The organism is Halomonas sp. GFAJ-1 (assembly GCF_000236625.2).
Taxonomy (GTDB): domain Bacteria; phylum Pseudomonadota; class Gammaproteobacteria; order Pseudomonadales; family Halomonadaceae; genus Vreelandella.
Genome location: NZ_AHBC01000027.1, coordinates 170564 through 228234, shown reverse-complemented (window position 1 = coordinate 228234; position 57671 = coordinate 170564). Strand labels below are relative to the sequence as shown.

The window sequence follows — 57671 nt, the reverse complement described above, 5'->3', positions numbered from 1 at the left end:
TTGTCGATATCCACCCGCACTACTTTGTAGGGGGCCAGAAAGCCATCCTCAATGCCCTGCTTAAGGGAGTAGGTGTAAAGCGGCGCGCCGAAGTAGTCGATGTTGGAGACTTCTTTGGTTTCTTTGGGCGTGGCGGTCAGGCCAATATGTGTTGCCGCGCTGAAGTAATCGAGAATCTTGCGCCAGGCGGAGTCTTCCGCTGCGCTGCCCCGGTGGCACTCGTCAATTACAATCAGGTCGAAGAAGTCCGGCGAGAACTGCTTGTAGATGTTCTGCTCTTCTTCGCTGCCGGTCACCGCTTGATAGAGCGAGAGGTAGATTTCGTAGGAGGCATCCACCGTGCGGTTAGTGACCTTGGTCATCGCCTGACCAAAGGGTTTGAAGTCGTTGTTCTTGGTTTGGTCGACCAGGATATTGCGGTCCGCCAGGAACAGGATTCGCTTCTTCTGGCGCGACTTCCACAGCCGCCAAATGATCTGAAAAGCGGTAAACGTCTTGCCGGTACCGGTGGCCATCACCAGTAGAATACGATTCTGCCCCCGCGCCACGGCTTCCACCGTGCGGTTAATTGCCACCCTCTGGTAATAACGCGGGGTGCGGCCACTGCCGTCATCGTAATAGGGCTGCTCAACCACCGGGCGGGCAGCGGGCTGAATGCCTTTGTACTGGCAGTAGCGCTCCCATAGCTCATCAGGCGAAGGAAACTCAGCCAGGGTTAGAGTGGTTTCGGTTTGCCCACCCAGCCCGGTGCGGTCGTGGAACAGGAAGCCGTCGCCATTGCTTGAAAACACAAAAGGCACATCCAGCGCATCGCTGTAAGCCAGTGCCTGCTGCATGCCATCGCCCAGGCTGTGCTTGTTATCCTTGGCTTCTATCACCGCAATCGGCTGGTTTTTCTGGAAGCTCAGCAGGTAATCTGCCCGACGCTTTTTACCCCGGGTATGCAGCCGCCCGCGCACGATAATCCGCCCAGCGGTAAAGGTCACCTCCTCGCGGATTTGTGTTTGGATATCCCACCCCGCCTGCACCAAGGCTGGCGTAATGAACTTGGTGCAAATATCGCGTTCGCTGAGGGCCTTCTTATCCATGGCAGCATCCTGCTTATCTGGCGGGTGAGCTTATGAGTACTAGCTTACGATACTCAGCCGACTTAAGCATCTTGTGCTAAGTGGACGTAGAGAATATCGATAGTCGTACTCACGCGCGACACACCGGCGAGCAGAATGCTCATAAGTGTGTGACACATCCGTGTCAGATAAAGGCTAAAGGTCAACGGCTAAGTAGCAGGGTTTGAAGACAATATTGGCAGGCGTGGCACATGGATGACACAGATTTGACACAGACAAAACAAAAGGGCCTACGCGTTAACGTAAGCCCTTGATATATTTGGCGCGCCCGGCAGGAATTGAACCTGCGACCTTCGGCTTCGGAGGCCGGTTTTAGTAGCGTGCTTTTACTTTCCCTTTATTGCAATAAGCAAAATAAATATCATTAAAAACAAAAACTTAAACAAAAAGACAACGGAAACTATTTCTTCGCCGTCACACCAATTAACGCCACTATGTGGCTTTTATGGTCACAATCTTGGCACATACCGTGACTTTTGCGCGTCCTGGTTTTTACCAAATTTGACCTTTGGCCAACGCGAAATATGTGCTCGCTTTAATAATTTGGCAACGCGCAAAATGCGAGCAGCGGCCGCTGCAAAAAACGGAGCAGCATACGCGCAACCTGCCCTTATAGCCAACATGCTAAACTGCCCAGTGATTGATCGGTTCAGCCTTGGAGGCCAGCATGCCATCTGCCCATCGTCGTAAGTTGCCTATCGGTATTCAAACCTTTTCGGATATTCGAGAAGGCGGCTATTACTACGTCGATAAAACGCCGTTTATTGAAAAGCTGGCGAACCAAAATAAGTACTATTTTCTCTCCCGCCCGCGCCGTTTTGGCAAAAGCCTGCTATTGGATACCCTGGGCTGCCTGTTTGAGGGTCGCGAAACACTATTTGAAGGGCTATATATTCACGATAAGTGGGACTGGCAGCAGCGCCACCCAGTGGTGCGCTTAAGCTTTGGCAGCGGTGTGATGCAGAATCGCCAAGAGCTGGATGTGCGTATCCGCGACCAGTTGCGCACCGAGCGCGAGCGCCTGGGGCTAACGCTCACCTACGATACCGATATTGCCGGCGAGTTTGAGCAGCTTATTCGCCAAGCACACTCACACTACGGCCAGCGCGTCGTGGTACTGATCGACGAGTACGATAAACCTATCCTGGACAATATTCTCGATGGCGATAGGGCACGTGAACTGCGTGAGGGGCTAAAAAACCTGTATAGCGTGCTGAAAGATGCTGACCCCCACCTGCACTTTGTGCTGCTCACCGGCGTGTCCAAGTTCAGCAAAGTCAGCCTGTTTTCAGGGCTAAACAACCTGCGCGACATCACCCTCTCTTCCGACTATGCCGCTATCTGTGGCTATACCGACCACGATGTGGATACGGTGTTTGCGCCAGAGCTACCTGGGCTTGACCGTGACGAAATCCGTCGCTGGTACAACGGCTACCGCTGGGGCGGGCAAGATGTACCTAGCGTTTATAATCCGTTTGATGTGTTGTTATTGCTAGAAGAGCGGACATTCAGCCCTTACTGGTTTGAAAGCGCCACCCCTACATTTTTAATTGACCTGTTGAAGAAACGCGGGGTATTTACGCCGCAACTCGACACGCTTCAAGCCAAAGCGCAGCTATTAGGACGCTTCGATGTGGATGACATCGCCACCGAAGCACTGCTGTTCCAGACGGGTTATATCACCATCAAAGACGTACAAGAGCCCATGATCGGCTATCGGATTTACTCGCTCAGTTTTCCCAACCGAGAAGTAGAAAGTAGCCTAAACGAATTTCTACTGCCCGTGTTGGGCATCCAGCACAGCGAAGCCCAGATCTATCAACTAGCACTGTTTGACGTGCTGCTGGAACATGATCTAGCGGGATTAGAAAACCACCTTAAAGCGCTTTATGCCGGTTTACCCCACGACTGGTACCGCAACAACCCTATCGCCCAATATGAAGGCCATTATGCCAGCGTCTTTTACAGCCACTTCGCCGCACTGGGTGTGAATGTGACAGTAGAAGACGCCAGCCACCACGGCAAAGTGGATATGAGCGTCGATTTTAACGGCCACATCTACCTCTTTGAGTTCAAAGTGGTGGAGCAGCTGCCCGAAGGCAAAGCGCTAGAGCAAATCAAAGCCAAGGGTTACGCTGATAAACACCGTGCCAGCGGCAAGCCCATTCATTTGGTGGGCGTGGAGTTCTCAAGTGTTCAGCGGCAGATCGTGGCGTTTGAGGTGGAGACGCTGTAGCACGCTGCTACTTATTTATAGTCCCTTGCTTAAGCGCAACGAAAGAACTGGCCAAGAGGGCCGGCCGGTTAACAAAATCTCAATAGCCGCATCTTAAGCTTGTCTCCAAATGCTGCCTTTCCTGTACCTGAGCCGGGGCCATATATAGCAGGGCATATTTATTGCTCCATGCAGCTATCAAACGATAAAAACGCACTGCCTGATCTTAATCTCGAAGCGCGTTGTCACCGTTTGTATATCAGTCTCAGGCTATTCTGGTTGATCATGCCTATCACGGCCGCACGCTTAGACTACCCTGCCATCACGGCTTCATCTTGATCGATTTCACACCCATAGTCATTTATCCGATCCTATGGGTATGAAGATCGTGCATAGAGAGGCGTTTTAGTAAATAACAGATCACTGGCTTCTTGATCGAAACCGAAGCGCAACTGCCTAACAAGGAGATATGCCGTCGGTACGGCTTATCAGGTTCTCACGTGGCCAGTTCAATCCTTCCCTGTCCCCGCGCCAAAATTTTTGCATTAGCGTGTGCGCGGAGGACGATATCGGAGCGGCCTGTCTTTTAAGCCAGACTGGCTCGCAGGCGATGAAGCTCGGGGAGGCACCAGCGCTCGCCGCTCGTCCGAACTATTGCGAAAGCCTGACATAAGGCGTTCATTCCTGCGACTGAATAGTCCATTCTCCCCGCAACCTCTGCGGCGAGTCCGTGGCAAAAGGGTAGAGTGATCTTGACGCCCATTGCATTGAAGGCCGAGAGACCCTCCTCAACCTAATCGACCAACGCAACCCGCTGCGCGCCTGCCATTCGCTGGTCAGCCAGCTACGTACCCTGGTACTGGAAGGGCTGGATCAATCTCAGCGATACCGACATCCCCGGATTGAGAGCGAAAACAATTCAGCATCGCCCACATGTGGGCGATGCTTTACACAAGGTGTGGTAAACGGTCAGTGAGTCCTTTATCTTTCACTACTGCGGCAATGCCTAGCGGAGTTCTTGCTTGCTAACGGATTAAATCATCACCCTCCCCTGATAACCGACAATAGATCCGCGTAGGCTTGTTCTGATTTTTCTATTTCTTTATGGGCACCGTCAATCGCACGATCGACATCATTGTTGGCCTTATTAAGATCCCTCTGGATGGTCTTTTCGATTCGCAGCTGACCCGAAAAATCGCCGTCCGCTAAGGCCTTGTAAGCGGCTTTCGATTCATCGCGAAGGCGACTCGCCAGCTCCCTGGCCCTGGCCTCTTCTGCGCGCTTACGCTCCACCTTTTTAACTGACGATGAAAGCCTTTGGGCGGCTGACAGGATGCTTTTGTAGTTTGCCAATGCCTGGGGCAGGCTAATCACACCGTTACTTGAGACACTGTTTTGCATGCTTCACTCCGATGCCGTTTAACACTCAGTAGGATGGAGTGATGATACTGAGTAGTTCCCTATAAGCGTCATGTGACTTTTCTGTTTCATCGCTGGCGCTCTCTACGGCCTTATCGAGTCGCTTGAGTGCTTTCAGCAAATCCTTCTGCACGTCTTCGAAGGAGCGTGCCTCCGGTGTTTCACGCTTTGCCAGCCGGGCATCGAAAGCCTCACTTGCTTCTTTTTGAAGCGCTCTTGCGCTTTTTTCGGCTTCCTCTTCCTCCTGACGGTTTTTCTCCAGCTTCTTTGCCGCTGAAGCCAGTAATTTCGCGGCCTCTAGGATATCGTCCACCCGAGGGATAACTTCCTCCAAAGAGGCAGCGGGATACTCAGCCTGATCGACAGGCGGCTGAAGCGGGGCGACATTATCCTTGTGCGCTGCGCGAGCAGTGTGAATGTCTTCGCTGGCGCTGCGACCAGCATTCTCAGCATGCAAGTGATTCATGTACATTCCTGTGTTGATCTCGCTCTGTATAAGAGCTTAAAAAGTAGTCTCACCACCATCACACACGCTTCCTCAGCTGTTTAGTGATAGTCTAGATTTGCTTAGCGGAGTGGGCCGTTGTTGATGCTCGATAGCGCTTGGTTAACGGTGAGTATTTGTGCTTCGATCTCACTGACCCCCATATCTTTTAAGCGAGCAGTATGCTTTTCACGATATGCGATGGCATTTTCGCGGGTTTGAAACAGATACACGCCTCCTGCTTGGTTACTTTCCTCATCTTCAGTCCAAATTTTCCAAATTAACCCCGGCTCTTCGTTGATAGAGTGTGCAAGGGTTGCCATCATTTTTTCCATTTCATCCCCGAACGGCCCATTAAAGGGAAAATAAACCTGCAACACTGTTGGCATGTTAACTCCATATATTGATTCTATTTAGATCGGGTCGGAGGGGAGCTAGTCCCTGTCCACCCACACCACTAGGCATACGGTATCGTACCTCGGTGTACGCTTTTCCCCCACTTCAGGCCACCAGCGTTTTAAGAAACCTCTAATTGGCTTTCAACCGCGATCGCTTGGCAATGATGGTCGAGCGCTAGATTGACCGACTGCCGACTGACCTGAGGGGCTTGCTTATCAGCTAGATAGGTCAGCCGTTGGTGGTCTCGGCGACAAAAACCCGGCGATACGGCAAGGTTTTGTTCAACAGCGTTACCACATTCTCTAAACCACACATTTCCTGCTGGCTCGCGCTTCTGTCACCATATCGCTACATTCAATGTTTAGTTTGCTGCTATGCAGCGCAGATCAAGGCCTATATCTGATGATGCTCGATTCTCCTTTCTCCCTGCACAACAAGGTCGCTTTGGTATCAGGACTTGCCAACCGCGACAGCATTGCCTTTGGCTGTGCGCAAGCACTTAACCAGGCAGGCGCACGGGTCATCGTCACCTATATGCCCGGCGCTGAGCGCTTTGTCCTTCCATTGGCAGACGAGCTGGGCAACGCTGAGCTAATGCCCTGTGACGTACAGGATGACGCTCAGCTTACTCGCCTGTTTACGCATATTGCTGACCGGTACGGCGGCGTAGATGTGGTGGTTCACTCTATTGCTTACGCCCCCATTGAAGACCTGCGTGGACGCCTTATTGATGCTTCACGACAAGGCTTTTTATTAGCGATGGATATTTCATGCCACTCGTTTTTACGCATGGCACGTTTGGCGGAGCCGCTTATGTCTGAAGGCAGTACGCTGATCAACATGTCTTATCTGGGTGCTGAGCGCGTTGTTCAAAATTACGCGCTGATGGGGCCGGTGAAAGCAGCTTTAGAGTCAATGACACGATATATGGCAGCCGAACTAGGCCCTCAAGGCCTTCGCGTGCATGCCGTATCGCCAGGGCCTATCCGTACCCGTGCAGCTTCTGGATTAAAAGACTTCGACACCCTTGCCGATGCCAGTGAAAATCGCGCTCCACTTCGTCGGTTAGCCACGATTCGAGATGTTGGCAATACGGTTGTCTACCTGGCATCACCAGCGGGAGCTGCTACAACGGGCGGCGTGCACTACATCGATGCGGGTGACAACATCATGTATATCGGGACGGAGGGGGACTAGCCCCTCCGCCCATAGATCTGCACTACCAAAGTGGGTCATATGATTTTCAATAGTGCGTTATTGCAACGCCAACGACTGAAGGCGAATCAGCAATTAGCAGAATGGGTGGGCATTACCCAAAAATAGCGTGACCAAGCGTGTGACCCATAGCGGCCAATGGTCATCGAGAAGCAAGCCAGTTAAGAAGGTAGTTTTAAAAGTGTGGCCACAATTTGGTCACAGGGTGGTCACAGGCAAAAAATAAGGGCCTACGCGTTAACGTAAGCCCTTGATATGTTTGGCGCGCCCGGCAGGAATTGAACCTGCGACCTTCGGCTTCGGAGGCCGACACTCTATCCAACTGAGCTACGGGCGCTTTGGGTGCGTATCGTACCCGTGTGGGCGTGCTGTGTCCAGCTGCCTAGCGGTTTTACAGGCGCTTTGATTGACCGTTTTCGTCTCTCTGGTGCATGCTTTGGGAGCACTTCCGAACCTTAGTGAAACCGGGAACATAATAAAATGAAAACATTTGCACGTAATACGCTGGCACTGGGCATTTCACTGGCGCTGGTAAGCGCCGCGAACGCCGCTGACTTTGCTGATATGGACCCCGTTACCCTGCGCTTGGCCCACGTGGTTAATGAACAAGATGGCTTCCATATCGCCGCTACCAAGTTTGAAGAACTGGTGGAAAAGCGCACCGATGGCAAGGTGACCATTGATATCTACCCTAACGCCTCCTTGGGTGACGAGCGCACGTTGTTGGAAGGCATGCAGATCGGCACGGTGGATATGGGGGTGATTACCAACGGTCCGGTGGCTAACTTTGTGGAAGAGATGGCGGTGTTTGAGCTACCGTTCCTGTTCCCCTCACCGGAAGCCGCCTACAGCGTGCTGGATGGCCCCATTGGCCAGGAGCTGCTGGACAAGCTTTCTGAGGTGAATCTAAAAGGCCTGGCCTACGCCGAGCGCGGGTTCCGCAACCTGACCAACAGCGAGCGGGCGATTAATACGCCAGAAGACTTAGACGGGCTGCGTATTCGCGTGATGGAAAACCCGGTTTATACAGATACTTTCCGTGAACTGGGCGCCAATGCTATCCCCATGGCGTGGACAGAAGCGCTCACCGCTATGCAACAGGGCACTATTGACGGCCAGGAAAACCCGGTGAACGTTATCCACTCGTTCAAGCTGGATGAAACCCAGAGTTACATGACCCTTTCTCGCCATACCTACGCCCCGGCGATTTTTGTCATGGGTATGCCCGCCTGGAACCAGCTGCCGGAACACGCCCAAGAGGTGCTGCTAGCGGCTGCCCAGGAAGCCGCCGAGCATGAGCGCCAGGTGAACGCAGAAATGGAAGCCGAACAGTTGGAAGCCCTGCGCGAAGCGGGCATGGAGATCAACGAAACTCCAGATATGGAAGCCTTCCAAGCCGCCGTAGCGCCGGTCTATGAGAAGTACGGCGAGCAGTTTGGTGAATACCTGTCGCGTATTCAGGAGGCGCTAGAGTAAGCGGTCTTTTCTACCGACACGATTTCTCGAAGCGTCATGGGGTGTTCGTGAAATGACCGACGGCTGTTTGCGTGACGTGAACACACGGCGTAAACAGCCTTTGCCAACAAGAGACGAGCCGATGACCGAAACGACCAATATAAAGTTGGCAACGAGACTGAATAAGATAAATCTCAATTTATTATTGGTGTTTCACACGCTTTATTGGAAAAGAAGCTTAACACTGACGGCAGAAACGCTCTGCCTGACCCAACCTGCGGTTAGCCACTCGCTGAAAAAGCTCCGCCAGCTGATGGACGACCCGCTATTCATTAAGACGCTGGATGGCATGCAGCCAACTCCCCTGGCGCGGCAAATGGATGCCGCTGTGGCCAAAGGGCTGTTTTACTTCGATCAGGCGGTTTACAACAACAGTGAGTTTTCGCCCGCCACGTCAAAACGCGAGTTTCGCGTTAGCCTGGTGGACTATGTAAGCCAACAGTTGCAGCCCAAACTGATTCAGCACTGTTTAACCCATGCGCCCGACTTGTGCTTCAACATGCTCTCTACGCGTATTGCCAGCGCCGAAGATGCCCAGAACGCGATACAGGCCCACGATATCGACCTCGCCATGGTGCAGTTGGAAAGCTTGCCTCTCACCTCTTATCACGAATATCTGTTTGATGATGTGATTGGCTGTGTTGGCGATGCCACCCTGTACGGGGAGCGCAACACGATCACGCTTGACGCTTTTTTAAACGCACCGCAAATCGCCTTATCCCACCGCGAAGACAGCCCCCTACTGATCAATGAGAAATTGCGAACGCTGGGGCTGGAGCGCAAAATCGTCGCCAAGACACCCTATATCACTCCCCTTCAGGAGATATTAGTCTCAACGAATTTACTCTGCGTGGTAACGGAGAGCGCAGCCAACGCGATTTGTCGTAATAACACCCTGAAATTCTACGCCCTGCCACTCGATGTAGCCCCCTTTAAAGTGTGCCTTTGCTGGGACGAAAGGAAGGATCACGATTCAGGCATACACTGGTTACGCTCACTCATTAGGGAGCTGTTAACACCCGCCCCCTAATCGCTGGCTGCCTTTAATAATTTTGAAGAAAACCCTAATCCAGTGCTACGACCTTGCCGGAGTTCAATAAGCCCTTGGGGTCAAGTGCAGTTTTCAAGCGCTTCATTAAGGCGATCTCTTCGCTGGTACGGGAAACCGACAGGTAGTCTTTCTTCTCAAGCCCAATACCATGCTCTGCAGAAATGGAGCCACCAAACGCTTTTAACGGTGTATAGACCAGCTCTTCGACTTGGCGGCGGATATGCGGGCTATCATCACGAACCGTGATCATAATATGTAAATTGCCGTCGCCCAGGTGGCCAAACACCACTATTTTGCTTGCTTCGGGCCACTGGGTTTTGAGGTTCTCCTCTAACATATCAACATACGCGTCCATGTTGGGAATCGGCAGGCTGACATCGAAGGAGAACATCGGCTTCAGCGCGTTCACCAGCACTTCAATATCTTCCCTGATGGCCCAAATCGCGTTGCGCTGTGCATGGGAACTTGCCAACACAGCATCGGTGATCAAACCAGCTTCCAGCCCCTTTTGCAGCACGTGGGAAAAGTGCTCGGCATCTTGGGCCTCATCAAGCCCCAGGGTTTCAATAATGGCGTAGAACGGCGAGTCATCCGCTAACACGGGCGCATGCTTGCCACTCTCGGTGGTCATCAACGTATAGTGATTATTCCACAGAGCCTCAAAGGCGCTGAGGCTATTGGCTAGCTCGCGAGAAGCAAGCTTCAGTAGCTGGGTCAAGGCATCGAACGAGGGCACTGCCACTAGCGCCGTTTGCTCGCTGGGCATGTGCGGCTGTAAACGCAGCACCGCGCGGGTCACAATCCCTAGGGTGCCTTCGCTGCCGATAAACAGCTGCTTTAGGTCGTAGCCCGCATTGTTTTTCAGCATTTTATTTAACGAGCTCACCACGGTGCCATCGCTTAGCACGGCTTCTAAGCCCAATACCTGCTGGCGCATCATGCCGTAGCGTATTACCCGTATACCACCGGCATTGGTGGCGATGTTGCCACCAATAGTGCAGGAGCCTCTTGCCCCCAAATCAAGGGGGAACTGCATATCGATCTCTTCCGCCGCTTCCTGCACCCGCTGCAGGGTTACCCCGGCCTGAACTTGAATCGTGGAGCCAACCGAGTCGACTTCCTCTATCTGGTTCATCAACTCCAGCGACACAACAAGCTCCTCCGGGCTTGCCACACCGCCATGCACAATGCCGGTCATGCCGCCATGGGTCACCACAGGCTGGTCGGCCTGATAACACACGGCCATAACGCGGCTTAGTTGCTCTGTGCTGCGCGGCCTTACAATCGCCTTGGCGCGACACGGCGCTCCCGTAAACCAATCTACGCTTCGCTGCGAGACATCGTCACCCACCAACACCCCCGCCGGGCCGACGATTGCCAAAAGGTCGTTCAGCAACTTATCCATTTCTTATTCCTATTTTAGCTAACTACACCATTGGTCGAAGCATTTGTTCTTTTTAAAAACCAGCAAATGCTTTCTCCAAGAGTGCGTAATCAATAGACACCGCTTGCAGGCTAGCGCCAACCGACAAATCACTCAAGCCCAAGATCTATAAAGATTTTTTGGATTAGCAGCGCGAATAATGGAATAAAAATAAGTAATTTGTCCCCTAGAACGAGTGTGATATAGATGAGCGTTAAGAAGATAAAAAAACCACGCCTCTCTATTTATAATAAGAACTGCCAACGTTCAGGAGATCATGTGAACAACCTCGCCCGCTTCAACGTTAACGCTGTGACTAAAACAACTCGCCAACTGAAACAATTCACGCTGCCCATTATGTGTGCCGGTTTACTTGGCTTCCCCTTCGTCAGTCAAGCAGATGAGATAGCCCCCACCACGCTGCGCTTGGCCCATGTGGTGAATACGGAAGATACATACCATATTGCCGCCGAGCGGTTTCAGCAGATCGTTAGTGAACAAACCGATGGCGCCGTCACCATTGAGATTTACCCGAACGCCTCCCTGGGCGATGAGCGCACCTTGTTAGAAGGCATGCAGATCGGCACCGTGGATATGGGCGTGATTACCAACGGGCCGGTGGCTAACTTCGTTGATGCGTTCTCTGTTTTCGAGCTGCCGTTTCTCTTTCCCAGCGCCGAAGCCGCCTACTCTGTGCTAGATGGCGAGATCGGCCAGGAAATATTGGGACAGTTACAGGACGTCAACCTGAAAGGGCTGGCCTACGCTGAACGCGGCTTTCGTAATATCACCAATAGCAAACACGCGATTAACGTACCCGAGGATCTTGAGGGCCTGAGACTGCGCGTCATTGAGAACGAGGTTTATGTTGATACGTTCCGCGAGCTGGGTGCCAACGCCGTTCCCATGGCCTGGACAGAAGCACTGACCGCCCTACAGCAAGGCACGATTGATGGTCAGGAGAACCCGGTGAACGCTATTCATGCGTTTAACCTAGCGGAAACCCAGGACCACCTCACGATGACACGGCATATTTATGCGCCAGCAACGTTTATCATGAGCCTACCCGCCTGGAACGGCCTGCAGGAAGCGCTCCAGCCCATTGTGCTAGACGCCGCCCAGCAAGCATCTGCCTATGCCAGGGAGCAGAATGCTATTATGGAAGCCGAACAGCTGGCCGACCTTGGTGAAGCGGGTATGGAAATCAACGAGTCGCCAGATATTGAAGCCTTCCAAGCCGCTGTGGCGCCAGTGTACGAGAAATACGGCCAGCAGTTTGGCGACTACCTACCGCGCATTCAGGAGGCGCTAAATCAGTGATGGTGTTTGCACAGCCTCTTTTGACGCTGCTGCGACGCATTGAACGCGGGCTGGATGTGATCATCCAGCCCGTGGTGTTTGCGGGCATGGCAGCTTTAATTGGCGTAATCACGCTACAGATTATCTCGCGCGTTTTTTTCAGCGCCGTGGGCTGGACAGAAGAGGTCGCACGCTTTCTGCTGGTGTGGATTACGTTTTTAGCCAGTACGCTGGCCTTTCAGCGTGGGCGACATATCGCAGTGACGTTCGCCGTGGACGCACTCCCACTGCCGCTACGCAAGCTAGCGCGCTTGGCAGCGCTAGCGGTGGTGCTGGCCTTTATGGTGATGTTGGTCGTGATTGGCTACCGCTACATGCAAGTGCAGAGCTTTCAGAAATCTGCCTCGCTGCGGCTCTCCATGACCTACGTGTATGCAGTGATTCCGATTTCAGCCGCCATCATGGCGTGGTACGCCTTGGTGGACATGATTGAAGTGCTGATCAACGGTGAACCAACAGCCGCCGCCGAGGAGAAACCGCTATGACGCTGGTGCTGTTTGGGCTGTTTTTCCTCTTCATGCTGCTGGGCGTGCCGATCGCCTTTGCCATTGGCGCAAGCGCCCTGTATGCCTTGCATCAGTCTGGGGTGCCATTGATGGTGGTTACTCAGCAGATGTTTCAGGGCATCAACTCCTTTGCCCTGGTCGCCATCCCGATGTTTATTCTGGCGGGGGATTTAATGGCCCAGGGCAAGGTGAGTGAACGGCTGGTGAGCTTTGCCGATTCGCTGGTAGGCTTTATGCGCGGCGGGCTTTCGGTGGTGTCGGTGATGGCGGGTATGTTCTTTGCGGCCATCTCCGGCTCCGGTGCGGCGACGACTGCCGCGGTGGGTTCTAGCCTGGTACCGGAGCTAAAACGCAAAGGCTACGACCCCGCCTCAGCGGCCAGCCTAATTGCCGCAAGCGGCACTATTGGCGTGGTAATCCCTCCTTCGGTGCCGATGATTATCTACGCAGTGATTGCCCAGCAGTCGGTGTCTAAGCTGTTTTTAAATGGCTTTTTACCGGGGCTGGCCATGGGGTTGGGCCTGATGGCAATTGCGATTACCCAGGCATATAAACGCCAGTACCCCAAAGGCACGCCGCTCTCGCTCATGACAATGTGGCGCACCTTTAAAGCCGCCAGCTGGGGACTGATGACACCGGTGATTATTCTCGGCGGTATCTTCTCGGGCATCTTCACACCTTCTGAAGCGGCCGTGGTGGCGGTGAACTATGCGCTACTGGTATCGCTGTTTGTGTATCGGGATTTGACCCTACCCCAGGTGTATAAGCTGCTGATTCGTTCGGCGATGACCACGGCGGTGATTATGCTGGTGATTGCCATGTCGGCGGTACTGAGCTGGACGCTCTCTAGCTGGCAGGTGCCCGGCGCCATCGCCCAGTCGGTGCTGTCGCTCTCCACTAACCCCTATGTGATTATGCTGCTGGTGGTGGCGGTGATTCTGCTGACCGGCGTGTTTATCGAGACCGCCAGCGCTTTGATCATCCTCACTCCGGTACTGCTGCCACTGGTGCTGCAGCTGGGCATCGACCCGATCCACTTCGGGCTGATCATCGTGGTGGGGCTCTCCATTGGCATGATTACCCCGCCGGTGGCGATTAACCTCTACGTCGCCTCGTCGGTCACCCAGCTTCCGTTAGAGCGCATCACCCGGGCAATTATCCCCTACCTGCTGGGGCTCATTGGCGTGCTGCTGCTGGTGGTGTACGTGCCGATTTTGTTGGGCTGGTCGGGTAATTAACGAACAAGCACGATTAAAAAAACACCTAAGAAAAAAACACCTAAGAAAAAGGGGCTTGCCGATTGGCAAGCCCCTTTTGTATTCGCTAACGGTTCGCTAACTACCCTCTGCCTAGAACTCTTCCCACTTATCATCGGCATGCTGGGCGGGCGCAGGCTTGGAAGAGAGCGCTGGGCGCTTTAAGCCCGCACTTGCACTGGCCGTGCCCTTAGCAGGCAGCGCTTGGCGCTGCTGGGGTTCATCGTCGCCTAGGATGAAAGAGTTAATCAGCTCATTCAGGTGCTCCGCGTGGCGACGCATGTCGGCAGCGGCGGTAGTGGACTCCTGCACCATGGCAGCGTTCTGCTGGGTCATGGTGTCCATTTCGGCCACGGCGGTGTTGATCTGACCGATACCGCTGCTTTGCTCTTTGGCTCCGGCGCTAATCTCACCAATAACGTCGGTGACTTTAGAAACGCTTTCAACAATCTCGCGCATTGTCGCGCCTGCATTGCGCACCAGTTCAGCACCGGCGTGGGTATGCTGCACCGAGTTATCGATCAGCCCGCGAATCTCTTTAGAGGCATCGCTTGAGCGGCTAGCAAGCACCCGCACTTCTTGAGCCACCACGGCAAAACCACGGCCATGCTCACCGGCCCGCGCCGCTTCTACCGAGGCGTTAAGCGCCAGAATGTTAGTCTGGAAGGCAATGGCATCAATCATGCTAATAATTTCGCTGATGCGCGTGGCCGAGTCGTTAATATCGCTCATAGTGCGCTCAACTTGGCCCATCGCCTCTTCACCCTGGTGGGCCACCTCTGACGTGGATTGCACCAGCTTATTGGCCTGCTGGGCGTTATCCGCACTGTGGTTCACCGTCGAGGTGATCTCTTCCATAGAGGCCGAGGTTTCTTGCAAGTTGGCCGCCGCCTGCTCGGTGCGGGTGGCTAGTTCCTCGGAACTGTGGGAGATCTCTCCTGCGGAGTGGTAGACACTCATGGTGCTGCGACGCACATCGCGCAGGGTTTCCTGCATACGCTCCACAAAGGCGTTGAATTGAATCGCTAGGCTGCCAATTTCATCATTACTTTCGACAGCCAAGCGGCGCGTTAAGTCACCTCGGCCCTGGGCAATGTCTTCCATAGCGCTTACCGCTGTTTTAATCGGACGTAGGGCACGCCGTAAAAGCGCCATTACTACGACGATAATGATGCCCACAAACAGCAGCGACAGCGCCGCAGAAGCAATCAAAGAGCGCCGCAATTCGTGCTGCATCTGGGCTTCTGCCGCCGCCATCGTGACGTCAATATCATTAAGATAAATACCGCTGCCTAGCATCCACTCCCACTCTGGAATCGCCGCTGCATAGGAGTACTTTGGCTCTACTTCGTCGGTCGCTGGGTTTTCCCAATCATGGCGATAAAAGTCACCGCCCGATTGTGCCGAGTTAATCAATCCGCGAATCAAATAGTCGCCATCAGGTCCCTGCAGGTTCCATAAGTCTTGCCCTTCAAGGTGCGGCATATAAGGGTGTACGACATTCACGCCGCTATAGTCATAAACAAAAATGTAGTTATCATTATCAAAACGTAGACTGCGGATAATCTCAGACGCCCTTGCCTGCGCTTCTTGCTGAGATAAGCGGCTGTCTTCTACCAAGTGGCGCAGCGATGTTTGCGCGGCCTCTACGACATCTTTAATACCTTGCTCACGCGCCTCCACAAGCGCTTTGCGCTGCGTGTCTAACGTTTCACGCGCATCAGCAACGCGGGTTTGTGTATTTACAACTTGCAGCGCAATAGCGAGCAAGATAAGCGGGAGTAAAACAAGCGCTAGAATTTTTTTCTGTAAGGACATAGTAACCAATGTTTTTTTATCCATGAGCTTTCAGGCACTCGGTAAAGTGGAAGACAGGATTAGGAGGGGTATAAAAATTATCGGCTAAAAGTGTGTCAACTTTAACCACTCACGGTACTTTTTTGCTTATTGAACAACTAATTATCCCATCAATAAGGCTATTCATAACATAGGTTAAGGTTATCAATAACCTACAGGTTCATTGTGTTCTTGTGGTGGCCAGGGACGGCCCGTTTTAGCGAAATGCTAGCCACGCTCTTCCGCTGCTCTGGCCGCAACCGCCTGGTTAGGGCAGCTTTTTATTTCCGCTGTTATTCACTCGCCGTGCCTCCTGGTGCTGTAATTCCTCACCCTCCTTGTTATTTGCTACTGCCATCGGCGTATCATGGCAATAGGGGCTCACGTACAAGGAGAACAGCACGCCATGGTTCGAACCCGCGTCATCATCAGTACGCTCTTTTTACTGCTCCCTCGGCTGGCCCGTTTTGCCTGGCGCGTCATACGCAACTTTTTAAAAAATCACGGCATCCTGCTAGCGGGAGGAGTGGGCTACAATATTCTGCTCTCCATTGTGCCGCTGTTTGCTATCCTCGTTGTGCTCCTCACCCAAGTCGTAGACGAACAACATCTTCTCAGTGTACTGACGGTTCAGGCACGCCATATGGCGCCTGCTCACGCCGAGGTGTTGCTAGAAGCCGTGCGCAGCCTGCTGGCTTCCCGGGATGTCATTGGCATTCTGAGCTTTCCTATTCTGCTTCTGTTTAGCTCCTTTGCTTTTCGTATGCTCGAAGATGCCCTGGCGATCATTTTTCATGCGCCTGAGACTCCCCATATTAAACGTAGCGCCTGGGTTTCCGTGATGCTGCCCTACGCTTTCATGGTGGTGTTGGGCGCAGGGCTCATGGCGCTAACGCTGGCCGTTACGCTGGCCAGTTCACTCAATGCATTGGCACTGATGTTTTTCGATAGAGAGCTGCCGCTCGCGGGGTTTTCAGGCCCCGTGCTGAATCTCGCCAGCTTCATTGGGGTTTTCTTGTTATTCAGCGCTATCTATAAAGTGCTTCCTGTCGTACGCATTGCTTTACGCCGAGCGGTGGTGGGAGGTTTTGTCGCGGCACTGCTGTGGGAAGGCGTAAGACTGTTACTGGTCTACTATTTCGCTAATTTGTCGTTCGTCAACGCCGTTTACGGCTCGCTGGCAACCTTGGTAATCCTGCTGATTAGCCTGGAAGTGGGCGCCATCATTTTGCTGCTGGGCGCCCAGGTAATTGCCGAACTGGAAAGAAATACCCGCCTTGATCTGCCCTGGTATGCCGACCCAAGCCGACAGCCCATTACACGGGTAAAGTAAAAGCGGGATTTAGATCACCTCAGCCGTTAGCTTTTTCAGCCTGTGGGCGCCTCTCATCTAACATCCCTTTATCGAGAATAAAGCGGATGATCTCTTCAAGCCCAACGCCATCGTAGAGGTTGGTAAACACAAAGGGACGCTCGCCACGCATTTTCTTCGAGTCGCGCTCCATCACCTCAAGAGAGGCGTGCACCTGCTCGGCAATATCAATTTTGTTGATAATCAGTAGGTCTGACTTGGTAATACCCGGCCCGCCTTTACGGGGGATCTTATCGCCTGCGGAAACATCGATCACGTACAGCGTTAGATCGGAAAGCTCGGGGCTGAAAGTGGCCGATAGGTTGTCGCCACCAGACTCCACCAACACTAGCTCAAGTTTTGGATGGCGGGCGTGCAGCTCGTCAATCGCCGCTAGGTTCATCGAGGCATCTTCACGAATCGCCGTGTGCGGGCAGCCGCCGGTTTCCACGCCCAGGATGCGGTCGGCAGGCAGGGCATCGTGTTTGAGCAGAAAGTCAGCGTCTTCGCGGGTATAAATATCATTGGTCACAACGGCGATATCGTAGTAATCCCTTAGCGCTGAACAGAGCTGCTTGAGCAGTGCGGTTTTACCGGACCCAACCGGGCCACCCACGCCTACGCGTAAACAGTGCGTCATTTTTTTCTCCTAATAAATAAGCAGTTAGCTTCTAAACAAGCGTGAATATTGCGTTTCATGCAGCGCACTTGCCAGCGCCACGCCGGGCAGTACGGGGCCAAGGTCATCATCGTCGAGCAACAATGCCTGGTCGACGGCAGCCACCAGCTCCCCGCGAAGCTGTTCAATCACGCGCTGGGCGGCGGTGTGGCCCAGGGGCAGTGCTTTGCAGGCGACTGCCAGCTGGTTTTCCAGCCACGCCCAGCCAAACCCTAAAAGCGCCTGACGCTTGGATACGCCGCGCATGTGAGCAGCATAGCTAAATAGGGTGACGTAGCCGGCCTGAACCGGCAGTAACGTCTCATGTGGCAATAAGTTCAGGCTGCCCTGCAAGCGCTTGAGTGAAGCACCCAAGCGGCTATCCTCGGTGGCTAATTCAGCGGTTTCGCGGGTGGCGGCTAGCCATTCGTCCCACAGGGCGATGGCACTACTGTCCTGCTGTTCAAAAGCGGTGTACAAGCGCGCGATTAGCGGCAGTTCACAGCGGGTTAGGCCATCTTCCAGTACGCCAGAAAGCCACTCAGAAAGGCTTTGCTCATCGCTTACCCAGCCCAGCTCAAAGGCGCTCTCTAGCCCTTGGGAAAAGGCGAAGGCCCCAATGGGCAGCGCCGGGCTGACCAGCTGCATCAGCCCTAACAGGGCGAGGTCTGATGGCTGCTCAGTGGGCATGGTGGTGCTCATGCGCGTGGTCGTGGTCGTGGTCGTGGTCGTGGGAATGAGCGTGGCCATGATTGTGCGAACGACTGTGCGAATGGCCGTGCGAGTGCCCGCCACCTACTTGGTTATAGGCGCCTGGTTCTGGGTCGAAGGTGGCGTTGTGATGCTCAAGCTCAGCTCCCAGCAATTCCGCCAGTTCTTCTAGCACATGGTCGGGGGGGAACCGCACCCAGCCGCCCTTTTCGTCTTCGCCCAGCGCGAGCTGCACATGGCGGTTGCCGAGGTGGTAAGCAAGCCTCGCCAGGGGCAGGCCCGTGCTCACTCGCGCAGTCACCACAGGCTCAATCGCGGCGCAAATGCGCACGATCTCGCCATTTTCGGCTTTTAAGCCTTCGCCATCGCGCAGCACGGGGCCGCGGTCTAGAAACAGGCCTAAGGATTGGCCGCTGTCGCTGTCCGCTTTTAAGCGCCCGCGAATGCGCAGCTCAAAAGGCAGTGTCAGCGTGTCGCTGGCGGCGCTCTCTTCCACCGGCCCTAAACGTTCTATCAGTTTCAGCATAAGGGCTCCTTTATCAGAACAAGTGATACCGCTGCGCCAGTGGTAGCTCGGTCGCTGGCTCGCAGGTGAGCAGCTCGCCGTCGCAGTGCACTTCGTAGGTTTGTGGGTCAACCGTCAGTTCTGGGCAGGCATCGTTGAGCTTCATATCTTTTTTGCGCACGCCACGCACGTTTTTACAGGCCGCTAAGGTGCTATGCAGGCCCAGGCGCTCCTTAATTCCCGCATCAATGGCGGCCTGGCTAACAAAGTTGAGCCGGATATGGCTGGTGGCCCGCCCAAAGGCGCCAAACATGTGGCGGTAATGCACTGGCTGCGGCGTGGGAATAGAGGCATTGGGGTCGCCCATAGGGGCTGCCGCAATCATGCCGCCTTTTAAAATCAGCGAGGGCTTTACGCCAAAAAACGCCGGTTTCCAGAGCACTAAATCAGCCAGCTTGCCTACTTCGATAGAGCCTACTTCATGGGCAATACCGTGAGTGATGGCAGGGTTAATGGTGTATTTGGCAATATAGCGCTTGGCACGCAGATTATCCGCGCCCAGCGCTTCATCTTCGGGCAGTAAGCCGCGCTGTACCTTCATTTTATGGGCCGTTTGCCAGGTACGGCAGACCACTTCGCCCACCCGCCCCATGGCTTGGGAGTCCGATGCAATCATCGAGATCACGCCCAAATCGTGGAGAATATCTTCAGCGGCGATGGTTTCACGGCGAATGCGTGAGTCGGCGAAAGCTACGTCTTCAGGGATATTGGGGTCCAGGTGGTGGCAGACCATCAACATATCCAGGTGTTCGTCGATGGTGTTAACCGTATAAGGCCGCGTCGGATTAGTGGAAGACGGCAGCACGTACTCTTTTGAGCAGGCAGTCAGGATATCCGGCGCGTGACCGCCGCCTGCCCCTTCGGTGTGGTAAGTATGAATGCCACGCTCTTTAAACGCCGCCAGGGTGTCTTCCACAAAGCCGGATTCGTTTAGCGTATCGGTGTGGATCGCGATCTGTACATCATACTTTTCCGCTACGCTTAGGCAGGTATCAATCGATGCAGGCGTGGTGCCCCAGTCTTCGTGGAGCTTGAGCCCCATGGCACCGGCTTCTAGCTGCGCTTCCAATGCTTCAGGCAGGCTGGCATTACCTTTGCCGAGCAGGCCAATGTTCATCGGCAAATCGTCCACCGCTTGGAGCATCTTGCCAATGTGCCAAGCGCCGGGGGTGCAGGTGGTAGCGTTGGAGCCCGTCGCCGGGCCAGTCCCCCCGCCCAACATGGTAGTCACGCCGCTCATGAGCGCTTCTTCTACCTGTTGGGGGCAGATAAAGTGGATATGCGCGTCGATGCCGCCAGCGGTGAGAATCTTGCCTTCGCCTGAGATAACTTCAGTGCCAGGGCCAATCACAATCTCCACATCAGGCTGTACGTCGGGGTTGCCCGCCTTGCCAATCGCTGCAATGCGCCCGTTTTGCAGGCCAACATCGGCTTTGACGATGCCCCACCAGTCTAAAATCAGCGCATTAGTAATCACCGTATCCATGACCGTACCGTCGTTACGCTGGCTTTGCCCCATACCGTCACGGATAACCTTACCGCCGCCGAACTTCACTTCGTCGCCGTAGTGGGTGGCATCTTTTTCAACTTCAATCCACAGCTCGGTATCGCCCAGGCGCACGCGGTCGCCCACCGTGGGGCCGTACATGTCGGCATAGGCTTGCCGGCTGATTTTGTTAACCGATGTCATTGGTTACCTCCATCAAGTGCACCCATCACATCGCCGCGGAAGCCGTAGATTTCGCGCTTGCCGACGAAAGGAATTAGCGTGACTTCGCGGGTCTGGCCAGGCTCAAAGCGGATCGCGGTGCCTGCCGCCACGTCTAGGCGAAAGCCGCGGGCTTTGCTGCGATCAAACACCAGCGCGGGATTGGCTTCAGCAAAGTGGTAGTGAGAACCGATCTGAATGGGGCGGTCGCCGGTATTGGCCACTTCTACCGTGATTCGCTCGCGTCCCACGCATAGCTCAATATCACCGTCTTTTAACTGATACTCACCAGGAATCATCTGCTTGCTCCTTCGTCGCGTTGCTGTGAGGGGTAAGGCGTTAGGTGTGTGTCATAACTCCATCATTCACCCTTCGCTACTTACACAATGGGCGTGTGCACGGTGACCAGCTTTGTCCCATCAGGGAACGTGGCCTCTACTTGCACTTCATCGACCATTTCCGCCACGCCTTCCATCACGTCGTCACGGCTAAGAATTTCACGGCCGTAGCTCATTAGATCGGCGACACTTCTGCCGTCACGGGCACCTTCGATGATTTCAAAGCTAATCAGTGCGACGGCTTCGGGGTAGTTAAGCTTTAGGCCGCGTGCTTTGCGGCGTTCGGCCAGCTGGGCAGCTGAAAACAGCAGCAGCTTGTCTTTGTCTCGTGGGGTCAGTTCCATGGGGCATGTCTCCAGCGGTGCATCACATTAGGTTAGCCAAATGCGTGGGGTGTGGGCTGTACGCTCAATCCAGCGCGGGCGTAATAGGTGCCAGGCCTGTTCACACAGCGTCCATGCTTCATTACGGGAGTTGCCAAGGTAGCGCAGCAGCAGCACGCCGCGGCGAACGGTAACCGCCCAGCGCGGGTTATCCGGCAGTAACTCGCGTAGCTCATCAATCGCCGCCCCGGCTTCTTCCAGGCCTACCGCCCATAGCGTGGCTTGTACTGTGGCGCCGCCCTGGCCCCAGCGCCCTGCAAAGCGCGGGTGAGATGGGTCTAACGGCTGGCGCTCTAGCCACAGCGGCTTGCCATCCAGGGTTAGCCGAAAGTGCTGCTCAATGCAGCCAGAAAGGTAGGGGAGTTCGCTCGCAGGACGGCCAAGGGCCATGATTTCCCAGCCTAGGCAGCGCGCGCTGCCGTGAAGCGCGATATGAGTGCGCTGGTTGCCCTTGGAACCATCAAACGCGATGGTTTCCTGGGGCAGCCACTCAAGTATGCCGCCATCGTCCACGTTCAGTGCGGTGTGCTGAGCCCAGGCAACGCCCTGGCTGTCGGCTTTATAGAGTTTATTTGCGGCGGGGGTGGTTAGCAGCGCATGGGCCCCGTGCTCTACGTGGGCATTAATCGTCAGCGCATCGCCACTGACCAAGCCACCCGGCGGGTGCAGCACATATACATGGCAGGCTTGCGCGCTGCCTTCGGGGTAAAACGGGCGCTGTACCCGAAGCGGCCCCTGATGGCGGGCCTGGGTGAGCCGGGTAATGCCGTCGCGGTTAGCAAAACGCAGCGCCAACGATGCCGCCCAGTGGCGGTCTTGGTCAAACCGGTGGCCGGAGCCAGCACGCGGTGTTGCGGGTTCGCACAGCAGCATGGGGAGCGGTCGCATCCTTTTTGATAAGCCTTTCCCCGTTTAATGCAAAGAGTGCGCCAAAATGGTGAAAGCGCCGCCATATCCCCTATCACTTCGCTGGCACTCTCCTGGCTGGGCAAACAAAAGCCTTTCTTGCACCAAAACCGAACACAAAAAAGCGTGGCACTTTAAGCGCGCACCAAAAAGGCTCATAAAAAAAGAGCCATCAAACAGGCCATACGCGACACCATGTCGTTAAGAGCTCACCGTATTGTGTTCAGTGCGAACCCTGTAAACTGTGCGAGCGTGAATTGCGGGTACAGCACTCTCACGGCCAGATTCGTGTCATACCAAGCTCGTGGCATGACATCATTTGCCCTGACAACGTTCATCAGTGTGGTAGGGATGCATCCATTTCGGTCTGCCGACTCTCTCTGGTATCGCGCAGCGCTTTGTCTGGCGTTCGTCGCGATCTACCTGCTGTTTGCCGGGCCGCTGCTTTCCCAACTGCAGGCGTCAGGTCATGCCCACCATGACGAGCATGCCTTGTGTCTCAGCCACTCCGACCCTACTCCCTCCTCGTCCCACGCACTGGAGCACTGGCACCACCAGTGTGATTACTGCGGTGTCTGGCAGCCGTCATCCTCGGCACCCAACCACCTTCCTGCCATTGGGCAGGGCGTTTATCGACGCGTCGCCATTGCCAAACACGTTCTCCCAACGGACGGTGGTATGGCTCGATTACCCCCACGCTTGCCCTCGTGCTCCCCCCTTGCTGCAGGCCAGTTAACCCCATGACTGCGCGGGGTAGGCGCACTTAGCGCCTTGCCCACCTGTTACCCAGTGGTGGCGCCTCCTTAGGGGGAGTCGCTGCTCGCCGCTATGCAGCGGCTCTGGAGCACCCACATGTCGACTATTTCCACATCTCCACCCGCGCGCAAAGCCGCGCTGGATCTGTATCGCGCCGTCTGGCGCTGGCACTTCTATGCCGGGCTGCTGGTACTACCCTTTTTGATCATCCTTTCACTGACGGGCGCGCTGTACTTATTCAATGACGAGCTGGATGCCTTCATACATTCCGACCTAAAGCGCGTGGCAGTTCAGGAGGCCGCCCAGCCCCCTGCCGCTCAGGTCAGTGCGGCACTGCAGGACTACCCCGGCACGGCGGTGAAATACACCTCCCCCGCCACGCCGGAAAGCTCGGCTGAGATTACCGTCAACACCTTGTCTGGCGAACGCCTGGCGGTCTACGTGAATCCTTACACCGCCGAGGTGCTGGGCTCGCTGGATGACCGGGGAACGGTGATGTGGACCGTGCGCTACCTGCATAGCTTCAAGCTCTTCGGACAAACCCCGCGCAAGCTGATCGAGATGGCAGCGGGCTGGTCGATCCTGCTGGTCGCTACCGGTATTTACCTCTGGTGGCCGCGCAACGGTCGCGACGGCGTGGTGAGCGTGCGCGGCAAACCCAACAGCCGAGTGTTTTGGCGCGACCTGCATGCGGTGCTGGGCATCTTTACCGGTGGGGTTATCGTATTTCTGGCCATTACCGGCATGCCTTGGTCAGGCGTATGGGGCGGGCAGGTCAACCAGTGGGCCAACGGCAACAACTTCGGCTACCCCTCGGGGGTACGCGTGGAAGTGCCCATGTCCAATGCTTACCTGAGCGATCAAGGCACCACCAGCTGGTCGCTAGAGCAGGCCCAAGTGCCGGAATCCACCTCACTACCCACGCCGACACCCCGCCTTGGGCTGAACAGCATCGTAGCGATTCTGGATGAGCTGGGGCTACAGCAGGGCTATGTCGTCAACCTACCCACAACGGCAGCAGGCGTCTACACCGGCTCCATCTATCCGGATGACCTGGCCCAACAGCGGGTAATCCATCTCGACCAGTACAGCGGCGAGCCGCTGATCGACATGCGCTACGCCGATTACGGCCCTCTGGGCCGCTGGCTGGAGTTCGGCATCAACGTTCACCTGGGGCAGGAGTTTGGCCTGGCCAATCAGCTCTTCCTGCTGGCCGCCTGCCTAGCCATCATCGTGATGTGCGTGGCCGCGGGTGTGATGTGGTGGAAACGCCGCCCCTCTGGCGCCATGGGCGTGCCGCCCCTGCCTGCCGACACGCGGGTGTTCCGCGGGCTCATCGCCCTGCTGGTCATCGGCGGGTTGCTGTTTCCACTGGTAGGCGCGTCGCTGTTGGTGATGCTGGTCATCGACTGGTGCATCGTGCGGCCGCGTCAAGAGCGCCGCCTTGCCAGGCACGCCACTTAGGCCTGCTACCCATCAACGCCGACGGCTGGTCGGCGTTGATGGCCTATTCAGGAAGATGACAGTAAGGATATCAGGGGTGCCTTGGCAAACTCCGGCTCGACATCGTAGGCCAGAGTGCCCACGACGTTACCTTCGCGATCCAATAGGTAGGTGGCAGCCGTATGGCTGAGGGTGTAATCGCCTTGTCCGAGTGATACACGCTCGTACTGAACCTGGTAGGCGTCAGCCATTGCATCAATTTGTGCCTCGTTTCCAGACAGACCTCGTATGCGCTCGTCGAACACCGAGAGGTAGCGCGCCAGCTGTTCAGGGCCATCACGCTGCCAGTCCAGAGAAACAAAGAGATAGTTGAACTGATCTGCCTGCGGCCCCAACTGCTGAATCAAACGCGAGAGTTTGAACAGTGTGTTAGGGCAAACATCCGGGCAGTAGGTAAAGCCAAAAAACAACAGTGTCGGCTTTCCGATCAGCTCATCTTGCGTAACGACCCCACCTTCAGTATCCACCAACTGAAATTGCCCACCCAGCTCGGCCAGCGTCGGGCCCTCGGATTGACGGCCGAAGACCACAAAAAACACGGCCAACGTCAGTAGCAATACCAACGAACCAATGGAAAGCAGCGCAACGTCGCGGCGTGGCACGCTTAATGTGCCATATGGCTGTGTTCTTGGTGCTGGTCAGCATGAGCACTAAGGCCATCAGGCGAAGACCCGACAGGCACTACCTGAAGCTGAAGCTCAATACTGTCAGCACGCTGGAACTCCAGCGTGACAGGCAGCGGCTCACCTTCCACGATAGGGCGGGGAAGATCCATGAACATCAGATGCAAACCACCGGGGGCTAGGGCCACTGATTCACCGGCAGGAATTTCAATACCACCCGGCAACGGGACCATGCGCATCACCTCGCCGTCCATTTCCATGGTATGAATTTCCGTTCGCTCGGTGATAGGGGTCGAAGCGCTGACTAGCCGATCGCCTTGATCGCCATGGTTAGTAAGCGTGACAAATCCTCCCCCAGCGCCTGCACCGGGCGGCGTAGCGCGTGTCCAAGGCTGGGAGGCTTTAATATGTGACGAGCCACCATCCGCGTCATCATCATGCGAACCGCCATGATGGGCAAACAGAGTGGTACTGACTAATAGCAGCGAGGAAAGCAGTGCTGTACGAAGGGTAAACATAAAAAGCTCCTATAAAGCGTAGACAGAGACACTTTGTTGCTAATCAAAAGTGCAACACAAAGCGACAGACCTCATTAATGGTTAAGATAGTAGGAACGCTGTCACGTCAGGAGGTGCACGCGCATAACAGAGCATGAACAAGCCAAAGGCTTGCTGAAGAGGTTCACAATAAGGAGGCAAAGCCTCCACATCAGCCAAGGCTATAAAGCCTTGCGGTACGCTCGCCAGCGCAGCACCAAGTGCGCAGGCTGATTTGCATAGAAGATGATTAAGCTCGCTGGAGCCTGCGGTATCCGTCGCGCCACCCCGATTAGCCATCACACCGTGGGGGTCGCACAACACAAACAGCGGAGAGTGGCCACCACTACCAAGCAGCGCTGCCTGAGCATAGCCACCCAGCAATACGTGCAAAAACAGCACATACGACACAACGATAGCAATGACGATACTCTTGCGCTGGTTTCTCTGTCGACGCCACCGATTCGTCATGGGGTAGGCTGATCCTTGCTATTATTGTGCTTGTTGTAAAGCGCGAGTGAATCGTATCGCTAGGTATTATCAGCATAGTGCGAGGTGAGCACTAGGCCGTGTGTCATTTTGCCTCCATCGCTTATCGCCTATTGCACAATGACCCGGTTACGCCCACCGCGCTTGGCTTGGTAGAGCGCTTGGTCGGCGCGCTGCATGGAGCGCTGGTAGTCCGGGTGGCCATCGTGGAGTGTTAATCCAACGCTTACCGTCACATTGAGCAGTGTATCGGCCGTTGCGAGCATAGGCTCTTTGGCCACGGCTTGCCTCAATCGCTCGGCAAACAGCCGGCTGCCATCCTGGTCAGTGTCGACCAATACAATTAAAAACTCTTCGCCGCCCATGCGGAATACGTAGTCGCCACCGCGAGTGGAGCGGTCAAGAATACTCGCTACCTGCTGCAGTACGCTGTCGCCAGCATCGTGCCCATGGGTATCATTGATCGACTTGAAGTGGTCGATATCCACCATTAATAGCGCAAAGCGCTTGTCTGAATGGCGGGCAATCTCAACTTCACGGTTAAGTACTACGGAAAGAAACTTACGATTAAGCAGCCGGGTTAAACTATCGCGCCCTGCTTCTAAACCTGAAGCGCGCTCTAGCACATCATCTAACAGCATGATGATGGTGCGCGCAGCGGTGCGAATATCGCTCAACGCCCGCAGCCGTGCAGTGGTATCTTCGCTGGCCAGGGCCTTTAACCATTCGCTATCCACCTGCTGAATGTGGCGCGATATCGTCGTAATTTCCGGCGCGCCCTCAAAGGCATGGCAGGCTTTATGAAAGTACCATAGGCCAAATTCGGAGTTTGCTAGCCGGGGAAAGTTGGCTATCTCCTGCTGGGCGGCCACGGCAAACATCAGCGTATTTTCCCAGTCCAATAGCGCCGAACGCTGCCGCTCGCGCTCATCGCCGATACTCTGGGTCAGAGAAAAGAGCTTGTATGCCTCTTCAGTGCGCGCATTGCGGTCACTGGCGACGGAGTAGGCGTGACTCATAATTTCCATGGCCATATCAATATGGTTGGAGACATACACAGAGGCGTCTCCCGGCGACAGCGGGCTATCAAAAGTGGCTTTCATCTGCTGATAAATTGCCTGTTTAAGCTGTCGTGCTCCGTTAAGCACTAGATTAACCGGGATATCGATACGGGCATGCACCTGGCCAATTTTTTCCTGATGCACGACCAGCGCATCGAAGTCAGCCAGTTCTACGGCAAACATGGCACTTAGCCAGCGCTGCATGGAAGGGTTTAAGCGCTGATGCACTTGGTCGTTAGAGAGAAACAGCGAGGCATGAGGATCTTCTAGCATGACGCTGTAGAAGTGATCAGCAAAGTGGGCGCAGTGTTGTTCGATCAGCGCTTCCACCGCTTGGCGTAACGCCATCGGCGTACTTTCCAGCAGCGTTCGCCACTCGGTAGCGAGCTGATTTTTATCTTTATAACGCATACTCCACCCGGCTCTGGTTGTTAAGGCGAGCCATGTTACCGTAAAGCAATGTTGCCAACACGAACCCAGCGCAGGGTTTTTTCACTCTTTGTTCTTAAACGCCAAGTTCTTAAACTGTTTATTCATAACACCCTAAGTTCTCAAACTAAAGGTTTTCACACTCAATACTTTTACACCTTCTGTTTTTACAACCTGTGCTATTACCTACGGCGCCCACTAATTAGTGGGCGCCGTGAATCGGGTGTGGATAACTTAAACGGTCAGGTGCTGCTTGATCAGCGCGTTGGAAAGCTCGCTAATATCGCCTTTGGCCACCGGTCGGCCGCGATCCATAATCACGAAGCGGTCGGCGTATTTGCGGGCGAAGGGTAGCTTCTGTTCTACCAGCAGCACTGTTAAGCCGTCCTCTTTGATCAGTTGGCGAATCACCTGACCAATTTGGGCGACGATATTGGGCTGGATGCCCTCCCCTGGCTCATCAAGAATCAGCAGCTTAGGTTCAATCACCAGCGCACGGCCAATAGCGAGCTGCTGTTGCTGCCCGCCGGATAAGTCGCCACCCCGGCGATGCTTCATCTCTTTTAACACGGGGAACAGGTCATAGATGCGCTCGGGGATTTTTTTCAGCCCGTCGCCTCGGGCAGCAAGCCCGGTGCGCAGGTTCTCCTCCACCGTGAGCAGCGGAAAAATCTGCCGTCCCTGAGGTACGAAGCCAATCCCCATTCGGGAGCGTGCTTCAACGGCTTTTTTGGTCAGCTCAATGTCGCCGTCACCGCCTTGGTAGCGTAGCTGGCCGCTCTTCACTGCCACTTCGCCCATGATGGCCTTCATTAAGGTGGTTTTACCCACCCCGTTACGGCCCATCACGCAGGTGCATTCGCCTGCGGGCACCTCAAGGTCTAAATCCCACAGCGTATGGCTTTGCCCATAAAATTGGTTGAGCCTTTCAATGGATAGCATCAGGCGGCCTCCTCATCATCGGCACCCAGGTAGACTTCAACCACCTTAGGGTCGCTTGATACCTGATCCATACTGCCCTCTGCCAGCACGCTGCCCTGATGCAGCACGGTCACTTTTCGGGCAATCGAGCGCACAAACCCCATATCGTGCTCTACCACCACCACAGACTGCTTACCCGCAAGGCTGGTTAGTAGCTCGGCGGTGCGCTCCATCTCTTGCTCCGTCATCCCCGCCACCGGCTCATCCACCAGCAGCAAGCGCGGTCGCTGCATCAACAGCATGCCAATTTCCAGCCACTGCTTCTGGCCGTGGGAGAGAATGCCGGCAGGCTGGTATCGCAGCGCGGTCAACCCAATGGTTTCCAGCACCTCATCAATGCGGTCTTTGATTTCACCGGTCATGCGGGCGGTCAGCGTGGGAAAAATCCGCTTATCTGCGGCCATGGCAAGCTCTAGGTTTTCGAACACGCTAAGCGCTTCAAACACCGTAGGTTTTTGGAACTTACGGCCAATGCCTAGGCTGGCGATGTCAGGTTCGTTCATTTGCAGCAGATTATGGCGACTACCGAACCACACGCTGCCTTGGTTGGGCCGCGTTTTGCCGGTGATGATGTCCATCATAGTGGTTTTACCCGCCCCGTTGGGGCCGATAATGCAGCGCAGCTCGCCGTCATCGATGGTCAGGTTTAAGTTGTTGATGGCCTTGAAACCATCGAAGCTCACTGTGACATCTTCCATATACAGAATCGGGCCATGGCGCACATCTACCGGGGAAGCCTGGGGAGCCATAAAATCAAACACCCGGTCGCGCTGGCTCAGCGATTGTAAAAAGCTCATACGGCGGCCTCCTTAGGTGTGCTGTTGGGTTGTTCGCTCTCATCGCCCTGCTTGCGTCGCTTGAGATGGCGAAATAGCCCCGCCACGCCCTTGGGCAGAAAGACCGTTACCAGTACGAACATCGCCCCTAGGGCAAACAGCCAGGCATCCGGCATCACGCCGGTAAACACGGTTTTGGCGTAGTTAACCAAAATTGCCCCAATTACCGCGCCATATAGCGTGGCACGACCGCCCAGCGCGACCCACAGCACAATCTCAATAGAGAAAATTGGCGAAAACTCGCTGGGGTTAATAATGCCTACCTGTGGCACGTATAGCGCCCCCGCCAAGCCCGCCAGCATGGCTGACACCACAAACACAAATAGCTGAAAACGCTCCACCCGGTAGCCAATAAAGCGCGTGCGCGCCTCGGCGTCTCGGGTGGCCACACACACTCGGCCTAGTTTGCTGGTGACAATCGCGCGGCAAAGAACGTAGCCCAGCGCTAGCGCCACGCCGGTAGCAATAAATAGTCCTAAGCGGGTGTCATTACTGCGCAGGTTGTAGCCCAGCAGCTCGCGGAAATCGGTCAGCCCGTTGTTGCCGCCAAAGCCCATCTCATTGCGGAAGAATGCCAGCATCAGGGCAAAGGTGAGCGCTTGGGTGATGATCGACAGATAAACCCCGGTCACCCGTGAGCGAAAAGCTAAAAAGCCGAATACCAATGCCAGCAGGCCGGGCGCTATCAACACCATGGCAAACGCGAACCAGGCCATATCAAAGCCGAGCCAGTACCAGGGCAGGCTATCCCAGCTGAGAAACACCATGAAATCCGGTAATACCGGGTCACCGTAAGTGCCACGGTCACCGATTTGGCGCATCAGGTACATGCCCATGGCGTAGCCGCCAATGGCAAAAAATGCGCCGTGGCCAAGGCTTAAAATACCCAAGTAACCCCACACCAGGTCGACCGCTACCGCCAGCAGCGCGTAGCTTAAGTACTTGCCAAACAGGTTTACCGTGTAGGCATTCACATGTAGCGGATGGCCCTGGGGTACCGCTAGGTGCAGCACAGTGACCAGCAGAAGTGCGGCAAACAGCACGCCAAGAAAAATCTGCGTGGCCCGTTCGCCAAACGGGCGGGTTAGCCAAAACTGGCTCGAGGATGATTGCGTCGTTAATGAAGTCGTTGATGACATCGCTTAGCCCTCCGCAGCCCGGCCCTTCTGCGGGAAGAGTCCACGCGGGCGTTTTTGAATAAACAGAATGATAAAGACCAGCACAATAATCTTGGCAAGCACTGCGCCTGCCCAGGGTTCCAACACTTGGTTGATAATGCCCAGGGAGAGCCCAGCCACCAGGGTGCCCCACAGGTTGCCCACGCCGCCAAACACCACCACCATGAACGAATCAATAATGTAGTTTTGGCCAAGGTTGGGGCCTACGTTGGTCAGCTGCGAGAGCGCAACGCCTGCCAAACCTGCCACGCCAGAGCCCAGCGCAAAGGTCATGATATCCACACGGGTAGCGCGGATACCCATAGAGCGTGCCATAGCGCGGTTTTGAGTCACGGCGCGAACCTCAAGCCCCAGGCGCGTGCGGCGCATAATCAGCATCAGGCCTGCAAACACCACCAGTGCAAAACCCAGTACAAACATGCGGTTGAGCGTTAATGACAGGGCGTCGTTAATCACCAACGAACCGCTCATCCACTCGGGTGTAATCACGGTGCGGTTCAGCGGCGAGATCACCGTGCGCACCAGCTGCTGCAGAATCAGGCTAATACCGAAGGTGGCTAGCAGGGTTTCCAGCGGGCGGCCTTTGAGGAACTGGATCACGCCACGCTCAATGGCAATACCTGCAAGTGCCGCCACCATAAAGCCCGCAGGAATCGATAAGATTAACGCTAGCCCTGGCTGGCCGGGCAAGAATTGCTGCATCATCCAGGTGGTATAAGCGCCCAGCATGATCAGCTCGCCGTGGGCCATGTTAATCACCCCCATGACACCAAAGGTAATTGCCAAACCAATCGCCGCCAGCACCAATACGGAGCCTAAACTTAAGCCGAAGTAGAGGGTCTCAATACCGCGGTTGATTCTCAGATTCTGCTCAATACTGCTCAGCGCTTCTCTTGCTGCATCGGCAATAATAGGATCTTCCCCGCTGGCCGCGCGGCTGAGCGCCACACGGGCACGGGGGTGAAGGCTACCGCGCAGTGCCTCAACGCCTTCAAGCTGGCCACTCTCTACTTGATAAATGGCAAGCGCCTGGGCAAGGCGACGCTGTACCTGGCGGTCCTCCTCCTCTGTGATCAGTTCACCGAGCGGCTCGGCTAGCTCTTCATCCACTTCACCCAATAACCGTTCTGCCGAAGAACGGCGACGCTCAACATCGGGTGAATAGAGGTCCACCACCGCAATGGCGCTGCGTAGCTGATTGCGCAGGGCGTTATTAATACCGATGCGATCCAGCTCGCGGCGCGACATATCGCCCAGAGGTTCATTGGTCAACGCATCCGCCACTGGCCAGTCACGACCACGGTTATCAAGCACCACCACAAAACGGCCGTCGTCAGTGCGTTGTAAGCGGCCATCCAGGAGTGCCTGTAGCCAGTCGCGGGCGCGCTCATCGTCGCTTTGCACTATGGCCGTAATCGCCTCTCCTTTGGCAGGATAAGAACGCACGTCCAACGCTTCGAGCAGTTCCAGCGCGGCTGAGTCATCAGGTGGGTTGGAGTCAGATTGTGCTTGTGCAGTGAACGAAATGCTCAGTAGCAGCGCGCACAAAAGCCCCAAGGAAAGGAAACGCCTCATAGGGGTTCTTCCTTTGGTTGTCTAACAAGGGTTGTCTAAAAAGGAGAGGTAGCGTGCTCCCTTGCCGCGTGTTGTTGCACTGCTTCGCTTGGCATCCATGGGCCTAGCGAAGCAGTGCGGCAAGGGATAAGGGTGTTACTCAGCGAGGGCCGCCTCGGCTTCTTCTGCTGCGGTGCTACCACCACAGGAGCCGGTCGCAACGTTGAAATTGCCGCAGCGCATGGGCGCACGCCAGTCGGCGATCAAATCACGTGAACCCGGCAGGTAGTCAGACCAGGCATCGCCCGCAACGGTTGACGGCGTTTGCCATACGATGTCGAACTGGCCGTTATCCTGCACCTCACCAATCAGCACTGGCTTGGTAATGTGGTGGTTAGGCATCATGGCCGCATAGCCGCCGGAGAGATTGGGAACCGTTACGCCAATAATTGCCTCTTTTACTGCATCAACGTCGGTAGTACCTGCTTTACGTACCGCTTCCGCCCACATGTTGAAGCCGATGTAGTGCGCTTCCATGGGGTCGTTAGTGACGGCTTCCTCATCGCCGGTCCAGTCAATCCAAGCATCTATAAAGTCATAGTTTTCGTCGGTATCAACGCTCATAAAGTAGTTCCACGCGGCCAAGTGGCCCACAAGCGGCCCGGTATCAATACCTGAAAGCTCCTGCTCACCTACCGAGAAAGCAATCACCGGGATATCCGCAGCGTCAATGCCTTGGTTAGCCAGTTCCCGGTAGAAGGGAACATTGGCATCGCCATTAATCGTCGAAACCACGGCGGTAGATTTGCCCTCTTCACCAAAGCGGCGTATTTCAGAGACGATATTCTGCCAGTCCGAATGGCCGAACGGCGTGTAGCTGATCATGATGTCTTCGTCTGCCACACCATGCTCATCTTTTAAGAATGCTTCCAGAATCCGGTTGGTGGTGCGCGGGTAGACATAATCGGTGCCGACCAGTGCAAAACGCTCGATACCGACTTCATTAATCAGATACTCAACGGCAGGAATCGCCTGCTGGTTGGGGGCCGCGCCGGTATAGAAGACGTTTTCAGAAGACTCTTCCCCTTCGTACTGTACCGGGTAGAACAGCAGGCCGTTTAGCTCTTCAAACACCGGTAGAACGGCTTTACGCGATACCGAAGTCCAGTTACCAAACACAACGTCTACTTCATGCTGAGCCAGCAGCTCACGGGCGCGCTCGGCAAACAGCGGCCAGTTAGAAGCCGGGTCGACCACTACGGCTTCAAGCTCGCGGCCCAGCAAACCACCGGCGTCATTCTGCTGCTCAATTAGCATCTCAACGGTGTCTTTTAGCGTTGACTCACTGATCGCCATGGTGCCTGAAAGCGAATGAAGAATACCGACTTTGATGGGGTCGTTATCTTGGGCAACCGCGTGGGCGCTGGCGCCCATTACCGCGGCGGCAATTAAGCCAGTGGTAAAACGGCCAAGGGTGCGAGGGTGTGTCTTGCGCTGCAGTGTGGTCACTTGAACCTCCTTGCGCCCCTTATGCTTGGGGCTCTGTATGTTGGCTGCGTGCTGAAACCTCTGCCTCTTGCTGCTACCGGCATTGGTGCGCTTCAGCACGTCCACTAGAGTGGTACCTATTACGCCTGCAAGGGGTGCGCCACACTGGAACAAATGAATTTAATAAATAATAAATCAAACACTTAGCCATTAACTAAGAAACACCTAAAAACGCTTTATGCACTAACGTAGCGCGCTAACGCATCCTTAATGCACGGCTTGGATGCACCAGGAGAGCACCATGCACCAAGAAAGCATTCACAGCGATTTAGTGTAAAAAACTAAAAAAACGCCCTAGCTAGGCTAAGGCGCTAAACGTTTTTTAAAAAGAGGGATGCTTAAGCCACGGGGCGCTTACGACGCTTCTTTAAGAGCGGTAAACCAAGCGACAGCAGCGCAATAAGCAGAAGGCTCAGTGAGATGGGTTTTTCAACAAAAATCATCCAGTCCCCGCCAGAAATCTGCAGCGCGCGGCGCATGGACTCTTCCATGATATTGCCTAGAATCAGCGCCAAAATCAGCGGTGCTGCGGGGAAGCCAAATAAGCGCATCCCCAGGCCAATCAACCCAAAACCAAGCAGCAGCAGTAGATCAAATACGCTGAAGCTCATGCCGTAAACGCCAATCATGCAGAAGATTAAAATCAGCGATAGCAGCAGTGGCCGTGGTAGATCAAGAATTTTGGCGATCAGTGGAATCAGCGGCAGGTTGAGTACCAGCAGGAAGATGTTGCCGATATACATACTCGCGATAACCCCCCAAAACACATCCGGGCGCTGCTCAAGCATCATTGGCCCAGGCGTTACCCCCATCACCAAAAGCGCACCCAGCAGCACCGCCGTCGTACCAGAACCCGGCACACCCAGCGTTAGCAGCGGCACAAATGAACCGGTACAGGCAGCGTTATTGGCCGCTTCCGGGGCAGCAACCCCCTTAATATTGCCCTTACCGAAAGTATCGCCATCTTTAGCAATACGTTTTTCCATGCTGTAGCCAAGAAAAGAGCCAATCGTGGCCCCTGCGCCAGGCAGCACCCCGGTAAAGAAACCAAGTACCGAGCTACGGCTGATAGGGCCTGCAATCTGCTTCATTTCACTGCCCGACAGTTTTAGCGAGCCAATCGCATTTCGCTTCGGCGCTTTACCGCCACCGCCCCGTAGCAGCATGTAAAAAACTTCTGCCAAGGCAAAAATACCCAGAGCCACCACCAGAAAATCGATACCGTCGAGCAAGTTAATAGTGCCAAAGGTAAAGCGCTCGGTACCCGTTTGTAAGTCGATACCAACAATGGAGATCATCACACCCACTACCGCCGCAATTAACCCTTTCACCAAGGATTTATCCGATAGTGAGACCACGGCGGTAAGGCCCAGTACCATCAACGCAAAATACTCCGGTGGGCCAAAACTCACCGCGACTTTGGAAAGTAGCGGTGCCACTAGCATCAAAAAGACAATCGAAATGGTGCCGCCAATGAAGGAGGCATAGGCAGCAATAGCCAGCGCTTTCCCGGCCATCCCCTGCTTGGCCAACGGATAGCCGTCAAAGGAGGTCGCCACCGTGCCTGCAACACCGGGGGCATTAAGCAGAATAGACGACGTAGAGCCGCCAAAAATCGCGCCGTAGTAAACCCCCGCCATCAAGATCAGCCCTGACGAAGGCTCCATGGCAAAGGTAATCGGAATCATCAGTGCCAGTGCACTAATCGGCCCTAGGCCCGGCAGCATGCCGATAATAGTGCCCGCAAATACACCAGCAAAGACATACGCAATATTCATTGGCTCAAGCGCGATGCCAAAGCCATACATCAAATTGTTTAAGGCATCCATGGGAGACTCTCTCGCAAAACCCGCTACAAATTCAGCATCACGGTGTGATTAGAACGGCAGAACGCCGGTTGGAAGGTAAACATCCATGACCCGCGTCATCGTCAGATAAAGCACCAGCACCACACCCAAAGAGGACGCTAGGTTGACCCCATGACGTTGGTAGCCGTAGTAAGCGGTCAAGCCAACGCACAGTAGCGTTGAGGCAAGCACAAAACCCAATGGCACCAGCAGCAGCGCGTAGGCAGCAATGGCCAGCGCGGTTATTACAACGCGTGCCCAGGGAGTAAGCAGCAGCGGCCCTTGGGTAGCGTCTTGATCGATTTCATCGGCGCCTGCAATCGGGGTGGGTTTCTCAAAAAAGAGAAAAACCGATAGCAATAGCAACGCCGCGCCCAGCACTTTAGGGAACAGGTCAGAATCCACTGGTCGTGGCAACGGGAAAACAGGAATCTGCCACGCCATCGCTAGATAGGCAGCCGCCAACAGCGCTAACACAAGTGCCAGCCACTGGTTAGTGTTTAATCGAGTCATTGGAATCTCTCCGAAGGCGCCGTGGCATTTAAGCACTGCCTTGCGGTATCGGTCTCAGACGATGAATCCCGATGGCGAAACGCCATCGGGAGGACTCAGAGGAGCGCTTACTGGCGCAGTAGGCCAAGCTCGCTCAGCACGTCGCTGAATAGCTCTTTCTGCTGATCCAAAAAGTCGCCAAATTCTTCGCTGCTTTGATAGGCATCAATCCAGCCCAGCTGATCACGGGCCTGCTGCCAACCGTCGGTTTCTAGCATTTCAGCGAAGAGATTTTCATAGTAGGTGACGGCTTCTTCAGGCATGTCGGGGGTACCCATCACGCCACGCCAGATATCGAACGTGTAATCAACACCCTGCTCTTGGTAGGTGGGGACATCCGCTAAGCTGCCCGTCAAACGCTCAGGTGCGGATACGCCCAGTGCACGTAATTGACTGCCTTCTCCCAACTGGCCAGCGGCTTCACCGGCGCCGGTAATAACCGCTTCTACATGCCCCCCCATCAGGTTGGTCATGGCGTCGCCACCGCCTGAGAACGGAATGTAGTTGACGCTAGAGGCATCTAACCCCGCCGCTGATGCCAAGCCCGCCACTGAGATGTGGTCCATAGAGCCAGGGGCACTGCCGCCACCAACGCTCAAACGAGGGTTCTCTTTTAACGCATCAAATAGGTCATTGATGGTTTCATACTCAGCGTTTGCAGAAACCAAAATGATGGAGTAATCGGTAATTAAGCGCGCGACCGGTGTGAAATCAGTGTGGTCGTAGCGGGAGGCACCGGCGAGCGGTACCAGAATTATCGGTGGGCTGGTCGCAAACAGCTTGTGTGGGTTACCGCTATCGCGGGCGATTTGCGCCCACGCGACCGCACCGCCGCCGCCAGGCACGTTAATCGCCGCAAAGTTACGCTCAGCAAGCTGCTCTTCTTGCAGCACACGGGAAACGGTACGTACCAGTGTGTCCCAGCCACCGCCTGGGTTAGCCGGGGCTACAAATTCAATTGAGCGGCTCGGCGACCACTCTTCAGCGTGAACGTTGGTTGTTACGGCAAGGGCAGCCATCGGCAGGGCCAGCACGGCTAGGCGCTTTAGGGAAGGCGAGATCATTGGCGTTCTCCACGATTCAGCTATTTTTTATAAGCGTATTGTTATAAACAACGTTATAAACGTGTGGTTATATGCGTGTTGTAGTGTGGTTACGCTGAGAACGTTAGAAGAAGTTAGGTTCAGGGGACAAGCTTATGGGCATAAAGGACAAACTGTTCTTTATGTGCGTTTTGTTCATTTTGTTCACGCGGATACATTACAGCGCCTCTAACCAGCCTTTCGCCGCGGCTAGTAGCCGGTAGCGCCGCTCAGGTCGACCAACATCGCCATACCCTAGCTCTGCGTTAACCGCCTGTTCAGCCACTAAAAACTCCAAGTAGCGCCGCGCCGTGGAGCGGCTTGCCCCCATGGTGCGCGCCACCTGCATAGCCGTAAGCGAGTCCTGTGCTGCTGCCAGCGCATCCACCACGCGGCGTAGCGTTAATCGGTCAACCCCTTTGGGTAGCGAGCGCGTCGCTGGCCGCGGTGGCTCGTTCGGCTGCAACCGCGCTAGCACCTGATCTAGCTCGTCTTGATTCATTTCAACGCGATTGGCCAAGGCTGCTCGCTCTCGGCGAAAGCGGCTCAACATCTGGCTCATCCGCGTGACTTCAATGGGTTTAATCAGGTAGTCGAAAACGCCACCGCGCAGCGCTTCGCTAATGGTTTCCACTTCACGGGCGGCGGTCACCATCACAATATCCACATGCACATAGTCGCGCCGGATAGCCCATAGCAATTCTAGGCCTTCCACATCAGGCAAATACGCATCCAATAGAATCAGTTGGATAGTGTCAGCATGCTCGGCCATTAGCGCTTTTGCTTCGCTGCCGTTGCGTGCCATTCCCACCACATAAAAGCCGTCGCTCTGTTCGATAAACGCTTTATGGATATCAGCAATGCGAAAATCGTCTTCGACGACCAAAATACCGTACTGCGCCGTAGACATAGTCATCCCTCTTATACTGGCATCGTTATTATGAGTAGGACGTCGTGGCTGCTTGATCGCAAAGCGAGCGATCAAGCACAGCAATAAAGCACGCACCGCCTAATTCGCTCTCTTCTAGCGTCACCTCACCGCCGTGCTGACGGCACAGCCGCGCGACCAAGGCTAAACCAATGCCACGATGCTTGCCGGTTTTAGTCGAAAACCCTTCTTGAAAGATCGACTGTGCATGCTCACCAGGGACGCCTGGGCCGTTATCCTCTACTTCAATCAACAGCTGCTCCCCCAGGTCGGTAAAGAACAGGCGGACTGTTGGGGTATCGCTGTTTGGGCCATTAAGCGCAGCATGGCAGGCATTATCCAATAAGTTGCCCACCACGCTCATCATGACCTCTTGTCCAGTGGGCGTTAAGGGGCTGGAGAGTGAGCTCTGCTCATCAATTTCCAACGCAACCCCAAGCTCTCGGGCACGGGTCAGCTTACCCAGCAGCGTTCCGCTTAATACCGCGTCGGTGACATGGCGCATCAAAAAGCTCATCTGCGCCTGAGCACGTTCAGTTTCGTGATGAATCAGCGCCAGCGCCTCGTCAATACGTTTTAGCTGGAGTAAGCCTGAAATAGTGTACAGCTTGTTAGAAAACTCATGGGCTTGAGCACGCAGCATATCCACATCACGGCTTGCCTGGGTCAGCGCTTGGGAAAGGTCAACAATCTCACGGCGGCTACGAAATGTGGCAACGGCGCCTTCAATCTCGCCTTCATGCACAATCGGCACGCGATTGACCACCACCGGGTGGTCACCCAGCCACATCTCCTGGTTGAACTCCTGCTCACCGTGCCTTAATACTTCCAGTAGCCGCGAATTAGGCACCACTTCGCGAATCGGCTGGCCCAGCAGCACATGCTCATCCAGCAATCCTAAAAAACGCCGCGCTTGTTGATTCACTAAGGTAATCTGCCCCTCGCGGTTGACCGCCAGAATACCCTCGTGGATCGACTGTAAAATCGCCTCTTTTTCCATGGCCAGACGGGCAATCTCGTAGGGCTCTAAACCAAGAATGACCTTTTTAAGATGCTGTGACAGCCAGTAGGCGCCTGCAAACCCTAAGGCGATCATCAGCGCCACTAACGCCCAACCAAAGTTGGTATAGCGCCCCACATCCATGGCCACACGATCGAGCATAAAGCCCACCGAGACCACGCCGATAATATTCCCCTCTTCATCCCAGATGGGAGTCTTGCCGCGCATTGCGGTACCCAGCGTGCCGGTTGCCTCTGACACATATGACTGACCATAAATCAGCGCTTGGTCGTTGTCGCCGCCTACCATGGGGTGGCCGATGCGTTCCGGCAGCGGGTGCGAATAGCGAATCGTCTGAGCATTGCCCACCACCACATAGCGGGCGCCGGTTTCTTGGCGAACGCGCTCCGCCAAGGGTTGGATAATTAACGCGGGATCAGGGGTAGCAAACGCATGAATGATTTGCGGCATACCCGCCACCGTTTTAGCCACCGCCAACGCCCGCTCACCCATTTGATAGGTAATGATTTCCGCTTTGCGGTGATTCAGATACGTGCCTTGCGCCAGCAGCATACCGGCCAATAAGAAGCCCACCAACAGCATGACCTGTAAGCGAAAGCTGCGCTTATACCAGCGGTGTTTTGCGCGGGTGCGGCGCCAGCGCTGTAATTCAGCCAGCGTTCGGGGGCGGGAAGCAGTCATAACGGAACTCATAGTGCGCGACAGCGTCATTATGGCACCGCAATGCCAAGAGGCGTTAGCCATGGCGCTGTTGTGGCACGTTGCCTTAATAGCAGCCATCTAGCCGCGTCTATATACTGATACCTACTAGCTGCGCTTTAAGGTCAGCTGTTCGCACCGTTGTGTACTCAAGGAGGAGAGTCGTGCTAAGCCTTACAAGATGTATCGTGCTAGCCAGTAGTTTAGTAGGGGTTTCTGCAGCAACGGCTAGCCCATTTTATGCGCCCCCTCCCCCTCAAGATGACGCCCCCCTATTCAGTGGCGACGCTGAGCTTGGGTTTAACCAGCTTTCCGGCAATACCGATAGCCGTACTCTGATTGGCAAAACACGCCTAACATGGATTACCGGCCAGTTGACTCACTCACTGCGCGGTGAAGTGCGCAATGTCAGCAGAGATGGCAACACAAGCGCTGAACAGTATTTACTGGCGGGCCGCGAGCGCTACGACTTTAACGGCCCGCACTATTTATTCGGTTTTGCTCGGTGGGAAAAAGACCGCTTTGCCGGTTACGACCAACAGCTCTCCGCGATTGGTGGCTACGGCCGACAAATTGTCGATGGTGAGCGCCATTACCTCTCCCTTGAGGCGGGGCCAGGCTATCGTCACGATCGACTACGCGACGACGAAAATGAGCGGCTCGCCGTGGCCTATTCCGCCCTTGATTACCGTTGGGAGTTTTCGCAACACTCTGACCTTAAGCAGGAGATGTCCGTTGAGTATACCGACCAAAATACGACGTCACGGTCACTCACAGCCCTGACAACACGCTTGAACTCTCGGCTGTCGTTACGGCTATCCCACGAGATCAAACACAATTCACTACCGCCAGAAGATGCCAGCGAACGTACTGATCACACCACCAGTGCCTCGCTGCTGTTTCGTTGGTAATGAAAGTCCCTCTCTGAAAAACGCTGAGAACTCTTCGCCTACGGACGCTTTTTGACTGCTTTATATCAGTGCATGACGGTGTTTATCTTGCACCAAAGCAAAACGCATTAGACCTTGGTCTATATTTGCGATAAACTACATCCAGTTTCCTGTCCTCGCGCCATTCATTGAATGGCGCTTTTTTTTGTTCGAAAAACCAAGCTTTAAAAAAATCTGTGGACCTATGCGTTACACCCGTTTGCGCAAGGTGCTGATAAATGGGCACCTCTGCCCCTGACTTTTCATTTATAGGTGTTTTATGAACCAACCTGTCCCAAACGAGGGCCGCATACAGCGTACCATTGGCGACCCTATTGTGCTGCTCCTCAGCATTGGCTTTATCGTCGCGTTTCTTGCTCTGTCACTGTACGACATTGAGCTGGTCGCCGACTCCATCAGCGCCGGGTTCGCTTGGACGGCCCTGGTGCTGGGCAGCTACTTTCAACTGTTGCTTTTGCTGACCTTCTTTATCGCGATTGGCTTGGCCGCCACCCCCGCTGCCAGTGCTAAAATTGGTAATCTTGATACACCAGAAATAAGCACCTTCAAGTGGCTATCGATTATTTTGTGCACCTTACTGGCGGGTGGCGGGGTATTTTTCGCTGCCGGAGAGCCGGTTTATCACTTCGTGGTCACGCCGCCGGCATTTGATACCGAAGCAGGCACCGCTGAAGCCGTCTCTGGCGCGCTGGCCCAGTCGTTTATGCACTGGGGCTTCATGGCATGGGCCGTACTGGGCTCCCTGACGGCAGTAGTGCTGGCCCACGCCCACTATGTGAAAGGCCAACCGCTTCAACCGCGTACGCTGCTGTACCCAATTTTAGGCGAGCGCCTAATGCGTGGCCCACTGGGGGCGGTAGTCGATGCGTGCTGTGTGATTGCAGTCGTTGCCGGCACGGTCGGCCCGATTGGTTTTTTGGCAACGCAGGTAAGCTTTGGCCTGCATGAGCTATTTGGACTACCTGAAGGCTACCCCGGACAGCTGATTATTTTGGCAGTGTTGGGCAGTGTTTATGTGCTCTCGTCCATGAGTGGCGTACACAAAGGTATCCAGCTACTCAGCCGTTTTAATGTGCTGCTGGCGCTGGCGATTGGCGCGGCGATTTTCGTCTTTGGGCCTACGCTGTTTTTGGTCAACACCTACGTTGCGAGTATGGGCGCCTATGCGAGTGAGTTCTTCACCATGGCGACCATGACCGCCGACACCGCACCAGCGTGGTGGATGCAGTGGTGGACGGTATTCTTCTTTGCCTGGTTTATTGGCTATGCGCCGTTAATGGCAATTTTTGTGGCGCGTATTTCTCGGGGCCGCAGCATTCGCGAGATGATTCTAGCCGTTGCGGTTCTTGCGCCTATTGCGACTACCGTATGGTTTACCTTGCTGGGCGGCTCGGGTATTTACTACCAGCTCAACGGCGTCATTGACCTCACCGATGCGCTGAACAACTTCCAATTTGATGTGGCAACATTAACAGTTGCCCAGGCGCTGCCCGGCGGCACTTGGATGGCGCTGGCAATTCTATTGCTGACCACCATTTTTGTGGCGACCACGGGTGATTCAATGAGCTACGCCATTGCGGTAGTGGGCGCTGGTCACGACAACCCCAGCCCTTACATACGTGCCTTCTGGGGCATTGCGATGGCGCTGATGGCGGCGGTTCTGCTCTACATGGGCGCTGGACAAATCGGCGCGCTGCAGCAGTTTATCGTGATTACTGCGATTCCCGTGTCATTGATCTTACTGCCATCACTCTGGAATGGCCCCCAGGCAGCCTATGCCATGGCGCGGGAGCAGGGCATCATCAAGTAAAAGCGCCTCTCGTGTTGATAGCGCTTCTTATAGCCCTTCCAGCAGTCGCAGAATCATCTGCGGCTGCTGATTGGCCTGGGCCAAAATCGCTACGCCTGCCTGCTGTAGGATTTGAGCACGGATCAGATTCGAGACTTCCTGTGCGTAGTCGGCATCCTGGATGCGTGACCGCGCGGCAGACGTGTTGATAATGTTGGTATTCAGCCCTTCGATAACGCTCTCAAAGCGGTTTTGCACAGCCCCCATATAGCTACGCTGACGGTCTACGCGTTTAAGTGCTTCATCCATGGCAGTGAGTGGGTTGTCTGTTGCGCTGTTATCACCCAGTACACTGAAACCTTCCAAGCCTAATGCCTGTAAGCCCATCGCCTCAAAACGCACCCCGATCACATTACCTGCATTGGCGCCGACCTGGATATTGAGCGTCTTATCGCTTCCCAACAGTCCGATGCCGTTGAAATTGCTCTGCCCTGCCAGGCGCTCAATCTCCTCCAAACGCTGGTCGATTTCCCCCTGGATAGACGCCAGATCGGAGGGTGCATTTGTGCCATTGGCCGCCTGAACGCTTAGCTCTCGAATGCGCTGCAGATTATCGTTAATCTGGTTAAGCGTGCCTTCAGCCGTCTGCACCATGGAGATGCCGTCATTGGTATTGCGGATCGCCTGATTCATGCCTTTTATTTGCGCCGTCATACGGTTGGCAATTGCCTGCCCGGCGGGGTCATCCTTGGCGCTATTAATGCGCAGGCCCGACGATAACCGCTGCATGGCGGTTTGCATCGACTGCTGGCTACTGCGCAGATTATTTTGCACCAGTAGCGACGTTATATTGGTCGCAAGACTGATCACGCTGATTCCTCTTAGGGCTGCTACTTCGGCCGCTGGCAAACGCACCGTGGCAGTCACTTTAATATCGGCAGAGGAGCGCAGAAGGTGAGGCTTAGTAGGTAAAAAAAATGCGTTATTGCATGCTGGCCGAGGGCGTAATCGAGCGCCCAGTGGCGGCTAATAGCTCATCGACGGGGCCACGCACGTAGTCGTGGTGATAATAAGCCGTGTCCACTACCTCGCCATCCCACGCGACGATGTCTAAATCCATCGTTCTCGGACCGGATTTAATCGGCCCGCGGATGCGGCCCAAACGCTCTTCAACCTCTTTTAAATAGGCACGAAAGGCGGTGTAATCAAAGGAAGTGCGCACCAGTAACGCCGCGTTAAGAAAATCAGGCTGCTGCTGAAACCCCACGGGCGAGGTACGAATCGCCTGGGAGTTGGCTACCAGCTCGCACTCTTGGCCCAAAATGGCGAGCGCTTGTGTGTAGTGCTGGTCGGGCTGAATATTGCTGCCTAACGAGATTACGCATTCATGGTAGGCAGTACCCAAAGTTGCATGTGACGACGTTGATGGCATAGCAGCACTCCAGCCTCAAAGGCATGATAAAGGCAGTCACAAAAGCAGGCAGTCGCGAACGTAATAGCGAAAGCCGTCATTAAATAGGCGCCTCACTAGAGTAGCTCGGCTTATATTTTGTTCAACCCCTGTACAATTTATTGACAAACGCTGAGTACACGCAGAGAGTCATGGCTGTCGTTGACATTCTTCAAGACTGAGGAGCTGCTATGCATACACCCGCTGCATTAGTGACCGGAGGCGCCACCCGCTTGGGGCGCCACTTCGCCGAAGCCCTGGCGGAAAAGGGCTATGATATTGCGTTGCACGTCAATAGCTCACGGGGGGAGGCCGAAGAGGTTGCCAAAGGCATTCGCCAAAAAGGCCAAGCGTGCGAAATACTGCCGTGCAACTTCTTAAGCGACGCGCTTGAAGAGCTGGTAGCCACTGCCAAGCAGCGCTTTCCAGGCCTGAATGTGCTGATAAATAGTGCTTCTGCGTATGAACCGGCGCCTATTGCTAGCACCAACATGGCGATGCTGGAAACGCAGTTTCGGGTCAATCTGTTTACGCCGCTGCTCCTCACGCGCCACTTTGCAGAGGCCGTAGAGAACGGTCAGGTCATCAACATCATTGATAATAAAGTGGCCTACCACCAGTACCCTTACGCGGCCTATTTACTGTCGAAAAAGAGCCTTGCCGACATGACGCGCATGGCGGCACTGGAATTTTCCCCACGCCTGCGTATTAACGGTATTGCGCCCGGCGTGGTACTCCCTGCGTCCCAACGCACCAGCGACTATATTCAATGGCGTATAGAAGGCATTCCGCTTAAACAGCAGGGTGACCCCAGCCATCTTGTACAAGCTATGTACTACTTACTGGATAACAACTTCGTGACCGGGCAAGTCCTGTTCGTAGATGGCGGTGAGTCAAACAACCTGGAAGGGCAGCACTCAGAAAACTACCCTGTGTAGCCCTCCTTCACGCCTTTATGCACTGCCTCAAACGCAGCGGGGCCGCCCAAAGGCGGCCCCGCTGTACGCTATCACCATCCCGACTACTTCGCCGGGATGTGGGGTCTAATCCTCGTCAAAGTCTCCTTTAAATTCAGGATTTGACTTGGAGCGCGGGTCATCTTCGCTCAGGCGACTCGCATCGCCTGTGCGCGGCTGACCACCGGGACGGCCATCAATATCAAAGTCCTGCCGCATGATACGCAGGTTGGCCGGCGGCGCTTCACCCTCTTTACCCACGCCAAAGTAGAGCGTGGTATGCGGGAACGGAATCTCAATACCCACATTATCAAAGTGGATTTTCACTAAGCGGTTATACGCTCGCCCAATGGCCCACTGCATGCCTGGGATGGTTTTAATACGCACGCGTATGTTAACCGCGCTATCCCCAAGGCTGGTTACCCCGGCGACTTCAAGCGGCGCCAAGATATTCATCTTATGCTCTTCACTGGCAGACAGCTCGTCAAACGCATTACGTAGCTGAACGATGGCATCGTCAATGCTTTCACGATAGGCAATACCGTATTCACCCACATGGTAGCCAAAATCACGCATGTAGTTGGAAACGGTATCGACACTTGAGAACGGTACGATGTGGTAAGTACCGTTAAGGTCGCGAATACCCACAGAGCGAATACTGAGCCGCTCTGCCGTTCCCGTAATGCCGCCCAGGGTCACCACATCGCCAGTATTCATGGCATTTTCAACCTGAATAAAGACGCCAGTGATGACATCCTGAACCAGCTTCTGTGCACCAAAACCAATCGCTAGACCCAGCACACCGGCACCAGCAATCAGCGGGCCGATATTAATGCCGATTTCCGACAGTACGATCATGCCAGTAATGGTCACCATGGCGATAGCAAGGGCATTACGGAACAAGCTCAATAGGGTTTTAGCGCGCGGCGAAGGCTCCCCATGGCCCGTTTCCGGGTTGAGTTTATGCTCGATCAGGCTTGCGAGTCCCAGCCACACGCCAAGCGCCACAATTAGAATGATGGCAACGCCGAACAGGTTGCCCACCAGATTGGCACCACGTTCAGAAGCGTACCAAGCCCTCAGGTCAAAGGCGCCCCAAGCATCCAGCACTACCATGATGACCGCGATCAAAATAATGGTACGCAGCACACGCAGCGCATTAGGCACGTAGCTGTTTAAACGTGCTTCTAGTAGCGGCAATTTACGGCGTAGATCATCGGAAAGTTGAATACGACGGCCAATGGTTTGGCTCAAGAACGACGAGAGCAGAATGCCAATGACCACGGCAGCCAGCGTTTTCAGCGTCGCAAAAAGCACAAACGGCAGGGCATCTCCGGGGCGTACTAGCGTAAGTACAAAGACAATCAAGAAATAGAGCAGCGCAAACAGGTGCCAGGTACGGGCGAACAGCTGCAGCGAGACACGGCTAGCGGTTAACGTTGAGCGCGCCGCCATGTCATTCAGGTTATCCCGCAGGCGAAGGCGGTTTTTAAGCACCACGCCCACCGCGTAAATAAACGCCAGCACCATAATGACGGTGCCTAACAACTGCCCAAGCGCAGCTGCCAAGTAGAAGTTGACCAGGGGCACCACTACCATTAAGCCGTACCCGACCATACCAATCAGGCGCGCTAACCAACGGTTCCAATACGACGCTTCTGTAGCTGAAATAGGTAGCAGGCGCAGTCCTTCATAGCGCGAAGAGAACAGCATCCGCACGGCCGCTTTAAGCAGCTCAATAATCAGGAAGGCATTTAAAAAGAGTGACGCGCGGGTAGAGAGCTCGCCGGTTTCGCCCACCGCAAAGGTCGCTAGCAGGTTACCGCCTACATAGGCCAGGGCGACCAGTAACACATCGATGACCGCGGCAATAGCAACGCATACCACCAGCCTAAGAACAGGGGTTAGCCCGCTGCCCAGTTGCGACCAAGCACTAATTTTTGTGAAAAGAGGCTTCGCAAGGCGACGGAAGACTATAAACATCGCAAAGGTAGCGACAATCACAATCCCCAAATTTATCGCCGCGTTGATGAAGCCCGCTGTATCAAAGGTACCGGCCCCTTGCCCCGTAAACAGGCCGCTTACCATCGTAAACGCCTGCTCCAGTTGCCTGCCAATATCCGTGACTACCCCGCTGGTTAGCTCAGCTAACTGACGCGGTAGCGATACATTTTCAGGGGCCGCCTCGCCGCCCTGTGCGGCCGCTTCCGGCGACAGCTCGTTGGCTAATCCTGCGGGAAGCGTTGAGGCTTGATTGCGCAGCAGCTCTATCAGCTCTTGTCGCCCCTGCTCATCCTCAAGCAAATCAGCAAGCGCGGCGTAGGTGGGCGCTTCCTGCGCTGTTTGGGTGACCTCTTGCTCTTCTGCCGTTAACGTCGTTTGCGCCAACGCGGGCGTTGCCAGTAAGGCAAACAGCGCTAACATCAAGACGCTTAGCCAGGGTAGTAAACGTAGTGGCGTCACACCTTAACCTCCCTTCGGGTGAGTAGTTTTCAACAATCTACGATTGAATCGCTGTATACAAATCATAGCGCACCCAGCAGGGAGGCACAGCTTGTATAGAGATAGCCTAGGGTAACATGGGGTTATCACGTTCGTTGAAGGGGCAGCGGCGCTTAGCACGCGCATTGCGGCATTAACGGCCTCTCTTAACGGATAGTGTTTTGCCAGGCATCAGCTGCAGAGCGGTGCTAACCATTGATGAGCCAGGGCAAGCACTAAGGCATAGCGTGCACCTTTAGCAAGTACGATCCATAGCAGAGCTCGCCACCAGGGCAGTTTGAAAACACCCGCCAGCACCGTTAATGGGTCGCCAATAATCGGCGCCCAGGAAATCAGTAGGCTGTACTCACCAAAGCGGTGATACCAGCGCTCAGCCCGCGCGAGGCTAGCGGGAGACGCGGGGAACCAGCGGCGATGTTGAAATTTTCGAGCATAGCGCCCCATCGCTACGTTAATCAGGCTACCAAGGGTATTGCCGGTGGTGGCGACTATCCACAGGCCCAGTGCGGGCTCTCCCAGACACCATAACCGGGCTAACCACACCTCAGAGCCACCGGGTAGCAACGTAGCGCTAGCCAACGCCACCCAAAACAAGCTAAACATCAGGCGTTACACCTTAACAACGGGGCAGATGACCGCCTAACTGTAGCGTGATCTCGTCGGCGATTTTGCGCACCAGTGCACCCAGCGCTAACAAGCGCTCTTCAGGAATGCGCGCCATTGGCCCAGACACCGAAATCGCCGCCAGCGGCGTTCTATGCTCATCATAAATACAAGCAGCGACGCAGTGCAGGCCGATGGCATGCTCTTCGCGATCGCAGGCAAACCCCTGGGCGCGAATGGCGGCCATTTCTGTTAACAGGGTGTCGGTTTGGTAGAGGGTGTTTTCGGTGACCCGGCCAAGCTCGTAGCCTTTCAGCAGTTCGGCGCGCTCCTCCTCGCTCATCCAGGCTAACAGCGCTTTACCCACGCCCGACGCGTGAAGCGGGGCGCGGGAGCCCAAGCGCGTAATCATGCGCATCATTTGAGGTGACTCATGCTGGGCCAAAAACACAGCCGTTGCGCCATCTCGGATGCCCAGGTTGGCAGTTTCGCCGGTCTCTGCGGTTAAGCGGCGTAAAAAAGGGCGGCTTTTGGCGACCACGTCCCGAGCTTCCAAAAAGCTGTTACCAATGCGGAACGTTTTCACATCGATTCGCCATAGCCCCTGCTCGCTCTCTTGGGTCACAAAGCCTTGGCTCTGCAGCGCTTGCAGCAAACGGTGGGTGGTAGAGGGCGCAAGGTCGGCCATTTCCGCCAGTTCTGAAAGGGCTAGCCCTAGTGGGCTTGCTGATAAATACTCAAGCAGCGTGAGGCCACGTACCAACGATTGGCTGTGCCCGCCGCTTGCTTTGGTGGCTCCCGCCGGGCGTCCGACTGACCTGCGCTTGACTTCACTCACCCTGTTCTCCCTTGAAGGCGTCTTGGCGTAAAGGGGGTGAGGATAACGCGCCTTATAGGCGTTGTCGCGTTTACGGAAACAAATTCCACCAATGCCGACAGGTGCTTCGCTAACGGTGTCGCCACTGGGGAGCGCGCTTGGCAATAAAGGCATCTATGCCTTCGCCAACGTCTTCTGCCTGCATATTGCAGGCCATGGTTTCGCCAGCAAAGGCGTAGGCTTCATCCAACGGCATCGCTAGCTGACGGGAAAACATCGCTTTACCAGTGCGAACCGCCACCGCGCTTTTGGCGCAAATACTTGCGGTCAAAGCATCAACCGCGCTGTCTAGCGCATCGTCCTCTGCGACGCGGTTGATTAGCCCCCACTCGGCCGCCTGGGCCGCGCTGATAAACTCTCCGGTGAGCAGCATTTCCATGGCCCGCTTACGGGCAACATTACGCGATAGTGCTACCGCAGGGGTTGAGCAAAATAACCCTACGTTAATGCCCGACACCGCAAACCGCGCGCTGCTGGCCGCCACCGCTAAATCGCAGCTGGCGACGAGCTGGCAGCCGGCAGCTGTGGCAATACCCTGGACTTTAGCAATCACTGGCACCGGCAGGTTAACAATTGCCTGCATCACCGCGCCGCAGCGCGCAAACAGCGCTTGGTAGTAGGCTTTATCAGGGTTAGCGCGCATCTGTTTTAAATCGTGCCCCGCGCAAAACGCTTTCCCACTCGCGGCAAGTACCACACAGCGCACCTGCTCATCCTGGGCGATGTCGTCTAACGCGCTTTGCAGCGCCGAGAGCATTGCTTCAGAGAGTGCATTAAAACGTTCAGGCTGGTTAAGGGTTAGCGTGGTAACGCCCTGGTGGTCAGAACGCTGAAGCAAATTATCCGCGGCCAGGGGTGTCGTGGGGGGAGTTGGCATGGGAAGCTCCTAGACAATGGGTTGTTGCTAGTCTAACGCTTCCCTAGAGAGGTATTGGGCAAAGTAAGACCAAAGTGGCCTCTGCAAAACAATAGGCCACGCTGTTTACGCTTTTTCGACTACGTCTTTAGGCTCCTTCTTGCGACCGTTCTGGCGCTGGTCATAGCCCAGTGGATGGGGTTCACCGCGCGCCTTTGCCAGTTCAATTTGGCGCTGACGCTCGCGGGCGGCGGCGCGGGTTTTCTCAGGCAGCGAGTCGATACAGTGGGGGCAGCTAATACCCGGCTCATAGGCCGACGACTGCATATCTTCAAGAGAAATGGGCATCCGGCAGGCGTGGCACTGCTCGTGCTCGCCTTCGCTGAGGTCATGACGAACCGTAACGCGGTTATCAAACACAAAGCACTCGCCGCGCCACAGGGATTGCGCTTCCGGCACTTTTTCCAGGTAGTTCAGCACGCCGCCTTTCAGGTGGTAGACCTCTTCAAAACCCTCTTTCAGCATGAAGCTGGAGGCTTTTTCGCAGCGGATACCGCCGGTGCAGAACATGGCAACTTTCTTGTGCTTTTCCGGGTTGTAGTGCTCGCGCACGTACCCAGGGAACTCGCGAAACGTGGTGGTTTTGGGGTCAACTGCACCTTCAAAGCTGCCAATCGCCACTTCGTAATCGTTGCGGGTATCAATCACCAGTACTTCCGGGTCGGAGATCACGTCGTTCCAGTTTTCTGGCTCAACGTAAGTACCCACGGTGTCGTTGGGGTCGATGCCAGGCACGCCCAAGGTGACGATCTCTTTTTTCAGCTTCACCTTGGTGCGGTAAAACGGCGGCTCATCGCAAAACGACTCTTTGTGGTCGATATCGCTTAAGCGGGGGTCGGCCGTCAGCCATGACAGCAGGGCATCGATGCCTTCGCGCGTACCGGCAACAGTGCCATTAATGCCCTCTTTGGCCAGTAGCAGCGTGCCTTTTACGCCGTTCTCGACCATGGTTTGGTGCAGCGGCTCGCGCAGCGCTTCAAAGTCATTCAGGGTGACAAATTTATATAGCGCAGCCACCACAATGGGCGGCGCTGAGGTTGAGATAGGGGTAGGTGCCGTCATGGTACAACTCCTGGTAGTCGCCCTCGCAAAGGGCGGACCGGGTTAAAAGAGGCGCGCATTTTAACGAAAAATGAGCAAAAAGTTCAGCAAAACCTAGATGCAACACGCAACCACAACACCCAATCGTCGATTTATTCGATGTTACCGTATAGAAACCTTCACCCCACGCCAACCCGTACCGGACGTATAGTAAGCATCACTGTTAGTCACTCTTTGGGAGCACCCCATGCAGATTCGTCGTTCAATCGAGCGGGGCTATGCCGATCACGGCTGGTTGCGCTCCTACCATACGTTCTCGTTCGCCAATTATATGGACCCTAACCATATGGGATTCCGTGCGCTGAGGGTTATCAACGAAGACCGGGTAACGCCTGGTAACGGTTTTGGCGCCCACCCCCACCGGGACATGGAAATTCTCTCCTATGTATTGGAAGGGGAAATGGAACATCGTGACAATATGGGCAATGGCGAGGTCATCCGCCCAGGCGACGTGCAGCGCATGTCGGCGGGCATCGGCGTACTGCACAGTGAGTTCAATCACTCCAAAGAGAATGGCCTGCACTTTCTACAGATTTGGATTCAGCCTGCTAAACGCGGCATTACGCCCAGCTACGAACAGAAACACTTTCCCGTTTCTGAACGTCAGAGCCAGTGGCGTTTAGTGGTTTCCCAGGAAGGACGCGAGGGGTCGGTGAGTATCAATCAGGACGTTAACCTCTACGCGAGTTTACTTAGCCCTGGGGATCAGGTGGCACCACCTGCTACCCGTTACGCATGGCTACACGTGGTAAAAGGCGCGGTAGAGGTTAACGGGGAAACGCTGACCACCGGCGATGCGGCAGCGTTCACCCCCGAAGAGGTAATAACACTGACCTGTAAAGAGGCGGGCGAAGTGCTGCTGTTTGACCTTGCGTGATGAGTGGTAGAACGCAAAACGGCCCCTTAAGGGGCCGTTTTGGTGAGAAGCGCTACTTAACTATTGTGCGCCGAGTAGAGAGCACGAATTTTCAGTGTGTGCTCGACTTCTCTCAAAGCTTCCAGCGCCTGGGGGCCGTAAGCTTTATCCACGTCGATGACGACGTAGCCCACTTTATCGTTGGTTTGCAGATACTGACCCGAGATATTGATGCCGTTTTCAGACAGCACACGGTTAATCTGGGAAAGTACGCCGGGCACGTTATCGTGAATGTGCAGCAAGCGGTGCTTGTCCGGGTGCGCTGGCAGCGCCACTTCGGGGAAGTTGACCGAGGTCACCGTGGTGCCGTTATCTGAATAAGTGATCAGCTTCTCCGCCACTTCAATACCGATGTTCTCCTGGGCTTCCAAGGTAGAGCCACCGATATGCGGCGTCAGGATCACATTTTCCAGGCCACGCAGCGGGCTTTGGAACTCTTCATCGTTGCCTTTAGGCTCCACCGGAAAAACGTCGATGGCGGCACCGTTAAGTTTGCCGGCCTTAATAGCGTCTGCCAGCGGCTCAATTTCCACCACGCTGCCACGGGCTGCGTTAATTAGGATGGCGCCATCTTTCATGGCCGCAATCTCTTTCGCGCCCATCATCCAGCGGGTTGAAGGCAGGTCGGGCACGTGTAGGCTAACCACGTCTGAACGTTCAAGCAGTTGCTCAAGGCTGGCCACTTGGTTCGCGTTACCCATCCCCAGCTTGGTGATGACATCGTAAAAAATGACGTTGAAGCCCAGCGACTCGGCCAATACAGAGAGCTGCGCACCAATGCTGCCGTAGCCCACGATACCCAGGGTTTTACCCCGTGCTTCGTGGGAGTTTTTCGCTGATTTCAGCCAACCACCCTGGTGGGCACGGGCGTTTTTCTCAGGAATACCGCGCAGCAGCATAATCGCTTCTGCCAGCACCAACTCGGCCACCGAACGGGTGTTGGAGTAAGGCGCATTGAACACGGCGATACCGCGTTTGAGCGCTGCTTCCAGGTCAACTTGGTTGGTACCGATACAGAAACAGCCAACGCTCACCAGCTTCTCTGCCGCTGCGAACACCCGCTCGGTTAACTGAGTGCGAGAGCGAATGCCGATGAAGTGAACGTCGCGGATCTTCTCGATCAGCGCCTCTTCATCTAGCGAGGTAGGCAGAAGCTCGATGTTCTCGTAGCCTGCGTTGTGAAAATTGTCCACCGCGCTTTGGTGGACGCCCTCGAGCAGCAGGATCTTGATCTTGCTCTTGTCCAGGGACGTTTTGGCCATGGCTGAATCAACCTCTATGGTCGGCGGCATGCGCCGTGTATCGGTTCACGGGAGGCACGTATAGTAGCACAGCACCCGGGGCTCCCGGCGCCTTGAAATGATGAAAAGTGTGCGCTTTCAAGATGAACCGGGCGCAAGTCGGAAAATGCCCGTCCGGATGAGGGCAGACGCCACCCCCTTGCCTCGGTGTATACTGTGCGCTTGTTTTGGTAGCACGACCGCAGCCCCACTTGCCGCCCTTTATCTGTTTGTGGCGTCCGTAAACCAGTAGGCATTAACCAATGAGCGAACACACACCACCCGCGCAAGATTTTGCCGCAACGGTCTCACAGTTAGAGAGCCTTGTGGAACGCCTTGAGTCCGGCGACCTCTCATTGGAAGATGCGCTGACAGCTTTCGAGCAAGGCGTCCGGCTAACCCGTGACGCCCAGCAGCGTCTCGACAGCGCAGAGCTAAAGGTGCGCGCCTTAAGCGAAGACCGCGACGGCCGTTTAGCGGTCGCCCCCTTTGCTGCCACCCCGGACGACACTGCCCAAACCAATGGGGACGACAGCGAGGAGACGCCACCATGGTAACCGCTAACCCAACACGGCTAACCACCCTGCGCCAAACCAGCAACGCCCGGGTAGACGCCACCCTCGCCGCACTATTCGACAGCCACCGCGCCGTTGATCCGCGCCTGGAAGCCGCCATGCGCCACGGCCTGCTGGTAGGCGGCAAACGCCTGCGCCCGCTGCTTGTGTATCTCGCAGGGCAGGCCCTGGGCGCTGATGATGAGGCCCTGGATGCCCCCGCGGCGGCGATTGAGCTGATTCACGCTTACTCGCTAATCCATGACGATTTACCCGCCATGGACGACGACGACTTGCGCCGCGGCCAACCGACGGTACATAAAGCCTTCGATGAAGCTACCGCTATTCTGGCCGGTGATGCGCTACAAGCGTTAGCGTTTGAAGTGCTCGCCCGCCGCCCGCACCCCCGGCTTGGCAGTATGGTGACTACGCTGGCGGTGGCTTCGGGTCGAGAAGGTATGGTCGCAGGCCAAGCACTGGACCTTGCCGCTGTGGGCGGCCACCCGGATGTCGACGCGCTAGCGCACATGCACAGCCATAAAACCGGCGCGCTCATTGTGGCCGCGGTACGTCTCGGTGGGCTAGTCGCCGTTGAAGAACAGGACCCGCGCTTAAGCGCATTAATTCGCTACGCCCGCGCCATTGGTCTAGCCTTCCAGATTCACGATGATGTGCTGGACGTGACGGGTGATACCGCCACGCTGGGTAAAGCATCCGGTGCCGATGCCGCCCGTGCCAAGCCCACTTATCCTAGCCTGCTAGGGCTTGCGGGCGCACAGCGCAAAGCACAAGCGCTGATTGATGAGGCCATTGCCGCCCTCGCCCCCCTGGGTGAGCGTGCCGCACCGCTGGCCGATCTGGCGCACTATATGATCGAGCGCGACCACTAAACGATGCTCTTAACCATGTTCTTAACGATGTTTTTAACTCCATACTCATGAAAGCATGCCGCCTATGAAGCTGTTCGACGAGATACCCCGCGAGCGCCCGACGACACCGCTGCTCGACTCCTTTGAGCACCCTGCCGCCCTGCGTGCCATGAATAGTAAGCAGCTTGCCCAGCTGGCAGATGAGCTGCGCGCTTACCTGCTGTATAGCGTCGGCGTTTCCGGCGGCCACTTTGGCGCAGGCCTCGGCGTCGTGGAGCTTAGCGTAGCGCTGCACCACGCTTTTCATACCCCTAAAGACCGCTTAGTGTGGGACGTGGGCCATCAAGCTTACCCTCATAAGATTCTCACGGGGCGCCGCGACGCGATGCTCAGTATTCGCCAGCACGGCGGCCTTGCAGCCTTTCCCCACCGGGCAGAGTCAGAGTACGACACCTTTGGCGTCGGCCACTCCAGCACCTCAATTTCCGCGGCCCTTGGCATGGCGCTGGCCGCCCAAGCGCAAGGCAACCCACGCAGGGTGTGTGCGATTATTGGCGACGGCGCGCTAACCGCAGGCATGGCGTTTGAAGCTCTGGCCCATGCCGGTCACGTTAACGCTAACCTGCTGGTGGTGCTGAACGACAACGAAATGTCGATTTCTGAAAACGTCGGCGGCATCGCGACGTACCTTGCCCGCGTGCTGTCCAGCAAGCCTTATCTCAAAATGCGCGAAGAGAGCAAAAAAGTGCTTTCTCACCTGCCCGGCGCCCTCGAGCTTGCCCGCCGCACCGAAGAGCACATGAAAGGTATGGTGAGCCCCGCCACGCTATTTGAAGAGATGGGCTTTAACTACGTCGGCCCCATCGATGGCCATGATTTGGACGCGCTAACCAGCACGCTGCACAACCTGCGCGATGAAGATGGGCCGCAGTTCCTGCATATTAAAACCGTCAAAGGTAAAGGCTTCTTACCCGCTGAAGCTGACCAGATTGGTTATCACGCCATCACTAAGCTGGAAAAACCTAGCGACATCGCCAAAGCATCGCTGGTGAAAAAGCCGGTAGCGCCAAAACAGAGCTCGAAGAAATACTGTAACGTCTTTGGTGACTGGCTATACGATATGGCCGCCGCCGACCCGCGGCTGATGGGCATTACTCCCGCCATGCGCGAAGGCTCAGATTTAATTCGCTTTTCCCAAGCCTACCCTGAGCGCTACTTTGATGTCGCCATTGCAGAGCAGCACGCGGTCACCTTGGCAGCAGGTATGGCTTGCGAAGGCATGAAACCGGTAGTGGCGATCTACTCCACCTTTTTACAGCGCGGCTACGACCAATTGATTCACGATGTGGCCGTACAGAACCTGGATGTCACCTTCGCGATTGACCGTGCAGGGCTGGTGGGGGAAGACGGGCCGACGCACCACGGCAGTATGGATCTTTCATTTTTACGCTGTGTGCCGGGCATGGTGATTTTAGCCCCCGCCGATGAGGCCGAATGCCGCGCCCTGCTTAGCGCCGCGTATCACCACCCTGGCCCCGCTGCCGTACGCTACCCGCGGGGAAGCGGCCCCGGCGTCGATATTCCCACGCACCTGGAACCCCTCGCCATCGGCAAGGCCGAGGTGCGCCGCCACGCCTCAAACGACGGAGTGCGTATCGCACTGCTGGCGTTTGGCAGTGTTAATAGCGCCGCCGCCGACGTGGCTGAAACGCTCAACGCCACTCACATTAATATGCGCTCAATTAAACCGCTTGACCGCGACGCCGTGCTACATGCTGCCGATGAGCACGAACTGCTCGTCACCCTGGAAGAGAACGTGATTGCCGGTGGCGCAGGCAGTGCAGTGAATGAACTCCTCCACGCCGAAGGCGTTCAAGTGGAGGTGCTAAATTTAGGCCTGCCGGACGCCTTTGTTGAACACGGCACCCCCGCCGAGCTTTTACGCGACTGCGGGCTAGATGCAGCGGGCATTGAACACGCGATCCGCGCCCGGCTGCCGTGATTTTTTGACGTTTAAATATTTGAGAATGCAATGCTATTTCTAATTATTCTATTTGGCCTGATTGGCCTCGCCATTGGCGGTTCTTGGGGCTTGCTCACGGGGGGTGTTTTAGGCTGGTGGCTGGGACGGCGCATCAAACGCCGCTTAACCATCGCGCGAATGCAAATCCAAGAGGGCTTTCTAGAGTCGATCTTTTCGGTGATGGGCTGCCTGTGCCAAGCCGACGGCAAGGTCACGGATGGCGAGCTGGGCGTAGCCGAAAAGCTGTTCGACCAGATGCACCTCCAGGGTGAACAGCGCGCTAAAGCGCGTGCCGCCTTTGAACGCGGTCGCGCCGACAATTTCAATCTTGATGCAGAACTGGCCAGCGTCAACCGCCTCACCCAGCGTCAGCCCATTTTACGTCAGGTGTTTTTGCAGGTTCAGCTCACCGCCATTGCTGCCGACGGCGTGCTCCACCCCGCCGAGCACGAAATGATTCTACGGGTGGCCCGCGGTGTTGGCTGCAGCGAAGCCGAAGTTCAACAAATTGAAGCAATGCTGCACGGCGCAGCCGCCAACTCCCAGGGCTCCAGCGAAGAAGCGCTTAAAGATGCGTATCAAGTGTTGGGGGTAAGTGAAGATGCCAGCGATACCGAGATCAAAAAGGCTTACCGCCGCCTAATGAGCCAAAACCACCCAGACAAACTGGCTGGCAAAGGGCTTCCCGACAGCATGCGCGAAGTTGCCCAGGCCCGCACCAGCGAGATTGGTAACGCCTACGAACGTATTCGTAGCGCCCGGGGGCAGTAGGTAATGACAAGCGTGCACGACAGTGCCTAAAGTGAGTCTTCCGCTGCACATCACAGGAGCCGCCTC

Annotated in this window: 53 protein-coding genes and 1 tRNA gene (1 of these 54 cut by a window edge); 18 read left to right on the top strand and 36 right to left on the bottom strand. The window is 55.3% G+C overall.

Going from position 1 to position 57671, the window contains the following annotated elements; genetic code table 11:
• Nucleotides 1-1088, bottom strand: partial view of an EcoAI/FtnUII family type I restriction enzme subunit R gene (gene hsdR / locus MOY_RS08090; RefSeq protein WP_009098481.1) — the 5' portion only. The gene continues 1363 nt to the left of window position 1, outside the view; only the first 1088 of its 2451 coding nucleotides appear in the window; it begins with the start codon at nucleotides 1086-1088; its stop codon lies beyond the left edge, outside the window.
• A gap of 706 nt (nucleotides 1089-1794) precedes the next feature.
• Here hsdR and MOY_RS08085 point away from each other — a divergent pair.
• A complete protein-coding gene (locus MOY_RS08085) occupies nucleotides 1795-3363 on the top strand; it encodes an ATP-binding protein (RefSeq protein ID WP_009098479.1) in 1569 nt (522 codons plus the stop codon).
• A gap of 1020 nt (nucleotides 3364-4383) precedes the next feature.
• Here MOY_RS08085 and MOY_RS08080 read toward each other — a convergent pair.
• The 3 genes from MOY_RS08080 to MOY_RS08070 all read right to left on the bottom strand — a co-directional run bounded on the left by MOY_RS08080 (nucleotide 4384) and on the right by MOY_RS08070 (nucleotide 5634).
• Complete coding sequence (locus tag MOY_RS08080; protein ID WP_009098475.1) at nucleotides 4384-4743, bottom strand: hypothetical protein; 360 nt, start codon at nucleotides 4741-4743, stop codon at nucleotides 4384-4386.
• Nucleotides 4744-4768: 25 nt separating this feature from the next.
• Complete coding sequence (locus tag MOY_RS08075; protein ID WP_009098473.1) at nucleotides 4769-5227, bottom strand: hypothetical protein; 459 nt, start codon at nucleotides 5225-5227, stop codon at nucleotides 4769-4771.
• Nucleotides 5228-5328: 101 nt separating this feature from the next.
• Nucleotides 5329-5634: a monooxygenase gene (locus MOY_RS08070; RefSeq protein ID WP_009098472.1), complete on the bottom strand. Its 306-nt coding sequence runs from the start codon at nucleotides 5632-5634 to the stop codon at nucleotides 5329-5331.
• 412 nt (nucleotides 5635-6046) lie between these two features.
• On the opposite strand from MOY_RS08070, the gene fabI reads away from it, so the two are divergent.
• Nucleotides 6047-6841, top strand: a complete 795-nt coding sequence (gene fabI / locus MOY_RS08065; RefSeq protein WP_035540409.1) for an enoyl-ACP reductase FabI — start codon at nucleotides 6047-6049, stop codon at nucleotides 6839-6841.
• A 278-nt stretch (nucleotides 6842-7119) separates the two neighbouring features.
• On the opposite strand, the gene MOY_RS08060 is transcribed toward fabI, so the two are convergent.
• Nucleotides 7120-7196 (bottom strand) — tRNA-Arg (locus MOY_RS08060).
• Nucleotides 7197-7339: 143 nt separating this feature from the next.
• On the opposite strand from MOY_RS08060, the gene MOY_RS08055 reads away from it, so the two are divergent.
• Nucleotides 7340-8335: a TRAP transporter substrate-binding protein gene (locus tag MOY_RS08055; protein WP_009098468.1), complete on the top strand. Its 996-nt coding sequence runs from the start codon at nucleotides 7340-7342 to the stop codon at nucleotides 8333-8335.
• A gap of 121 nt (nucleotides 8336-8456) precedes the next feature.
• Nucleotides 8457-9404, top strand: a complete 948-nt coding sequence (locus MOY_RS08050; RefSeq protein WP_009098466.1) for a LysR family transcriptional regulator — start codon at nucleotides 8457-8459, stop codon at nucleotides 9402-9404.
• 34 nt (nucleotides 9405-9438) lie between these two features.
• Here MOY_RS08050 and MOY_RS08045 read toward each other — a convergent pair whose 3' ends face one another.
• Nucleotides 9439-10830, bottom strand: a complete 1392-nt coding sequence (locus tag MOY_RS08045) for an FAD-binding oxidoreductase (RefSeq protein WP_009098464.1) — start codon at nucleotides 10828-10830, stop codon at nucleotides 9439-9441.
• Nucleotides 10831-11127: 297 nt separating this feature from the next.
• On the opposite strand from MOY_RS08045, the gene MOY_RS08040 reads away from it, so the two are divergent.
• Genes MOY_RS08040 through MOY_RS08030 form a run of 3 tightly spaced genes read left to right on the top strand, consistent with a single transcriptional unit; the run spans nucleotide 11128 to nucleotide 13951 of the window.
• Nucleotides 11128-12168, top strand: coding sequence for a TRAP transporter substrate-binding protein (locus MOY_RS08040; protein WP_009098462.1), 1041 nt, complete (start codon nucleotides 11128-11130; stop codon nucleotides 12166-12168).
• Nucleotides 12168-12692, top strand: coding sequence for a TRAP transporter small permease (locus MOY_RS08035; protein ID WP_009098460.1), 525 nt, complete (start codon nucleotides 12168-12170; stop codon nucleotides 12690-12692). Before MOY_RS08040 ends, MOY_RS08035 begins: the two co-directional genes overlap by 1 nt.
• Nucleotides 12689-13951, top strand: coding sequence for a TRAP transporter large permease (locus MOY_RS08030; protein ID WP_009098458.1), 1263 nt, complete (start codon nucleotides 12689-12691; stop codon nucleotides 13949-13951). The genes MOY_RS08035 and MOY_RS08030 overlap by 4 nt, the downstream gene beginning before the upstream one ends.
• A gap of 111 nt (nucleotides 13952-14062) precedes the next feature.
• Here MOY_RS08030 and MOY_RS08025 read toward each other — a convergent pair whose 3' ends face one another.
• Entirely contained in the window at nucleotides 14063-15787 is a 1725-nt protein-coding gene (locus MOY_RS08025; protein WP_235803680.1) for a methyl-accepting chemotaxis protein, read from the bottom strand.
• A 424-nt stretch (nucleotides 15788-16211) separates the two neighbouring features.
• On the opposite strand from MOY_RS08025, the gene MOY_RS08020 reads away from it, so the two are divergent.
• Entirely contained in the window at nucleotides 16212-17138 is a 927-nt protein-coding gene (locus MOY_RS08020) for a YihY/virulence factor BrkB family protein (protein ID WP_009098453.1), read from the top strand.
• Between the two features lie 19 nt (nucleotides 17139-17157).
• On the opposite strand, the gene ureG is transcribed toward MOY_RS08020, so the two are convergent.
• The 7 genes from ureG to MOY_RS07985 all read right to left on the bottom strand — a co-directional run bounded on the left by ureG (nucleotide 17158) and on the right by MOY_RS07985 (nucleotide 22392).
• Nucleotides 17158-17796, bottom strand: coding sequence for an urease accessory protein UreG (gene ureG, locus MOY_RS08015; RefSeq protein ID WP_009098451.1), 639 nt, complete (start codon nucleotides 17794-17796; stop codon nucleotides 17158-17160).
• 24 nt (nucleotides 17797-17820) lie between these two features.
• On the bottom strand, nucleotides 17821-18504 hold the full coding sequence (locus MOY_RS08010; RefSeq protein WP_009098449.1) for an urease accessory protein UreF: 684 nt from the start codon (nucleotides 18502-18504) through the stop codon (nucleotides 17821-17823).
• Nucleotides 18494-19051, bottom strand: a complete 558-nt coding sequence (ureE, locus tag MOY_RS08005) for an urease accessory protein UreE (protein ID WP_009098447.1) — start codon at nucleotides 19049-19051, stop codon at nucleotides 18494-18496. Before ureE ends, MOY_RS08010 begins: the two co-directional genes overlap by 11 nt.
• A gap of 13 nt (nucleotides 19052-19064) precedes the next feature.
• Nucleotides 19065-20780 (bottom strand): urease subunit alpha, encoded by a 1716-nt coding sequence (gene ureC / locus MOY_RS08000; RefSeq protein WP_009098445.1) that lies wholly within the window; start codon nucleotides 20778-20780, stop codon nucleotides 19065-19067.
• Nucleotides 20777-21097 (bottom strand): urease subunit beta, encoded by a 321-nt coding sequence (locus MOY_RS07995; RefSeq protein WP_009098443.1) that lies wholly within the window; start codon nucleotides 21095-21097, stop codon nucleotides 20777-20779. The genes ureC and MOY_RS07995 overlap by 4 nt, the downstream gene beginning before the upstream one ends.
• 80 nt (nucleotides 21098-21177) lie before the next feature.
• Nucleotides 21178-21480 (bottom strand): urease subunit gamma, encoded by a 303-nt coding sequence (locus MOY_RS07990; RefSeq protein WP_009098441.1) that lies wholly within the window; start codon nucleotides 21478-21480, stop codon nucleotides 21178-21180.
• Between the two features lie 27 nt (nucleotides 21481-21507).
• Nucleotides 21508-22392, bottom strand: coding sequence for an urease accessory protein UreD (locus MOY_RS07985; protein WP_009098439.1), 885 nt, complete (start codon nucleotides 22390-22392; stop codon nucleotides 21508-21510).
• 342 nt (nucleotides 22393-22734) lie between these two features.
• Here MOY_RS07985 and MOY_RS17155 point away from each other — a divergent pair, with 342 nt between their 5' ends.
• Both MOY_RS17155 and MOY_RS07980 read left to right on the top strand, forming a co-directional pair.
• Nucleotides 22735-23169: a hypothetical protein gene (locus tag MOY_RS17155; protein ID WP_139029302.1), complete on the top strand. Its 435-nt coding sequence runs from the start codon at nucleotides 22735-22737 to the stop codon at nucleotides 23167-23169.
• Nucleotides 23170-23253: 84 nt separating this feature from the next.
• The gene (locus tag MOY_RS07980; RefSeq protein ID WP_328287030.1) at nucleotides 23254-24645 is read left to right on the top strand and encodes a PepSY-associated TM helix domain-containing protein; all 1392 of its coding nucleotides are present in this window, start codon (nucleotides 23254-23256) and stop codon (nucleotides 24643-24645) included.
• Nucleotides 24646-24692: 47 nt separating this feature from the next.
• On the opposite strand, the gene MOY_RS07975 is transcribed toward MOY_RS07980, so the two are convergent.
• The 14 genes from MOY_RS07975 to MOY_RS07910 form a co-directional block, all read right to left on the bottom strand.
• Nucleotides 24693-25286, bottom strand: a complete 594-nt coding sequence (locus MOY_RS07975) for an SCO family protein (protein ID WP_009098435.1) — start codon at nucleotides 25284-25286, stop codon at nucleotides 24693-24695.
• Nucleotides 25287-25288: 2 nt separating this feature from the next.
• On the bottom strand, nucleotides 25289-25825 hold the full coding sequence (locus MOY_RS07970; RefSeq protein ID WP_009098434.1) for a copper chaperone PCu(A)C: 537 nt from the start codon (nucleotides 25823-25825) through the stop codon (nucleotides 25289-25291).
• A gap of 81 nt (nucleotides 25826-25906) precedes the next feature.
• Nucleotides 25907-26314: a hypothetical protein gene (locus tag MOY_RS07965; protein ID WP_009098432.1), complete on the bottom strand. Its 408-nt coding sequence runs from the start codon at nucleotides 26312-26314 to the stop codon at nucleotides 25907-25909.
• A gap of 128 nt (nucleotides 26315-26442) precedes the next feature.
• Complete coding sequence (locus MOY_RS07960; protein ID WP_009098431.1) at nucleotides 26443-27804, bottom strand: diguanylate cyclase; 1362 nt, start codon at nucleotides 27802-27804, stop codon at nucleotides 26443-26445.
• 252 nt (nucleotides 27805-28056) lie between these two features.
• Nucleotides 28057-28764 carry an urea ABC transporter ATP-binding subunit UrtE gene (urtE, locus tag MOY_RS07955; protein WP_009098429.1) on the bottom strand — a complete coding sequence of 236 codons (708 nt, stop codon included), beginning with the start codon at nucleotides 28762-28764 and terminating at the stop codon, nucleotides 28057-28059.
• Nucleotides 28764-29600 carry an urea ABC transporter ATP-binding protein UrtD gene (gene urtD, locus MOY_RS07950; protein WP_009098427.1) on the bottom strand — a complete coding sequence of 279 codons (837 nt, stop codon included), beginning with the start codon at nucleotides 29598-29600 and terminating at the stop codon, nucleotides 28764-28766. The genes urtE and urtD overlap by 1 nt, the downstream gene beginning before the upstream one ends.
• Nucleotides 29597-30778: an urea ABC transporter permease subunit UrtC gene (urtC, locus tag MOY_RS07945; protein WP_009098424.1), complete on the bottom strand. Its 1182-nt coding sequence runs from the start codon at nucleotides 30776-30778 to the stop codon at nucleotides 29597-29599. Before urtC ends, urtD begins: the two co-directional genes overlap by 4 nt.
• A 3-nt stretch (nucleotides 30779-30781) precedes the next feature.
• On the bottom strand, nucleotides 30782-32392 hold the full coding sequence (gene urtB / locus MOY_RS07940) for an urea ABC transporter permease subunit UrtB (protein WP_009098421.1): 1611 nt from the start codon (nucleotides 32390-32392) through the stop codon (nucleotides 30782-30784).
• A gap of 135 nt (nucleotides 32393-32527) precedes the next feature.
• Nucleotides 32528-33880, bottom strand: a complete 1353-nt coding sequence (gene urtA / locus MOY_RS07935) for an urea ABC transporter substrate-binding protein (protein ID WP_009098419.1) — start codon at nucleotides 33878-33880, stop codon at nucleotides 32528-32530.
• Between the two features lie 377 nt (nucleotides 33881-34257).
• A complete protein-coding gene (locus MOY_RS07930; protein WP_009098417.1) occupies nucleotides 34258-35748 on the bottom strand; it encodes a tripartite tricarboxylate transporter permease in 1491 nt (496 codons plus the stop codon).
• A gap of 48 nt (nucleotides 35749-35796) precedes the next feature.
• On the bottom strand, nucleotides 35797-36279 hold the full coding sequence (locus MOY_RS07925; protein ID WP_009098415.1) for a tripartite tricarboxylate transporter TctB family protein: 483 nt from the start codon (nucleotides 36277-36279) through the stop codon (nucleotides 35797-35799).
• 107 nt (nucleotides 36280-36386) lie between these two features.
• On the bottom strand, nucleotides 36387-37382 hold the full coding sequence (locus MOY_RS07920; RefSeq protein ID WP_009098413.1) for a Bug family tripartite tricarboxylate transporter substrate binding protein: 996 nt from the start codon (nucleotides 37380-37382) through the stop codon (nucleotides 36387-36389).
• Between the two features lie 196 nt (nucleotides 37383-37578).
• Complete coding sequence (locus MOY_RS07915; RefSeq protein WP_009098411.1) at nucleotides 37579-38310, bottom strand: response regulator; 732 nt, start codon at nucleotides 38308-38310, stop codon at nucleotides 37579-37581.
• Between the two features lie 28 nt (nucleotides 38311-38338).
• Nucleotides 38339-40030, bottom strand: a complete 1692-nt coding sequence (locus MOY_RS07910; protein WP_009098410.1) for an ATP-binding protein — start codon at nucleotides 40028-40030, stop codon at nucleotides 38339-38341.
• Between the two features lie 182 nt (nucleotides 40031-40212).
• Between MOY_RS07910 and MOY_RS07905 the strand changes: the two genes are divergently transcribed.
• Complete coding sequence (locus MOY_RS07905; protein WP_009098408.1) at nucleotides 40213-40959, top strand: DUF481 domain-containing protein; 747 nt, start codon at nucleotides 40213-40215, stop codon at nucleotides 40957-40959.
• 298 nt (nucleotides 40960-41257) lie between these two features.
• Nucleotides 41258-42808 carry a BCCT family transporter gene (locus tag MOY_RS07900; protein WP_009098406.1) on the top strand — a complete coding sequence of 517 codons (1551 nt, stop codon included), beginning with the start codon at nucleotides 41258-41260 and terminating at the stop codon, nucleotides 42806-42808.
• Between the two features lie 27 nt (nucleotides 42809-42835).
• On the opposite strand, the gene MOY_RS07895 is transcribed toward MOY_RS07900, so the two are convergent.
• Together MOY_RS07895 and folK are read right to left on the bottom strand one after the other, a co-directional pair.
• On the bottom strand, nucleotides 42836-43657 hold the full coding sequence (locus MOY_RS07895) for a flagellin N-terminal helical domain-containing protein (protein WP_009098404.1): 822 nt from the start codon (nucleotides 43655-43657) through the stop codon (nucleotides 42836-42838).
• A 112-nt stretch (nucleotides 43658-43769) separates the two neighbouring features.
• Nucleotides 43770-44219, bottom strand: coding sequence for a 2-amino-4-hydroxy-6-hydroxymethyldihydropteridine diphosphokinase (folK, locus tag MOY_RS07890; RefSeq protein ID WP_009098402.1), 450 nt, complete (start codon nucleotides 44217-44219; stop codon nucleotides 43770-43772).
• Nucleotides 44220-44428: 209 nt separating this feature from the next.
• On the opposite strand from folK, the gene MOY_RS07885 reads away from it, so the two are divergent.
• The gene (locus tag MOY_RS07885; protein ID WP_009098400.1) at nucleotides 44429-45175 is read left to right on the top strand and encodes an SDR family oxidoreductase; all 747 of its coding nucleotides are present in this window, start codon (nucleotides 44429-44431) and stop codon (nucleotides 45173-45175) included.
• Nucleotides 45176-45280: 105 nt separating this feature from the next.
• Here the strand turns inward: MOY_RS07885 and ybiO are convergent, their stop codons facing one another.
• From ybiO to trhO, 5 genes are all read right to left on the bottom strand, one after another.
• The gene (gene ybiO, locus MOY_RS07880; RefSeq protein WP_009098398.1) at nucleotides 45281-47656 is read right to left on the bottom strand and encodes a mechanosensitive channel protein; all 2376 of its coding nucleotides are present in this window, start codon (nucleotides 47654-47656) and stop codon (nucleotides 45281-45283) included.
• 210 nt (nucleotides 47657-47866) lie between these two features.
• Nucleotides 47867-48298, bottom strand: coding sequence for a YqaA family protein (locus MOY_RS07875; RefSeq protein ID WP_009098396.1), 432 nt, complete (start codon nucleotides 48296-48298; stop codon nucleotides 47867-47869).
• Between the two features lie 13 nt (nucleotides 48299-48311).
• Nucleotides 48312-49136: an IclR family transcriptional regulator domain-containing protein gene (locus MOY_RS07870; protein ID WP_009098392.1), complete on the bottom strand. Its 825-nt coding sequence runs from the start codon at nucleotides 49134-49136 to the stop codon at nucleotides 48312-48314.
• A 109-nt stretch (nucleotides 49137-49245) separates the two neighbouring features.
• On the bottom strand, nucleotides 49246-50052 hold the full coding sequence (locus MOY_RS07865) for an enoyl-CoA hydratase (RefSeq protein ID WP_009098390.1): 807 nt from the start codon (nucleotides 50050-50052) through the stop codon (nucleotides 49246-49248).
• A gap of 105 nt (nucleotides 50053-50157) precedes the next feature.
• On the bottom strand, nucleotides 50158-51153 hold the full coding sequence (gene trhO / locus MOY_RS07860; protein WP_009098388.1) for an oxygen-dependent tRNA uridine(34) hydroxylase TrhO: 996 nt from the start codon (nucleotides 51151-51153) through the stop codon (nucleotides 50158-50160).
• Nucleotides 51154-51379: 226 nt separating this feature from the next.
• On the opposite strand from trhO, the gene MOY_RS07855 reads away from it, so the two are divergent.
• On the top strand, nucleotides 51380-52069 hold the full coding sequence (locus MOY_RS07855; protein WP_009098386.1) for a pirin family protein: 690 nt from the start codon (nucleotides 51380-51382) through the stop codon (nucleotides 52067-52069).
• A gap of 56 nt (nucleotides 52070-52125) precedes the next feature.
• Here MOY_RS07855 and serA read toward each other — a convergent pair whose 3' ends face one another.
• Nucleotides 52126-53370: a phosphoglycerate dehydrogenase gene (gene serA / locus MOY_RS07850; RefSeq protein ID WP_009098384.1), complete on the bottom strand. Its 1245-nt coding sequence runs from the start codon at nucleotides 53368-53370 to the stop codon at nucleotides 52126-52128.
• A gap of 281 nt (nucleotides 53371-53651) precedes the next feature.
• On the opposite strand from serA, the gene MOY_RS07845 reads away from it, so the two are divergent.
• From MOY_RS07845 to djlA, 4 genes are all read left to right on the top strand, one after another.
• Nucleotides 53652-53945: an exodeoxyribonuclease VII small subunit gene (locus MOY_RS07845; protein ID WP_009098383.1), complete on the top strand. Its 294-nt coding sequence runs from the start codon at nucleotides 53652-53654 to the stop codon at nucleotides 53943-53945.
• The gene (ispA, locus tag MOY_RS07840) at nucleotides 53939-54832 is read left to right on the top strand and encodes a (2E,6E)-farnesyl diphosphate synthase (protein WP_009098381.1); all 894 of its coding nucleotides are present in this window, start codon (nucleotides 53939-53941) and stop codon (nucleotides 54830-54832) included. The genes MOY_RS07845 and ispA overlap by 7 nt, the downstream gene beginning before the upstream one ends.
• Nucleotides 54833-54896: 64 nt before the next feature.
• Entirely contained in the window at nucleotides 54897-56813 is a 1917-nt protein-coding gene (dxs, locus tag MOY_RS07835; RefSeq protein ID WP_009098379.1) for a 1-deoxy-D-xylulose-5-phosphate synthase, read from the top strand.
• 30 nt (nucleotides 56814-56843) lie between these two features.
• Nucleotides 56844-57605 (top strand): co-chaperone DjlA, encoded by a 762-nt coding sequence (djlA, locus tag MOY_RS07830; RefSeq protein ID WP_009098377.1) that lies wholly within the window; start codon nucleotides 56844-56846, stop codon nucleotides 57603-57605.
• Nucleotides 57606-57671 lie beyond the last annotated feature (66 nt).

Coding starts and splice junctions, on each gene's coding strand:
- MOY_RS08085 (WP_009098479.1), top strand. CDS start 1,795: ATGCCATCTGCCCATCGTCGTAAGTTGCCTATCGGTATTCAAACCTTT.
- MOY_RS08080 (WP_009098475.1), bottom strand. CDS start 4,743: ATGCAAAACAGTGTCTCAAGTAACGGTGTGATTAGCCTGCCCCAGGCA.
- MOY_RS08075 (WP_009098473.1), bottom strand. CDS start 5,227: ATGAATCACTTGCATGCTGAGAATGCTGGTCGCAGCGCCAGCGAAGAC.
- MOY_RS08070 (WP_009098472.1), bottom strand. CDS start 5,634: ATGCCAACAGTGTTGCAGGTTTATTTTCCCTTTAATGGGCCGTTCGGG.
- fabI (WP_035540409.1), top strand. CDS start 6,047: ATGATGCTCGATTCTCCTTTCTCCCTGCACAACAAGGTCGCTTTGGTA.
- MOY_RS08055 (WP_009098468.1), top strand. CDS start 7,340: ATGAAAACATTTGCACGTAATACGCTGGCACTGGGCATTTCACTGGCG.
- MOY_RS08050 (WP_009098466.1), top strand. CDS start 8,457: ATGACCGAAACGACCAATATAAAGTTGGCAACGAGACTGAATAAGATA.
- MOY_RS08045 (WP_009098464.1), bottom strand. CDS start 10,830: ATGGATAAGTTGCTGAACGACCTTTTGGCAATCGTCGGCCCGGCGGGG.
- MOY_RS08035 (WP_009098460.1), top strand. CDS start 12,168: ATGGTGTTTGCACAGCCTCTTTTGACGCTGCTGCGACGCATTGAACGC.
- MOY_RS08030 (WP_009098458.1), top strand. CDS start 12,689: ATGACGCTGGTGCTGTTTGGGCTGTTTTTCCTCTTCATGCTGCTGGGC.
- MOY_RS08025 (WP_235803680.1), bottom strand. CDS start 15,787: ATGTCCTTACAGAAAAAAATTCTAGCGCTTGTTTTACTCCCGCTTATC.
- MOY_RS08020 (WP_009098453.1), top strand. CDS start 16,212: ATGGTTCGAACCCGCGTCATCATCAGTACGCTCTTTTTACTGCTCCCT.
- ureG (WP_009098451.1), bottom strand. CDS start 17,796: ATGACGCACTGTTTACGCGTAGGCGTGGGTGGCCCGGTTGGGTCCGGT.
- MOY_RS08010 (WP_009098449.1), bottom strand. CDS start 18,504: ATGCCCACTGAGCAGCCATCAGACCTCGCCCTGTTAGGGCTGATGCAG.
- ureE (WP_009098447.1), bottom strand. CDS start 19,051: ATGCTGAAACTGATAGAACGTTTAGGGCCGGTGGAAGAGAGCGCCGCC.
- ureC (WP_009098445.1), bottom strand. CDS start 20,780: ATGACATCGGTTAACAAAATCAGCCGGCAAGCCTATGCCGACATGTAC.
- MOY_RS07995 (WP_009098443.1), bottom strand. CDS start 21,097: ATGATTCCTGGTGAGTATCAGTTAAAAGACGGTGATATTGAGCTATGC.
- MOY_RS07990 (WP_009098441.1), bottom strand. CDS start 21,480: ATGGAACTGACCCCACGAGACAAAGACAAGCTGCTGCTGTTTTCAGCT.
- MOY_RS07985 (WP_009098439.1), bottom strand. CDS start 22,392: ATGCTGCTGTGCGAACCCGCAACACCGCGTGCTGGCTCCGGCCACCGG.
- MOY_RS17155 (WP_139029302.1), top strand. CDS start 22,735: ATGACATCATTTGCCCTGACAACGTTCATCAGTGTGGTAGGGATGCAT.
- MOY_RS07980 (WP_328287030.1), top strand. CDS start 23,254: ATGCAGCGGCTCTGGAGCACCCACATGTCGACTATTTCCACATCTCCA.
- MOY_RS07970 (WP_009098434.1), bottom strand. CDS start 25,825: ATGTTTACCCTTCGTACAGCACTGCTTTCCTCGCTGCTATTAGTCAGT.
- MOY_RS07965 (WP_009098432.1), bottom strand. CDS start 26,314: ATGACGAATCGGTGGCGTCGACAGAGAAACCAGCGCAAGAGTATCGTC.
- MOY_RS07960 (WP_009098431.1), bottom strand. CDS start 27,804: ATGCGTTATAAAGATAAAAATCAGCTCGCTACCGAGTGGCGAACGCTG.
- urtE (WP_009098429.1), bottom strand. CDS start 28,764: ATGCTATCCATTGAAAGGCTCAACCAATTTTATGGGCAAAGCCATACG.
- urtD (WP_009098427.1), bottom strand. CDS start 29,600: ATGAGCTTTTTACAATCGCTGAGCCAGCGCGACCGGGTGTTTGATTTT.
- urtC (WP_009098424.1), bottom strand. CDS start 30,778: ATGTCATCAACGACTTCATTAACGACGCAATCATCCTCGAGCCAGTTT.
- urtB (WP_009098421.1), bottom strand. CDS start 32,392: ATGAGGCGTTTCCTTTCCTTGGGGCTTTTGTGCGCGCTGCTACTGAGC.
- MOY_RS07930 (WP_009098417.1), bottom strand. CDS start 35,748: ATGGATGCCTTAAACAATTTGATGTATGGCTTTGGCATCGCGCTTGAG.
- MOY_RS07925 (WP_009098415.1), bottom strand. CDS start 36,279: ATGACTCGATTAAACACTAACCAGTGGCTGGCACTTGTGTTAGCGCTG.
- MOY_RS07920 (WP_009098413.1), bottom strand. CDS start 37,382: ATGATCTCGCCTTCCCTAAAGCGCCTAGCCGTGCTGGCCCTGCCGATG.
- MOY_RS07915 (WP_009098411.1), bottom strand. CDS start 38,310: ATGTCTACGGCGCAGTACGGTATTTTGGTCGTCGAAGACGATTTTCGC.
- MOY_RS07910 (WP_009098410.1), bottom strand. CDS start 40,030: ATGACTGCTTCCCGCCCCCGAACGCTGGCTGAATTACAGCGCTGGCGC.
- MOY_RS07900 (WP_009098406.1), top strand. CDS start 41,258: ATGAACCAACCTGTCCCAAACGAGGGCCGCATACAGCGTACCATTGGC.
- folK (WP_009098402.1), bottom strand. CDS start 44,219: ATGCCATCAACGTCGTCACATGCAACTTTGGGTACTGCCTACCATGAA.
- MOY_RS07885 (WP_009098400.1), top strand. CDS start 44,429: ATGCATACACCCGCTGCATTAGTGACCGGAGGCGCCACCCGCTTGGGG.
- MOY_RS07875 (WP_009098396.1), bottom strand. CDS start 48,298: ATGTTTAGCTTGTTTTGGGTGGCGTTGGCTAGCGCTACGTTGCTACCC.
- MOY_RS07865 (WP_009098390.1), bottom strand. CDS start 50,052: ATGCCAACTCCCCCCACGACACCCCTGGCCGCGGATAATTTGCTTCAG.
- trhO (WP_009098388.1), bottom strand. CDS start 51,153: ATGACGGCACCTACCCCTATCTCAACCTCAGCGCCGCCCATTGTGGTG.
- MOY_RS07855 (WP_009098386.1), top strand. CDS start 51,380: ATGCAGATTCGTCGTTCAATCGAGCGGGGCTATGCCGATCACGGCTGG.
- serA (WP_009098384.1), bottom strand. CDS start 53,370: ATGGCCAAAACGTCCCTGGACAAGAGCAAGATCAAGATCCTGCTGCTC.
- MOY_RS07845 (WP_009098383.1), top strand. CDS start 53,652: ATGAGCGAACACACACCACCCGCGCAAGATTTTGCCGCAACGGTCTCA.
- ispA (WP_009098381.1), top strand. CDS start 53,939: ATGGTAACCGCTAACCCAACACGGCTAACCACCCTGCGCCAAACCAGC.
- dxs (WP_009098379.1), top strand. CDS start 54,897: ATGAAGCTGTTCGACGAGATACCCCGCGAGCGCCCGACGACACCGCTG.
- djlA (WP_009098377.1), top strand. CDS start 56,844: ATGCTATTTCTAATTATTCTATTTGGCCTGATTGGCCTCGCCATTGGC.